Origin of the sequence: Cytobacillus solani (assembly GCF_001420595.1) — a bacterium.
Lineage (GTDB): Bacteria > Bacillota > Bacilli > Bacillales > Cytobacillaceae > Cytobacillus > Cytobacillus solani.
This window is the reverse complement of the sequence record NZ_LJIX01000006.1, coordinates 650,389-708,059: the sequence shown is the minus strand read 5'-3', so window position 1 is coordinate 708,059 and position 57,671 is coordinate 650,389. Positions and strand designations below refer to the sequence as shown.

Annotated in this window: 51 protein-coding genes, 3 pseudogenes and 1 other annotated feature (2 of these 55 only partly in view); of the genes and pseudogenes, 11 read left to right on the top strand and 43 right to left on the bottom strand. The window is 37.2% G+C overall.

What is annotated here, in order from left to right:
• The 12 genes from AN957_RS05215 to AN957_RS05165 all read right to left on the bottom strand — a co-directional run.
• Positions 1–729, bottom strand: partial view of a baseplate J/gp47 family protein gene (locus AN957_RS05215; RefSeq protein WP_056682712.1) — the 5' portion only. The gene continues 351 nt to the left of window position 1, outside the view; the window shows 729 of its 1,080 coding nt (coding positions 1–729); its start codon is at positions 727–729; the stop codon falls past the left edge of the window.
• 1 nt (position 730) lies between these two features.
• Positions 731–1,129 carry a DUF2634 domain-containing protein gene (locus AN957_RS05210; RefSeq protein WP_056682711.1) on the bottom strand — a complete coding sequence of 133 codons (399 nt, stop codon included), beginning with the start codon at positions 1,127–1,129 and terminating at the stop codon, positions 731–733.
• Positions 1,130–1,131: 2 nt separating this feature from the next.
• Complete coding sequence (locus AN957_RS05205; RefSeq protein WP_056682708.1) at positions 1,132–1,461, bottom strand: DUF2577 domain-containing protein; 330 nt, start codon at positions 1,459–1,461, stop codon at positions 1,132–1,134.
• A gap of 1 nt (position 1,462) precedes the next feature.
• Positions 1,463–2,428 (bottom strand): XkdQ/YqbQ family protein, encoded by a 966-nt coding sequence (locus tag AN957_RS05200; RefSeq protein ID WP_053478960.1) that lies wholly within the window; start codon positions 2,426–2,428, stop codon positions 1,463–1,465.
• A 9-nt stretch (positions 2,429–2,437) separates the two neighbouring features.
• The gene (locus AN957_RS05195) at positions 2,438–3,097 is read right to left on the bottom strand and encodes a LysM peptidoglycan-binding domain-containing protein (protein ID WP_053478961.1); all 660 of its coding nucleotides are present in this window, start codon (positions 3,095–3,097) and stop codon (positions 2,438–2,440) included.
• A complete protein-coding gene (locus tag AN957_RS05190; RefSeq protein ID WP_172797618.1) occupies positions 3,097–5,109 on the bottom strand; it encodes a tape measure protein in 2,013 nt (670 codons plus the stop codon). The genes AN957_RS05195 and AN957_RS05190 overlap by 1 nt, the downstream gene beginning before the upstream one ends.
• Before the next feature lie 386 nt (positions 5,110–5,495).
• The gene (locus AN957_RS05185; RefSeq protein WP_053478963.1) at positions 5,496–5,891 is read right to left on the bottom strand and encodes a phage tail assembly chaperone; all 396 of its coding nucleotides are present in this window, start codon (positions 5,889–5,891) and stop codon (positions 5,496–5,498) included.
• Between the two features lie 13 nt (positions 5,892–5,904).
• The gene (locus tag AN957_RS05180) at positions 5,905–6,366 is read right to left on the bottom strand and encodes a phage tail tube protein (protein WP_053478964.1); all 462 of its coding nucleotides are present in this window, start codon (positions 6,364–6,366) and stop codon (positions 5,905–5,907) included.
• Between the two features lies 1 nt (position 6,367).
• The gene (locus AN957_RS05175; protein WP_053478965.1) at positions 6,368–7,684 is read right to left on the bottom strand and encodes a phage tail sheath family protein; all 1,317 of its coding nucleotides are present in this window, start codon (positions 7,682–7,684) and stop codon (positions 6,368–6,370) included.
• Positions 7,684–7,854, bottom strand: a complete 171-nt coding sequence (locus AN957_RS27985) for a hypothetical protein (protein WP_172797617.1) — start codon at positions 7,852–7,854, stop codon at positions 7,684–7,686. Before AN957_RS27985 ends, AN957_RS05175 begins: the two co-directional genes overlap by 1 nt.
• Positions 7,847–8,272, bottom strand: coding sequence for a phage tail terminator family protein (locus AN957_RS05170; RefSeq protein WP_053478966.1), 426 nt, complete (start codon positions 8,270–8,272; stop codon positions 7,847–7,849). Before AN957_RS05170 ends, AN957_RS27985 begins: the two co-directional genes overlap by 8 nt.
• 623 nt (positions 8,273–8,895) lie before the next feature.
• Positions 8,896–9,354, bottom strand: a complete 459-nt coding sequence (locus AN957_RS05165) for a helix-turn-helix domain-containing protein (RefSeq protein WP_056682704.1) — start codon at positions 9,352–9,354, stop codon at positions 8,896–8,898.
• A gap of 253 nt (positions 9,355–9,607) precedes the next feature.
• Here AN957_RS05165 and AN957_RS05160 point away from each other — a divergent pair, with 253 nt between their 5' ends.
• Positions 9,608–10,051, top strand: coding sequence for a helix-turn-helix transcriptional regulator (locus AN957_RS05160; RefSeq protein WP_082446490.1), 444 nt, complete (start codon positions 9,608–9,610; stop codon positions 10,049–10,051).
• Positions 10,052–10,069: 18 nt separating this feature from the next.
• Entirely contained in the window at positions 10,070–10,504 is a 435-nt protein-coding gene (locus tag AN957_RS05155; protein ID WP_056682700.1) for an ImmA/IrrE family metallo-endopeptidase, read from the top strand.
• 158 nt (positions 10,505–10,662) lie between these two features.
• On the opposite strand, the gene AN957_RS05150 is transcribed toward AN957_RS05155, so the two are convergent.
• From AN957_RS05150 to AN957_RS05115, 8 genes are all read right to left on the bottom strand, one after another.
• Complete coding sequence (locus AN957_RS05150) at positions 10,663–11,793, bottom strand: TIGR04053 family radical SAM/SPASM domain-containing protein (RefSeq protein ID WP_053478970.1); 1,131 nt, start codon at positions 11,791–11,793, stop codon at positions 10,663–10,665.
• Between the two features lie 261 nt (positions 11,794–12,054).
• Positions 12,055–12,660 (bottom strand): response regulator transcription factor, encoded by a 606-nt coding sequence (locus tag AN957_RS05145; RefSeq protein ID WP_053478971.1) that lies wholly within the window; start codon positions 12,658–12,660, stop codon positions 12,055–12,057.
• Complete coding sequence (locus AN957_RS05140; protein ID WP_056682697.1) at positions 12,653–13,768, bottom strand: sensor histidine kinase; 1,116 nt, start codon at positions 13,766–13,768, stop codon at positions 12,653–12,655. Before AN957_RS05140 ends, AN957_RS05145 begins: the two co-directional genes overlap by 8 nt.
• 15 nt (positions 13,769–13,783) lie before the next feature.
• Positions 13,784–14,932 carry a DUF418 domain-containing protein gene (locus AN957_RS05135; protein ID WP_056682696.1) on the bottom strand — a complete coding sequence of 383 codons (1,149 nt, stop codon included), beginning with the start codon at positions 14,930–14,932 and terminating at the stop codon, positions 13,784–13,786.
• 221 nt (positions 14,933–15,153) lie between these two features.
• Positions 15,154–16,116, bottom strand: coding sequence for a DUF4097 family beta strand repeat-containing protein (locus AN957_RS05130; RefSeq protein ID WP_053478974.1), 963 nt, complete (start codon positions 16,114–16,116; stop codon positions 15,154–15,156).
• 1 nt (position 16,117) lies between these two features.
• A complete protein-coding gene (locus AN957_RS05125; protein WP_053478975.1) occupies positions 16,118–16,717 on the bottom strand; it encodes a DUF1700 domain-containing protein in 600 nt (199 codons plus the stop codon).
• Positions 16,710–17,030 (bottom strand): PadR family transcriptional regulator, encoded by a 321-nt coding sequence (locus tag AN957_RS05120; protein WP_053478976.1) that lies wholly within the window; start codon positions 17,028–17,030, stop codon positions 16,710–16,712. Before AN957_RS05120 ends, AN957_RS05125 begins: the two co-directional genes overlap by 8 nt.
• 275 nt (positions 17,031–17,305) lie before the next feature.
• A complete protein-coding gene (locus AN957_RS05115; RefSeq protein WP_053479308.1) occupies positions 17,306–18,115 on the bottom strand; it encodes a DUF2262 domain-containing protein in 810 nt (269 codons plus the stop codon).
• A 223-nt stretch (positions 18,116–18,338) separates the two neighbouring features.
• Between AN957_RS05115 and AN957_RS05110 the strand changes: the two genes are divergently transcribed.
• Positions 18,339–19,736, top strand: a complete 1,398-nt coding sequence (locus tag AN957_RS05110; protein WP_056682695.1) for a YceG family protein — start codon at positions 18,339–18,341, stop codon at positions 19,734–19,736.
• A 97-nt stretch (positions 19,737–19,833) separates the two neighbouring features.
• Here AN957_RS05110 and AN957_RS05105 read toward each other — a convergent pair whose 3' ends face one another.
• The 3 genes from AN957_RS05105 to AN957_RS05095 all read right to left on the bottom strand — a co-directional run bounded on the left by AN957_RS05105 (position 19,834) and on the right by AN957_RS05095 (position 22,963).
• A complete protein-coding gene (locus tag AN957_RS05105) occupies positions 19,834–20,397 on the bottom strand; it encodes an LPXTG cell wall anchor domain-containing protein (protein ID WP_172797615.1) in 564 nt (187 codons plus the stop codon).
• A 67-nt stretch (positions 20,398–20,464) separates the two neighbouring features.
• The gene (locus AN957_RS05100) at positions 20,465–21,097 is read right to left on the bottom strand and encodes a class I SAM-dependent methyltransferase (RefSeq protein ID WP_053478979.1); all 633 of its coding nucleotides are present in this window, start codon (positions 21,095–21,097) and stop codon (positions 20,465–20,467) included.
• Between the two features lie 183 nt (positions 21,098–21,280).
• The gene (locus AN957_RS05095) at positions 21,281–22,963 is read right to left on the bottom strand and encodes an FAD-dependent oxidoreductase (RefSeq protein WP_056682691.1); all 1,683 of its coding nucleotides are present in this window, start codon (positions 22,961–22,963) and stop codon (positions 21,281–21,283) included.
• A gap of 227 nt (positions 22,964–23,190) precedes the next feature.
• On the opposite strand from AN957_RS05095, the gene AN957_RS05090 reads away from it, so the two are divergent.
• Complete coding sequence (locus AN957_RS05090) at positions 23,191–23,802, top strand: TetR/AcrR family transcriptional regulator (protein ID WP_053478981.1); 612 nt, start codon at positions 23,191–23,193, stop codon at positions 23,800–23,802.
• A gap of 31 nt (positions 23,803–23,833) precedes the next feature.
• Here the strand turns inward: AN957_RS05090 and AN957_RS05085 are convergent, their stop codons facing one another.
• From AN957_RS05085 to AN957_RS05065, 5 genes are all read right to left on the bottom strand, one after another.
• Positions 23,834–24,667 carry an energy-coupling factor transporter transmembrane component T family protein gene (locus tag AN957_RS05085; RefSeq protein WP_056682688.1) on the bottom strand — a complete coding sequence of 278 codons (834 nt, stop codon included), beginning with the start codon at positions 24,665–24,667 and terminating at the stop codon, positions 23,834–23,836.
• A complete protein-coding gene (locus AN957_RS05080; protein ID WP_056682686.1) occupies positions 24,658–26,370 on the bottom strand; it encodes an ABC transporter ATP-binding protein in 1,713 nt (570 codons plus the stop codon). Before AN957_RS05080 ends, AN957_RS05085 begins: the two co-directional genes overlap by 10 nt.
• Before the next feature lie 45 nt (positions 26,371–26,415).
• Complete coding sequence (locus AN957_RS05075) at positions 26,416–26,973, bottom strand: ECF-type riboflavin transporter substrate-binding protein (protein WP_056682685.1); 558 nt, start codon at positions 26,971–26,973, stop codon at positions 26,416–26,418.
• 29 nt (positions 26,974–27,002) lie between these two features.
• A complete protein-coding gene (locus AN957_RS05070; RefSeq protein WP_056682684.1) occupies positions 27,003–27,860 on the bottom strand; it encodes an SAM hydrolase/SAM-dependent halogenase family protein in 858 nt (285 codons plus the stop codon).
• A gap of 79 nt (positions 27,861–27,939) precedes the next feature.
• Positions 27,940–28,213: a binding site (T-box leader), on the bottom strand.
• A 147-nt stretch (positions 28,214–28,360) separates the two neighbouring features.
• A complete protein-coding gene (locus AN957_RS05065; RefSeq protein ID WP_056682682.1) occupies positions 28,361–29,608 on the bottom strand; it encodes an MFS transporter in 1,248 nt (415 codons plus the stop codon).
• A gap of 511 nt (positions 29,609–30,119) precedes the next feature.
• Here AN957_RS05065 and AN957_RS05060 point away from each other — a divergent pair.
• Positions 30,120–31,166 (top strand): SDR family oxidoreductase, encoded by a 1,047-nt coding sequence (locus AN957_RS05060; RefSeq protein WP_056682680.1) that lies wholly within the window; start codon positions 30,120–30,122, stop codon positions 31,164–31,166.
• A gap of 83 nt (positions 31,167–31,249) precedes the next feature.
• Here the strand turns inward: AN957_RS05060 and abc-f are convergent, their stop codons facing one another.
• The 6 genes and pseudogenes from abc-f to AN957_RS05030 form a co-directional block, all read right to left on the bottom strand.
• The gene (abc-f, locus tag AN957_RS05055; protein ID WP_056682678.1) at positions 31,250–33,172 is read right to left on the bottom strand and encodes a ribosomal protection-like ABC-F family protein; all 1,923 of its coding nucleotides are present in this window, start codon (positions 33,170–33,172) and stop codon (positions 31,250–31,252) included.
• An 812-nt stretch (positions 33,173–33,984) separates the two neighbouring features.
• Positions 33,985–34,992 carry a SadB/YajI family lipoprotein gene (locus tag AN957_RS05050; RefSeq protein WP_056682674.1) on the bottom strand — a complete coding sequence of 336 codons (1,008 nt, stop codon included), beginning with the start codon at positions 34,990–34,992 and terminating at the stop codon, positions 33,985–33,987.
• A gap of 277 nt (positions 34,993–35,269) precedes the next feature.
• A complete protein-coding gene (gene sstT / locus AN957_RS05045) occupies positions 35,270–36,508 on the bottom strand; it encodes a serine/threonine transporter SstT (protein ID WP_056682671.1) in 1,239 nt (412 codons plus the stop codon).
• Between the two features lie 454 nt (positions 36,509–36,962).
• Positions 36,963–37,619, bottom strand: a pseudogene (locus AN957_RS05040) (ATP-binding protein).
• Between the two features lie 6 nt (positions 37,620–37,625).
• Positions 37,626–38,270 (bottom strand): MEDS domain-containing protein, encoded by a 645-nt coding sequence (locus AN957_RS05035; protein ID WP_172797614.1) that lies wholly within the window; start codon positions 38,268–38,270, stop codon positions 37,626–37,628.
• Between the two features lie 191 nt (positions 38,271–38,461).
• Positions 38,462–38,752: an RNA polymerase alpha subunit C-terminal domain-containing protein gene (locus tag AN957_RS05030; RefSeq protein ID WP_056682661.1), complete on the bottom strand. Its 291-nt coding sequence runs from the start codon at positions 38,750–38,752 to the stop codon at positions 38,462–38,464.
• A 246-nt stretch (positions 38,753–38,998) separates the two neighbouring features.
• Here AN957_RS05030 and AN957_RS05025 point away from each other — a divergent pair, with 246 nt between their 5' ends.
• Together AN957_RS05025 and AN957_RS28760 are read left to right on the top strand one after the other, a co-directional pair.
• Positions 38,999–39,493, top strand: a complete 495-nt coding sequence (locus AN957_RS05025) for a CBO0543 family protein (protein WP_056682658.1) — start codon at positions 38,999–39,001, stop codon at positions 39,491–39,493.
• Positions 39,493–39,954 (top strand): annotated as a pseudogene (locus AN957_RS28760) (CBO0543 family protein). Before AN957_RS05025 ends, AN957_RS28760 begins: the two are co-directional and overlap by 1 nt.
• Before the next feature lie 59 nt (positions 39,955–40,013).
• On the opposite strand, the gene opuFB reads toward AN957_RS28760, so the two are convergent.
• The 3 genes from opuFB to AN957_RS05005 form a co-directional block, all read right to left on the bottom strand.
• Positions 40,014–41,528 carry an osmoprotectant update ABC transporter permease/substrate-binding subunit OpuFB gene (gene opuFB, locus AN957_RS05015; RefSeq protein ID WP_056682655.1) on the bottom strand — a complete coding sequence of 505 codons (1,515 nt, stop codon included), beginning with the start codon at positions 41,526–41,528 and terminating at the stop codon, positions 40,014–40,016.
• Between the two features lie 2 nt (positions 41,529–41,530).
• Entirely contained in the window at positions 41,531–42,487 is a 957-nt protein-coding gene (locus AN957_RS05010; protein ID WP_056682651.1) for an ABC transporter ATP-binding protein, read from the bottom strand.
• A gap of 540 nt (positions 42,488–43,027) precedes the next feature.
• Positions 43,028–44,287 carry an MFS transporter gene (locus tag AN957_RS05005; protein WP_056682648.1) on the bottom strand — a complete coding sequence of 420 codons (1,260 nt, stop codon included), beginning with the start codon at positions 44,285–44,287 and terminating at the stop codon, positions 43,028–43,030.
• 312 nt (positions 44,288–44,599) lie between these two features.
• Here AN957_RS05005 and AN957_RS05000 point away from each other — a divergent pair, with 312 nt between their 5' ends.
• From AN957_RS05000 to AN957_RS04985, 4 genes and pseudogenes are all read left to right on the top strand, one after another.
• On the top strand, positions 44,600–45,781 hold the full coding sequence (locus AN957_RS05000) for a galactokinase (protein WP_056682645.1): 1,182 nt from the start codon (positions 44,600–44,602) through the stop codon (positions 45,779–45,781).
• A gap of 1 nt (position 45,782) precedes the next feature.
• Positions 45,783–45,878 (top strand): annotated as a pseudogene (locus AN957_RS29070) (NAD-dependent epimerase/dehydratase family protein); the annotation flags it as partial.
• A gap of 119 nt (positions 45,879–45,997) precedes the next feature.
• Positions 45,998–47,479: a UDP-glucose--hexose-1-phosphate uridylyltransferase gene (gene galT / locus AN957_RS04990; RefSeq protein ID WP_056682641.1), complete on the top strand. Its 1,482-nt coding sequence runs from the start codon at positions 45,998–46,000 to the stop codon at positions 47,477–47,479.
• Between the two features lie 11 nt (positions 47,480–47,490).
• Positions 47,491–48,531, top strand: coding sequence for an aldose epimerase family protein (locus AN957_RS04985; protein ID WP_056682638.1), 1,041 nt, complete (start codon positions 47,491–47,493; stop codon positions 48,529–48,531).
• A 65-nt stretch (positions 48,532–48,596) separates the two neighbouring features.
• Here the strand turns inward: AN957_RS04985 and AN957_RS04980 are convergent, their stop codons facing one another.
• From AN957_RS04980 to AN957_RS04955, 6 genes are all read right to left on the bottom strand, one after another.
• The gene (locus AN957_RS04980) at positions 48,597–49,769 is read right to left on the bottom strand and encodes an ROK family transcriptional regulator (protein WP_053479003.1); all 1,173 of its coding nucleotides are present in this window, start codon (positions 49,767–49,769) and stop codon (positions 48,597–48,599) included.
• A gap of 167 nt (positions 49,770–49,936) precedes the next feature.
• The gene (gene ebgA, locus AN957_RS04975) at positions 49,937–52,993 is read right to left on the bottom strand and encodes a beta-galactosidase subunit alpha (protein WP_053479004.1); all 3,057 of its coding nucleotides are present in this window, start codon (positions 52,991–52,993) and stop codon (positions 49,937–49,939) included.
• A 417-nt stretch (positions 52,994–53,410) separates the two neighbouring features.
• Positions 53,411–55,012 (bottom strand): aminomethyl-transferring glycine dehydrogenase subunit GcvPB, encoded by a 1,602-nt coding sequence (gene gcvPB, locus AN957_RS04970; protein WP_056682636.1) that lies wholly within the window; start codon positions 55,010–55,012, stop codon positions 53,411–53,413.
• Positions 55,013–55,028: 16 nt separating this feature from the next.
• Positions 55,029–56,417 carry an aminomethyl-transferring glycine dehydrogenase subunit GcvPA gene (gene gcvPA, locus AN957_RS04965; RefSeq protein WP_056682633.1) on the bottom strand — a complete coding sequence of 463 codons (1,389 nt, stop codon included), beginning with the start codon at positions 56,415–56,417 and terminating at the stop codon, positions 55,029–55,031.
• A 54-nt stretch (positions 56,418–56,471) separates the two neighbouring features.
• On the bottom strand, positions 56,472–57,248 hold the full coding sequence (locus AN957_RS04960) for an SDR family NAD(P)-dependent oxidoreductase (RefSeq protein ID WP_053479007.1): 777 nt from the start codon (positions 57,246–57,248) through the stop codon (positions 56,472–56,474).
• A gap of 179 nt (positions 57,249–57,427) precedes the next feature.
• Positions 57,428–57,671 carry the 3' portion of an amylo-alpha-1,6-glucosidase gene (locus tag AN957_RS04955; RefSeq protein ID WP_056682625.1) on the bottom strand. The gene runs 1,469 nt beyond the window's last position, so 244 of the gene's 1,713 nt are visible here — the last part of the coding sequence; its start codon lies off the right edge, out of view — the gene reads right to left on this strand; the stop codon is at positions 57,428–57,430.

The following is a 57,671-nucleotide window of genomic DNA, read 5'->3' as shown; positions in this document are numbered from 1 at the left end:
AGGAATTGGATCTACTTTTTCTTGTATTTCCTGAACAAAATCAGAAGAGGGCTCATCAAAGTCGCTTGTAAGAACACAGCATTTAACAGAACCTCCGCCTTGCCATGCCGGGAAAACCTTTGTACCTCCGATGCCATCCATCGTATTGAGCATCTTTTTATAATCTGCAACATTGCCTCCGAAAGGTTCCTCATTTACTTCCTCAAAAAATCGTTCGCGCAAAGCCTCATCCTCTTCTTCATTTTCACCAGGAATCAGGACATCAGCTAATTGTGCTTCAACTAGTCCTGCAATGTAATCAACTGGTAGAAGTACACCAAACTGTTCATTCCCTGCAGCCCCCGCTGTCTCACACTTCAAAATAAACTCACCTAAACCAAGCCTGCTTTCAACTAGATAATATAAATTACCAATTGAGAAGCGGCTATTAATTGGGACATCCATCGGGGTTGCATTCGCTCCATAAAACTTTCCTTTTCTTTTCGCAAAAGTGGCAAGGTTTTTATTTATCCCATGCTCACTTGTCCCTCTCGCTAAATATTCTCCATCCGCAGAGTCAACAAAAGAAAGATTATTGTGTACATCTAAATCGGCATAAAATTCAGCAAGGATATAGGCAACTGGTGCAATAGCAGTATAAATCGGTGAGCTTTCACGTCTATCAAAATTGGCAGATACCCTGCTTAGCATGCGATCAAGTAAATATTCAGGTGTCATATGTTCATACATTCTAATTCACCTCCGTAGCTTCCTGAAAGCTTCCAAATTCTGTTACAACCGTAAATGTTACTTCCACGTTATGATCATTAAAAACAAATTGGAAATCTTCAATGCTAGTTATTCGATCATCTTGAAGAAGCGCTTCAGTTATGCGGCGAGCTAGCTCTGATTTCACATATATGGGGTTCGTCCCTATTAAATTTTCTATTTCGATACCGAAATGATCACTGTATATCATGTGCTTAAAACGTTCTGTGTGCAAAATAATAAAGACCGCCTGCTTAATTGCAGCAAGCTGATCTGTCATGCCAGACATTCGTTTTTTCTGAAAATCAATTTTATACGTCAAGCTCGGAAAAATCGCCACCAATTCAAGCTCTTCAATAAAATCAAACTGTGGGATTGTCATGTTCACACCACCTTATCAAGGACCACAAATTGCTGTCCGCCCTGCACTCGCAGCAGGATCACCTTATCACCATTTTTTAAACCAGCTCGAATAATAAGCGGCTTAGAGGGCGGTGCGGTTTCTCCATTTGCCGATGAGTGAGTATGCTCGTTCTCCTCATACCGGGTCAGCCTTTCTGTCAGTACTAAAAAATCCTCTGTGAGAGTGAATTTTTGCTCGACATTCACCTCAAGAGGATTCGATTTTGTTACCGTTCCAAATAGAATATGAACAGGGTTTTGCGCATGTATGGCGCCAACCCCTGCTTGTTTAATGATATTGATCATGCTCATTTTATATCACCTTCAAATCCAGCGACATCGTATGATCTGCCCCTTCCCAACTGTGAGTACATTCATCAACTAAAAAATACTGACGGATACCAAATTCACTTAGAATGATAGGAACGAAGCATCCTGCCCGAATCCTCAAGTCTCCAATCGCACTAATTTTTATTTTCCTATGTTCACGATTTTTAAGAGTGGCCAATTGATCTAATAGATTATTAATTTGAGCCTCATTCATTTTTTCATCTGCCTTATGAAGAAGCTGGAGACGACCCCATTTTGCAATATTGCTGCTATCCTCTGCAATATACACATCACGTTTTCCCGTCTCTTTATTATCCCGAATGATTTTGATGCGATTATACGTTTCATCATCGATAGACTTTTCGTAACTATAATCATGCATTAAGCTTTCATCCCCAATAACAACGTCTGCCTTCATGTTTTTAATATTCTTTAAAGTTAATGCACCAAAATGATCATAAAAAACATAATTTTGCGTTGTGGCGATTAATGTTAAATCAAGTGATTTACAGATCGTATCAAGAAGCTTTTTATCATCCTCTATCAATGTTGGGATTTGGTGTTTTGTATCTTCAATTACACCCAGCTTTAATTTAAGATCATTCGCTATTTTTTTTATTACTTGGGTGGCTGTTACATTCGTGCCTACATAGGTTTCATTTGTCATTAGATATCGTATTTGATCATAGGCAGTGATCTTGACCTCTTCACTTTTCCCGCTTCCAATTTTAAAAATATAGCCGTAAAACACTGGCTGATTTTCATCCTTTACGCGAATGACATCGCCATTATTACATTGGAATGCTTTATCTTGATTTGGTGAGCCTTTGATCATCGTCAGCTCCAAACTAGAAGCACGGCCGATCCTCGTCGTTTTCCAGGCAACATTTGAAACCATATTTGATATATCCCAGACATTCCCGTTTTTGTTATCTAATAAAATTTCCATTACTACCACCTACTTTGGAGGCAATTTTACTTCCAGTCCTATAGGAAGCTTTCGCAGCTCTGACTCTTTAATATTATTTAGCTTTTGTATTTCTTTATAGCGAGAGCCACTGCCTAAAAATTTTTGTGCAATTTTCCATAAACTATCACCTTTAACTAGTTTGTACGTTTTTGCTGAAGCCCGATTATCCGGACGAGGAGATGCTTGCTTGTTTGCTGCAGCTTTATTTACAACTTTCACCTTTTGAGCTGCATAATGCACATATTTTTTCAAAGACAGCTTATATTCAATATCACCAACTGCACCGCCTGCCTCTTTCCACTCAAAGGCTTCAATACTTGCAAGTGTATTAATAGAAAAAGTTGAACCTGTAAAGACGAAGCGAATCGGCTGCTTCGAAGCCATCCACTTCTGAATGTAATCCACATAGATTTCTGGTTGGAGTGCTCTTTTTGCTACCATGAAAGGATTTTTCTGAGATGGGAAAACACCTTCAAATGTATATTCAGTCAGCGATGAATCTTTTAATACATTAATTTCCCCTATTCCTGAAATATGATAGGTTTTATTACTATTAGCATCCTTGATTTCAATAGAAGAGGGATTCTCAGGCAGCTGGAATCCCTCCGCTTCATTATTAAATGAAAGCCATATTCCATAATCATTCATTACATATACACACCCTCAGCTGCAGCATAAAATTCTTGTTCCAGCTTTTGTTCAATCCTCGCAACAATCGTATTAATGTCTGCTTCTTCCCGAACGCTTATCCCTTCGACTTTTACGCTCGGTTGCAGCGACACGAAATTCTGGATCGACTTCATTTCTGCCAGCTCTCTCATCGTTTTTATGTCTTCACTGGAAATATCTACAGTATCATTGATTTTGCCTACTTCTCCAACTTTATCGATGTTCGCGAATTGGTTACCGCCATTATTCATATTAGAAAAGCCGTTACTGCCATTATTCATATTAGTGAAATTATTGCCACCTGGCATACCCGGTTTATCTTTAAAAAAGTTATTACCTGCAAAACTTTCAAGTCCATCAGATTTCCCAAGGTTTTTTACGAAATCACTGCCAGTTTTGTAGCCTTTTTGAAATGATTCAGGAACTGACTTCAAATCCATACGTGGGATATTTACGATGTTTTTATCACTTTTAGGCTCTTCTAGATTATTAACAAAGTTTTTAAGTTTGTCAGAAAGTCTACTGCTAGCACCGCTTTCAATTTTTTGGACCTCCTGAATATCAACACCTGGAATTTTGTTCAAAGCCCTAATAAGTGCATTAATTCCCCCTATTGCTAAATTCGCACCATTTACAAAAACTTTTCCCAAAATATCAGCTACCATATCAAACGAACCTGCTAATGAAGAAAGATTATTCACAGCCATTTTGACGAGATCATAAAAGAGCTTCTTAACAGCATAAACAGGGTCTATAAAAACATTAATTAAAAATTCAGCTAGCATTGCAAAGAAATTCCATATGTTGGCGATGTTATTATAAATTAGCGCAAAAAGAGAGGTAAAAACCCCTGCAACGAAACCTACAATTTGATCTGCTGTAACACCAAATTGATGAATAATAAAAACTAACAGACCCACCGCAGCAACGATTAATAAAATGGGCCAATTGGCAGCAAGCCATGCCATTGCTTGTGCAAAAATTGGCGGTACCATCCCCCAAAGTTTAGCAATTATTGAAGGGATTAGCGTTGCTCCCCAAGTCAAAAGCATCGCTGAAATCTCCGGCAAATAGGTTAAAACAAAGTTAAAAACTCGCCCAATAACATCTGTTAAAAATACGAAACCTCTTACAACAAGATCAATCCCCATCGCTAAACCGTTGAAAAGCTGCTCTCCATTTGCAGAATTTAACCAGGTAATAAAGCCCTGCATCTGTTCCGTTATTAAGCTTAATGGTCCTCCAGCCTGATTGAGATTCCCAATAAATTCAGCGAGTTTATTTTTCATAATGTTTGTTGCACCTTCAAAAGATAAAGGCATATGTTTGAACATACCATCTATTACATTGCTTTGATTTTCAAAAGCCTTTACGATCATGTCTGCTGTCAGCTTTCCTTCTTCTCCCAAATTCTGCAGCTCAGTTTCAGAAATACTTAGACCCGCTGATAAAACATCCATAATTGCAGGTGCAGATTTACTCATTTCTCTGAACCCAATATCTTGCATTTTTCCATTTCCCAGCGCCTGAATCATCAGCTGACTAACATTATCCTTAGTCCCTTTGTCTGCTCCACCTATATCAAGCGTTTTGTTAAAGCTTTCGGTAAAAGCCAGCATATCGTCATTATTCTTAAAAACACCTTTTGTAGCTGATCCAAGCGCTGAAATAAATCCTGCTGTCGACTCATAGCTAGTAGCAGTACGATTTGCAACATCGAAAACTTGCTGCTGTAACTGAGACTGCGTTCTTAAACCATCATTTATAAAAGATAAACGTGTATTAGTGGCTGTAATACCGTCCGCAAATGCCATTGTGGCATCGACAGTTGCATAAACTTTTTCTGCCGTCCCTAATATTTTATTAAATCCATTTATAACCTTACCTAATCCGCCACTGATAGAACCATTATCATTTCCTGCATCATTCTGGTTAGGGGGATTACTTTGGGAGTTGAGCAGAGAAGCTTCGGCGGCAGCAATTCTTTGCAATGTTCCTACTAGATGATTCGTGAACCGATTTATTGAGCGATTCAATTCTACGATGGCAAAATTAGTCTGCTTCATATTTTGATTCATATTTTGTAATGAGCTTGAAAAACTGCTCATTATATTATTAATTGACGTCTTCTCCACCACCTTTTCAAAAGCAGAAAAGCACCCTATATACTTGAGTGCTTTCCATTTACCTCATCTTTTATTTCGTGACATCATCCGTGCTTTTGATTCTTCCTTTCTATCTTGTTCTATTCGATAATCAATCATGGCATAGATGACTGCTTTTTCTCGTAGACTCATATTCATAAGTTCATGTGGAAGAATGCGGAGCTTATGGAGGGCATAGTATGCATAATTTGCATCTGCATCGCCCTCCTTGATTAGTTTTTTGCGTATTGAATCATTTCATTGATATCAAATCCGTTTGCTTCTTGTACCTTTTGGCAAAGTCTTGAATACTCACCTGATAAAAGCATTTCTTTAAGTAAATCCTCAGCCCCCATAACACCATAAGACTTTTGAAGATCAGGATCCTTTAAGTTAGGAAAAACAACACTTTCTGTAACAAGCTTGGCAGCGTAGGATTCACCTTCAATATTCCCTTTTTTATCACGTGGTGTATTTTTTCTAATTAATTCATTCTCTTTTTCACTCATCGAGCGAATTTTCCATGGAATTAGTTTTCCGTTTTCATCAATAAATCTCTCAGAAATAATCACATCTAACTGTTTATTAAACTTAACATTTTGAGAAAAAAATGCCTGCAGTTTACTCATCTTCTTTTCCCCCTTAATTTGTTGGTGCTACAAAACTCTCCAAAATATCCACATCATCAAAAGTGAAATTTGTTTCTTCTTCAAGAAATTCACTTTCTGTATCAACCTTTGCCATGATTACGTTGTCTAAGTTAACATTTTTTAAGACGACGGTTTGTCTGCCGATGCTTGACGTTGGATCTTCATTCACAATTTGAATATCAAAATATACATCTTTTCCGGTTTTAATATAATCAAGCATCAGCTGGCGGAATCGTGTCGTTACATAGTAAATGGTCATACTTCCTGTGCCATTCCATCCAGTCGCTTTGTGCTGCGTTCCTCTTCGGCCAAGAGCTTTCATTTCTGATTTTTGCTTTTCAACGGTTGCTTCTAGCGTTTTAACATAGAACATTTCTTCCACATTGCCATTAATGGTTGCGTAAGCTCTTCCTTCCTGTCCAGAAATCGCATCTCTTGCTTGTAAAAATGCCATGTTACTTCACCTGTACTTTCATATAAATTTTCTCAATAGAGTCTACTGGCTGTACATGTACTTCAACGTAAACACTGTCCGAATCGCTGCCCGCTTGGATTGTGACATCCTTTTGCGCATCAAAATTTTGAATGGCATTAAGGTTTTGCAGCATCAATAAATAGTTGTTCAATTCATTACGTAAAAGGTTGCGGCCATCAGCATTATTGTCTACTTTTCCAATGTAAAACTTTTCAAAGATTCGTTTAATATCTTGATTGATTCCGTCAAGCACACGAATGACACGATTCTTTGAAAAATGTTTTCCCTTCTTCGGTGTAAAGCTTTTAAGCGTATTAATATCCTGCTCGACCATCGCAAGGCCATTGCTTTGAACAAATACAAACTCGCCATTCTTTAAAGCAGCTTCAATTTGCGAATTTGTATATCGAGGCTCAGCATCTACTGCATCATCATAAGCCTGGTAGGTTAAAGAATCATTGACGTCAGCTGCCGCAGTTGCACCAGCCACCCATGCTACTGCTTGGTTAGCAGATAACGCAGTTCCATCGGATAGAATCACTCCATTTTTAACACTGATGACACCTTCCCCGTCAGCTATTGGATAATTTTCAACAACCAGCTGGACCTTAACCCCTTCATCGTTACGTAAGCGATTAACAAATGAGCTATATAGTGATTTCAGCATTGTATCGGCTGCTGTTAAGCCAATCGTGTTAAATTCAAAAACCTCAATGGCACTTAAATAATCTAAATGATCCTGATTCGTGGCAGTACCTTCTGATCCATTTGCCAATGAAATTCCTGCTGTTTCAGCTAAGTTTCCAGTCCCGCTAAAAGTTACCCAATCATTGGAAATCAGCTGCTCGATTGATTCTACAGTTTGTAAATCCATTTCAGCACCCTCAACAAGTGTTTGGACATCATATTTAGTCGCATCATCGATATTTTTCTGAACAGCAATTGTGATATCGTTTCCTCTAACCCCGCTATATTTTGCTGTAATGGTTAAGGTATCTGCAGTTGCTGTCGCCTTTATTCCTTCATTTAACCGATAAAGAAGCACCTTTTTCGCTCTTTTCAATGCCTCGCGAATAAGTAATAGCTCTGGATCTGTGATGCTATACCCTAGCTTCGCTCTAACATTTTCACCTGCTTCAACCTCAAACACTTCTTTTTCCACACCCCAGCTAAGAGGAAGTGCAAATGTAACAATGCCTCTCTCACCGAGTGAACCTAATGGTTTCGGTTCACTTTCAAAATTGATGTATACACCAGGTCTTACTTTATTCATCGCTGTATAAGTACCGCCAGCCATTATTTAGCCTCCTTTTTTAAAAAAGCGCTGATTAATTTATCAGCTTGTTCCGCCGTATATTTTTCATCATCCTTAAGTACAGTTTGTAGTAAATCTCTTTTATCGGCATAGCGATCCGAATTTAGAAACTGCTCTTTTGAAAAGCCTGCCTTATTCTTTGACTTAATCATGGACAAATTCCTCCTGTTCAAGCTTCTGCATCTTAATTTGATTGGTTTTTTCTTTTACAACATAAAAGTCGTAATCAACAAAAAAGTGAAAAACACCTTCAATGATTTCGTGCCTCATGTTTAATGCATGGACTAAGCTGCCATTTAAATCGATATACTCTAAATACCGGTACAGCTGTTCAGCAATTATATCTATTTCATCCATTGTGTTCGCTGAACTAGGCAAATAGGTGATATCAAAGGAATGGCTGCGCTTATATCGCCGATTGATTTCCCTTAATTGTTTAGTCGAAAGCAGCCTAACAAAAAAACAAGGTCCCTCTGCACCTTGTTTCTGTTCTTCATATAAAGTTATAGAAGAAAAATAAGTCTTTAAAGTGGCCATTACTGCCTTTCTCATTTCATTTATAGTGATCATTCACTCCCTCCTCTCTGTTGCATATCCATCAACTCCAAATTTATAAGTTGATTTTTAAAGATTTTTTCATTATTTAATCACCTCCCTTCAAGTAAGCTCGTTAACACTGGTCACCACTGAAACTGTCTTGTTCTTTAACGCCGACAATACTAAAACGGCAAATAAAAAAGCACCTACTCTTTTAATCTAGTAAGTGCTCTTTACATTCATTTTTATTATCACTAATTAAAACTAAGTAATTACTAAGGTATTGAATTCATCTCCTTGACCTCATTTTACACTGCTGGTTTCCTCTGTTTCAACTCGTGCGTAAAGTGGCAGGTTTGGCAGATATGGCTGATCATTTCATCTAATTTTACTAAAGCATGATTCCAAAATAAAAAGCACTTACTTTAAAATAAGGAAGTGCTTAATTCTTGCCTTAGACAATTCTTTTTACGTGACCATATTTTCCTTTTTCTTCAAGAAACGGGTTCCATTATCTTTTTATGTTACCGCAGTCTCCTTTTTCACTAAAAAATGGGTTCCGCTTCTTTTAACGACATTTCCCTACTGTTCAAAAAATGGAGTCTTTCTCTCAATTATAGTGTCAATCGTGATTACCGTATCGCCTTGATCTCATTTTACACTGCTGATTTATCCCGTTTCAACTCATGCAAAAAGTGGCAATTTTGGTGGATATGGTCGATCATTTCGTTTTTTAAGGTTCGGACTTTTTCTCTCGAAAGTCCTAAATGAGCTGCAATCGCTCGATAGCTCATACCTTCCATCATGCAATCCATTAATGTAAGCTCTTGATCATCTACTAAATAAAGCTCTGCAATCTTTTCAATCGCAAATACTTTTTTTCTATACATGTTTAAACGTTTATATAATCGTCTCTCTCTTATATCTAACGCTTCTAATTCTGCTTCACTCTTTAGTAAACTCCCTTTTGGCATGGCTGCTTCTATTCCATATTGTGTGACCCCAATGCTTTTTATAGGTACCGAAAATCCAAAAACAATCTTTTCTAATCGGCACACTTCTTTACGTAACCAATGGTAATCATAAATCAGTTTTTCGATTTCATTACAATTCATTTATATACCCTCCTTATGATAATTTATTTATCCAATCTCACAAAAAAAATATCGAAATAAGTTGACCGGATAATTTAATATTCTTATAATACATATTAGATAATAAAATTATCATTTTGGTTAAAATTGGATTATTTATCAACATTTTTTCCATATTTTATGTTTCTTTAGTAAGTAATTAAATTATATTGGATAAAAATATTATCTGTCAATCAAAAAAATGGATAAAATATTTTTCACTCGAGGTGAGACCATGATGACTCTTGGACAAAGTCTGAAAAGCCTTCGCAATAAAAAAGGGCTAAGTCAATATGAAGTTGCTGACAAACTGGGGATAAAAAGAGGGCGATATAATTCCTGGGAAAATGATATAGCAAAACCACGATTTGACATGCTAGATAAGATTTGTGAGTTTTTCAATATTCCTATGAATGAATTGATTGGACATTCTGAAGATAAACTGTATGTTTCTTCTAACCTATCGCCTTTTTCTGAAAAAGACGAAAAAGACATTGCTAAACGAATGGAAAAAATCAAAAATGATCTAACTAGTGAAGACGGGTTAAGTTTCAATGGAGAGCCTATGAGCCCTGAGGCAATCGAATCACTGTTAGAGGCAATGGAATATGCTGTTCGCCAAACACAACGGATTAATAAAAAATACGTTCCTCATAAATACAGAAAAGAGAATGAGTAGGGATGCGAGGCGATATCATTGGGATGGATCAAAACAATAGTGAATGAAATAAAGAAAAAGCACAAAACTTCTGACCCATTCGAGCTTGCATCTTTAAAGAAGATACACATCATTCCATGGGATTTACATGAGGAAATTTTGGGCTTTTATAAATATGATAAAAAGAATAAATATATTTTTATTAATAACAATTTAGACAATGAGATGCAGAAATATATATGTGCTCATGAATTAGGACACGCAATCCTTCATCCAAGGGTAAATACCCCTTTCTTGAGAAAAAACACACTTTTCTCATTAGATAAGATAGAGGTTGAGGCTGATATCTTTGCCGTTGAAATTTTAATACCAGACGAGCTGCTATATGAAAATATGAACAATACCACTACTATTTACGAGGCCTCTGCTGCTTACGGCGTACCCTCAGAGATTATTCATTTGAAAAAGTATTAAGGGATATTGGGCAAAAGATCGTAATTACAGTAATTAAAATAAAACAAAATGATAGACCGAATGGATCACGTTCCATATATCAAAAAATATCATTCAGTGCGAAACCATAAAGAAATATCGTACGTCTTTTCGTACGATATTTCTTTATGGCTTTATGTTTAATGTCGTATCTGTTCCTTCTTATTCCTTAATGCTTCAGGAATATAGACACAGAACGGTTCACTTTCTAAATAATCACCAGTTACTGCATATGCTCTTGAACGGGAACCGCCACAGACAAAGCGATACTCACAAACGCCGCACTTTCCTTTATAGTTATTCGGATCACGTAACTCTTTGAAAATGCTGGATTCCCGGTAAATTTCTTTTAATGGCGTTTCTTTAATATTTCCGGCTTTAATTGGAAGCAGTCCGCTTGGATACACATCACCTATATGTGAAACGAAAGCAAAGCCATTTCCATCATTCACACCACGTGGGGCACGTTTTAATCCATCTACCATAAATGCGATGTCTTTTGTAATCGTATCCTCGTAGCGAATATTATCTTTGCTTAAAGCCTTTTCACGCACCTTTTCTTGCAGAACCACTCGGCGGTAATGCTGCGAAGCAGTTGTTTTAATATCATAAGGAGCTGATTTGCTTAAGTTATATAGCCAGCGGAATACTTTTTCATGCTCAGCAGGTGTAATGCAATCCTTCATTTGTCCTCTCCCTGTCGGAACGAGAGTGAATACATACCACACAACCGCCTTCAGTTCCTTCACCAGCTCTGCCATTTCTTCGAGATGATCATAATTATACCTATTTATCACCGTATTAATTTGATGAGACATATTTAGTTCATTCAAATACTGAATCTTTTCAACGGTTAAATCAAATGAACCTGGGGTTCCACGGAAAAAATCATGAATCTCTGGTGTGGGTCCATCAAGGCTAAACCCCCATCTGGATAATCCGGCCTCTTTCGCCATGATCATTTTTTCCTTCGTCACATTAGGAGTAGCACTTGGAGTCATTGAAACTCGCATCCCTTTTTTCACTGCATAGTCTGCTAGCTTATAAAGATCCTCCCTCATCATACAATCCCCGCCTGTAAACACTAGCATGGGATTATTCATTTCGTAGATTTGATCAATGAGATTCATTCCCTCTTCATGCGATAACTCATCAGGATGTGGGGTTGTTTGCGCCTCAGCTCTACAATGTACGCATTTCAGCTGACACGCTCTCGTCGTTTCCCAGATTACGATAAATGGATTTTCATTGTAATCAATAATTGGATGCATTATTTATCACCATACTTTACATATAATATGATTAAATACCTATACAGGTACTATAATGCATCTTCATTGGACTTTTAATAGAGTTCACCAATTCTACTTACATACCTATGTATGCTGAAAATAATACAAATCTGACATTACAGTATGCGTAGTATTGAAAAGAGGATTCACGATTCATTCACATTTGTATTAGCATTAAAAATCACTGGATCATTTTTACATCTCAATAGATTGTTGTGAAAGGTTTCATTTTATACCGTTTTAAATCCATCCTTTATTTTTCGCCTTCTCAATCGCCTGCTGTCTCGTCGTAACCTCTAGCTTTTGGATGGCAGAAGATAAATAGTTTCTAACCGTTCCATCTGTTAGATATAAGGCTTTGACAATTTCTCTTGTCGTCATCCCTTTTTTTGCGAGACGGAGTACATCCATTTCCCGCTCTGTTAATGGATTCACCTCTTTTAAAAATAATGCTGCCGCTAAGTCCGTACTTAGTACACGTTCACCATTTTTTACACTTCGAATCGCTTCAATTAGAAAATCGATTGGTTCTTCCTTTAATAAATAGCCATCCACCTGCGTATCAATTGCTTTTTGTAAATAGCCAGGGCGGGCAAATGTCGTGACGATAATAACCTTTGATAAATGATTCTCTTGCTTAAGTTTCTCTGCAATTTCAAGACCTGACATCGAAGGCATCTCAATATCTAATAAACACACATCAGGCTGATATTCCATAATCGCATCCCATGCCGCCAATCCATCTGCAGCTTCTGCTACGACTTCTATATCATCCTCCAGCTTTAATAATGAAGTTAACGCCCCACGAAGCATTTTCTGATCTTCCGCTATTACAACTCTAATCACGGTATCCTCCCCTTCCATTTAAATGAATTGGTACCCTCAACGTGATCGTACTGCCCTTTTGTGGACTCCCATAGATTTCAACCTGCCCTTGAAGCATATCGATCCGCTCCTTAATGGACAGTATTCCATTTCCTTTGCCTTCCTTTAATTGACCATTTCCGTCATCTATTACTTGAATGCAACAATATCCATTTTCTTCAAAATGAGAAAGTGTACAATGGTTAGCCTTACTGTGTTTGACAATATTCGTAATGGTTTCCCTTACAGAAAGTGCCAGCATCGTTTCCGCAACATTCGATAATAAAGGCATCTGTTCTTGTTTCTCATGAATCATTGCAATACCAGCAGTTTGCAAAACTCTTTGTGATTGTTCGATCTCCTCTTCAAGCGAAACAAACTTCATATCTGAAACGAGTTCCCTCACTTGCTTTAACGCAAAGCGGGATGTATTTAAAATATCATCTAGCTCCTGTTTCGCCTTGTTTTCATCTTTTTCAATTAACCTCTTTGTTAACTCGCTTTTCAGTTTTATCATCGTTAATGTTTGCCCAAGTGTATCATGTAAATCCCTCGCTATTCTCTGCCTCTCCTTCTCCAAAATAAGCTGAGCGTTTGCCGTATCGAGTTCCTCTTGAAGAACATTTGCCTTTTCTCTTATAAAAATAACAACCGGCACAAGCATTTGCACAATCATAAAGGGGAAATGCAGCGTTTTGACAATTGCAAACGGGCTTCCTTCTGTTAATAAACCGAATAAAATATGCATCACTGCAATGCCAATGATCCCGATTCCAAGATCTACCTTACGCTTTGCTCTTCCAAGCAAATCAGCAAAAATAAATCCGAAAAGTAAAATCCATTTATCCACATAAACGGCTAATAGCATAAGAATGAGGCAGCCTGCAAAACTGGCTGCAGAAAGCCTCCAATCCTTATGCCACAAGCAAATATAAAAGCATATTAAATACAAAACGACTAAAAAAAGCTGCCCTGGAAGCCCTATTGCTCCATTCGTAATGCAAACTTTATAAATTAATATCACAATAGTAATCACATCAATAAGCAAATATTTTTGAATCTGATCAAAAGGATAAAGCTTTTTTAGCATTACGATAAACTCCTTTTATTTAGTTTCTACTAATCTTGAAGTATATCTCCTAGCAGCTTCCATAGGACCAAACTTATAATGCTGCAGCCAAATATTCGCAAATATGACTTGAATCGTGCTAATAAACAGCCAAATAAGAACAATCGTCACAGAATTTACTTTTCCGCCTAGACCAATGCCCCAGCCGTAAAAAACGATCGCTGAGATTAAATTTTGCATAACATAGCAGCTTAGCGACATCTTTCCAACACTTTCAAGCTTGCTCCAAAGCCAAAAGCTCTGGGTTCTTTCTACTATTTTAGCAATAAATGCTAAATAACCTAAAGATAAAATGGGTGCAAATAGATAACGCACCGGAAAATCAAAGATGCCCCCTGGCACAAAGATGAGTAAATTTAGCGGAATGCCTACATACAAGCCTAATTTTATCAATTTCTTTCTCTGTTTCTTGCCATTTTCATCAGGAGAAAAGACACCTGATCTCATTAGACGAACACCAAGCAAAAAGAGAAATATATTCATAGGAATAACGAAAATAACCTCTGTACGTAAAAACACGAAATTTAATAGACGATATTGAATCAGCTCTATCCAGCTTCCATTTTGATACAGCAATACGATTTCTTTCATATCACCAAATGATACAGTCGACGCTGAGAATCCCAGAACAATTCCTTGCACTAAAAGCAGCAGCATAAAACCGCCGTGAAGTCCGCCAATGATCTTCATCGCCCTAGCAATCACCCGATCTCCGCCCTTTACAATAAAGGAAACAATGATCGCCGTTACCCCATAGCTCATTAAAATATCGTATTCCATGACAAGCGTGAAATGAATAAAGCCCTCCATCATTAAGATAAAGGAAGTCCATATATAAACACCCGGCCAAGCATTTCCTTTTCTTAAAGCCTGCTGATATTTTAATTCAAGACCTACGCCAAACATAATGGTTAATAAACCGAGCAGCTTTCCATTCACCAAAAATAAAACAAAAATCCTGATAAAATCTTGAAAAGACTTCCACCATGCAGAATGATCATATGTGAAAATATAAGACAAGTCCCCTAAGTAGGCAAATATCCATATATTTGTACCTAATGTCCCCAGCACGGCAAATCCTCTTAAAATATCTAGTAAGCGAATTCGTTTATTGTTTGTATTCATCCATTTCCATTTCCTTTCCTGATTTGATAATTTTATTTTAACTGTGAAAATAAGGAATCAATATTCACACTTATCAGGAGTTTTTTATGACAGGTGTCATATACAAAAAAAAATGGACGTGCTCATATGAGCACGTCCATTTTAAATCAAAATCCTTTATGTAAAACTCCATTAATCAATAAAATCCGAATCTCAATAAAGAGACTCGGATCGTGGTGCTTTTAAAAGTCAACTTGAACATCCCCATCATTAGAAACGATATCTAGCTTATGTTCAGTATTTGCCTTATGCGTTGCCTTTGCTTCGAAATTATTATCATTAATTGAAATATCTCCAAATTGATTGCGGATATTGTAGCTTAGCTCTGATTCTTTATTAGACAGCTTCAAATCAATGTCCCCAAAGCTTGAATGAATGACGGAATTTCCTAGAAGCTTTCCTTGAATGTCGATATCTCCATCATTGCTTTTCATCGAAAGCTCTTGACTAGTAAATTCTCTGAAGGTAATGTCACCAAACTTATTATTAAAAACAGTTGAAGCTGCTTCTATCCCATTAAATTCCGCATCGCCATCATTCATTTCCACGTGTAATCTTTCTGTTTTCACCTTGCTTCCTGTAATATCTCCAAACCCATTTTCAATTGTTAATTCATCGGATTGCAAATCCTTGATTACAATATCCCCATCGTTCGCATAAATGTCCATTTTATCCACTATCATTTCAACTAAGCGAATATCTCCAAATTTGTTCACTAATGAGATATCAGAGAATTTTGCGTCCTTTGGAACATAAATCTTAATAGCTGGCTGCGGAGTGCTCGTTAAAGTTAAATTAAGGAAAAATTTCGGGCCAGACTTTTGATCTTCACTTGTTAGAATAAGTGTGTCATTCTTTACTTCATGTGTAATCTCTATTCCTTTTAATGTCTTTATTTCGATTTTATATTCGGATGATGGGATGATCTCTACATCTGCATCTTTGAAATCAATCTTTATATTTTTAAAGGAAGGCAAAGAAAATTCTTCCGTTATCCGATCCTCTGGTCCGATTACCTGAAAGCCATCCTTTGTATTAGTAATGGTAAACCTTGCCCCTGCAGACAAGCCAGCCACGCTAAGAATAATTCCCATAACAATCATGCAGCTCGCAATGATCGTCATTGTTTTTCTAGAGGTTTTCATTTTACATTCCCTCCTTACGTCTGCGTGTTATTTTATCGAAAAGCCTTTTCAGCCATTTAGCTAATGAATTACTTATATTCTTTGTTACTAATACAAGTGGAGGGAATAAAAGAATACCTATTCCAGAAGCTGTTAATCCAATGCCAATAAAGAAAAGAGACGTTTGCCAATGCTGTGTAATCACAGCAAACCCTGCAACTATGCTAACAATGCCTGCTAAAGCTAGAGATACATTTAGAAGGAAGAATGTTAATAGAAAGCTTCCACAAAGCAGCACTACAGCAAATACAAGACAAACAACAAGTAAAAGCAATGGTAAAGCAATCGGTGATGCGAGAATAGCTAGAATGATGAACCATACAGCTGACAGTCCTTTTTTAGCTGTGCTTGATTCATTATCCAAACCTTTTACAGCGTATTCCGCTAAAATTTGCGAGGACACAAGTGCCGGTGAACCTAGTTTAGCTATTACCTCTGCTGTATTTTCCTCACCCGCTTCATCAAAATATTCATTATAGAAATCTATGGCTGCGTTTATTTCTTCATTCGGCAATTTATTAAGCTTTTGCCGCAGCACTTTTAAATACTCTTCCCTACTCATGATTTATTCCCCCTAATAGGACTGAATCAATTTTTTGCTTATAATCTATCCACTCCTCAAGCAGCTCCTCATATTTGGAGCGACCGCTTGGAGTAATTCGATAATACCGCCGGTTTCTTCCTTGAAAAGGCTGATCATAGGTTGTTAAATAGTCACCTTTTTGCAGCCTTCGCAGAACAGGGTAAAGTGTCGATTCTGAAATATCCATAACCTCGCGCACTTGCTGTGTAAGAGAATACCCATATGCATCCTCCTTCGCTAATATGGCCAGGACACAAGCATCAAGCAAAGAGGAACCAAGCTGAAATGACATAACTGTACACCTCCATGTATTATACATTAGCACATATTATATATCGTATAGTATTGGTGTTAGACATATTATATGACGTATAATATGTTGTGTCAACGTATATTATTGAAAAATTTTCCACTTAGATTGTTTAAGGGTTAGAATAAATAATATAAAAAAGAAGCTATTGTTTAAAATAGCTTCTTTCATGGGTGGGATATAACAGAACATAGGATAGGAGCCATGTCCCCCTTTTCCTTAACTGGGACAAGGTTCCTGTCCTCTTGTTCCTGCATTTATCCTGCAATTTCAGCCGAAGTAAGATCTCCATTAATATTTCCACTTACAATGATCGAATGTCCCCAAAACATCTCCCCATCAAAAAAGAATAAATTAAAGTCACCGTCTGAATAAACACTAATACAATCTAATTTCATAAGTTCCATGAACATGTCATTTGTAATCTTGTCTATCTCTGCCTCTTCATTATCCTGAAGCCAATCATTTGCTAATTCAGTCAGTTCTTTTGCGGCATACCTTCTAATTTTCATGTTCCATTCCTCTTGATTTTCGAAAAGAGCGTAGGCTGTTTCTAACGCAGCCTTCATCCCGCTTTCATCTTCATCCCAGTCAAAATACAGATTGCCTTCTTCACCAGCCCATAATACTTTCTTTTCAAAAGTCTTCACACTTTTATCCAGTTCAAACTTACCTAACACCTCATCCGTGTAAAAAACCGGCTTTAACGATTCCTGCAGAATCATTTCCAACTCATCATCTTTATATGCTGTCTCCAAAACCTTAACAAGCATCATTGAATTCTCTGCTCTTCTTACAAGTAATCTCACAACTGTATTCTTTTTCAAAATATCTTTGGATTGTTCCCATTCTTCATCATTCACTTGCCATTCTAACCGTAACTCTTCTATTTTCGTTTCAGTAGATAATACATTTTTCCATGCAATTAATGGAATGGATGCATTCCACAGCTTAGCTCCACCACCTCTTCCTGCCCCAATTCCCGACGCCCCTGTAACAGCTGTAATTTCGATTACTTCTTCTGTGAATCTGTTCTCAAATTTACTCTTTTCGCGCGATATACTCATCTTCTTCCATTCCTTTCATCATTAATATCTTCAATATATATTAAACCTAAAATATACCATTTGGATGATTCCATTCTCCCCCTTTATCTAATAAAATCTTTGTAGCGGGAATAATATCCTATACCTTTGTATATATTTACTTATTAAAATTTCTGCCTATGAACTTTTCAATAATTTCCTTATAATTACATTATACAAATAATTGGAAACAGGAGAATGATTTATGATTGTAAGAACAAAGCCTTTAAAGGTAAAACTTAAATCAACAAATAGTCCTCTTGAGGATTTTATGACTATAAATAAAAAAGAGTCCGTTTCAAAAGAGGTTCTTTTTGTAAGATATATTGGTATTCCTGAATCCATTAAACATTACACAGAAACGATTCTAAAGATTGATCAGCACATGTCCACTGCTCCTTATTTACGTTTACAAGGGCTTGAGAGAATATCTAATAACAATGATATTAACAGACTGGCAAATGTTTGGGAGAATTGGCAAACGGTGGTTTCACCTTCTGCTAGCAACTCAAATTCTCTTTATCATGCAAATCTGTGTGCCCCATTACATAATAACACCCTTGAGTGGACGAAAAAGCTTACCTTTATGCAGGTTCTTTCAATGTATACTCAAACCCATCCGAACATGAATCCAAGTTTAACGAAAAACTTCGTCATTAAATTTTTACATTGGATGGAAATCTATTTACCTAAGCTTTTTACTAACTCAGGAACTTCCCCGAAAGTCATTTTTATCGGTGATATTAAACAGCATGAATTATTATTTTTGTATTTCTTATCTAAGCTTGGCTGTGATATCTGCTATATGAATCCGAAAGAGGACATTATCCATTTGCATCCTGAAGCCGAAACTTACTCCACATTATATAAATGCAGTAATTTCTATTCAGAGCCAATTAAGTTACCTGATTATTCAATTAAACCAAGTGCAGAGATTGCACCCATGCCTTCTAGGCCAAATATAATCTCCCAGCCCAAGATAGCCAATCCTGTAAAACAAATCCAAATCCGGGTGCCTGCTGCAGAACTGAGTTATGAACAGCTGGCTGGTCTATCAAACTCAGTTGTTATGATTAAAGTATATGATAACGAAAATAAGGTTGTATGCTACGGTTCTGGTGTGGTCATTCATAGTAAAGGATATATTTTAACGAATTTACATGTAGTTCAAGGCGGGCATCTTTTTTCAGTGCTCTATGAAAATGAAACAGAAGAATATGTAACAGATCATTTCATTAAATATCACCAGCAATTTGACCTGGCCATAATAAAAGTGGATAAACATTGCTCCCCTTTAATTGTTAAGACAGATGGTGAATTAGTTCGCGGCCAAAAAATTGTCGCCATCGGCAGCCCATTAGGATTATTTAATTCTGTCTCTGATGGGATTGTTTCCGGTTTTAGAGAAATTAATCAGTTATCCATGATTCAATTCACTGCACCGATTTCTAATGGAAGCTCTGGCGGTGCTTTGCTCGATATGTTTGGGAGACTAGTAGGCTTGATCACCGCAGGGTTTGATAATGGGCAAAATCTTAATCTAGCTGTGCCCTCACAAAAAATATACTTATTTGCCCAGAATTTTATTGAACATACGAACTAGCATAGTAAAATCCACCGCTTCAAATGATGATAATAATGAAGCGGTGGATTTATTTGTTATTGAGCAGTTGCCTTTTTCTTCTATTATATATAAGTTCTTAATTATTTATTTTTTTTCGTCTCATTAAAAGGTAGATTCCTATAATACCAATGACTAAAACGCCTCCACCCAATATAAACCATTGACTTCCATTTTGCTTATCCCTAAAATCAATTGTTTCAGTAGGTGCTCGTCCTTCGCCTAGTATTTCCAAGTCTTCCTGTGAAGATTTCAAATCATTTGTTCGATCACATATGATTGATACAAGTGTTTTTTTACCATACATGGTGGAATCATTTGCGTAAACCAGATATTCTTCTCCTTCTTTAAAATCAATTCCACAGTCACCTCCGCCTTGACCAGTAGTTATGATTATTTGTGATTGGTTTACACCCTTCCAGGTGTTCTTTACTTCAAAAAGAACAGACTTTGATCGATATCCTTTTAAACTTCCTTTTTCTCTTATATCGATAACTTTTCCACTGAAAACCGCTCTCGAATTTTCAAATTCAGTTTCTACACTAGGTAATTCTGCACACGAGCAAGCGCTGGCCATAGAAGGAAAAGTGCCTATTAATAATAAGCAAAAAATGAATGAGAGAACTGGAATACTTTTTTTCAAAAAAATCACCTCAATCTCTAGCAAAACCATACGTACTATGAGTAATATTATGTACAAAGTAATAGAATTATTCTCTTGCATCTGGAATTTTCATACTTATAATCTTTCTATACATCCCATTTAACATAATAGGAATATCAGTTTGAATGGATAGTTGCTTTACAAAAGGCTCGGATAATTTCTCAAAATTGATTCCAATATCTGTACCTAGCATGGAGATAAGCGGTCTTACAGCTTTTTTAATTGGTGATAGCTCTTCGTTCTTAGGGATAAATTTATCAAAAATTATTATTCTTCCCTTAGGTTTTACTACTCTAATCATCTCTTCCATACACTTTTGCGGATTCGGAACAACAGAAAGAAGTAAACTTGCAATTACGATGTCATACGTTTCATCAGGAAATGTTAGGTTTTGCGCATCCATTTGCAGAAATGTAATATTTATATGGGGAAATTTTTCCTTTGCCTTGTCAAGCATGTCACTAGAATAATCTATGGCTGTTATCTTAATATTATTGTATGGAACATATACTAAATCAGCACCTGTGCCACAGCCCACAAAGAGAACTTTTTCTCCATTAATAAATTCTATATCCTTAAATACTTCTTTTCTTGCTTTTAAAAACATACCTTTGTTGAAAAAACGGTCATAGAATGGCGACCAAGCTTTATAGATTATTTGATTCCATTTATTATTCATTTTGAACTCCTCTTATATAGTCTCTCTTTTAGTAACCTTATTCTTTAAAAAACAAGGAAATCCTTTATTTTCAGGAGTTCTTATTAAAATAGAAACCTTACCCCTGCATTCAATAAAAAATGGAGAGCCTGAGCTCCCCATTTTTTATTGAATATACTAAAGATTAAATATACTTACCGGCTATTATGCCTCTTTCAGTCTAGCCGCAACAGCAGCCATTTCACTGGCTGCTACATAGCCAAACACCATCGATGGACCGATCGTTGCACCAGGTCCAGGATACGTTTCTCCCATAACAGAGGCCGCACAATTTCCAGTTGCATATAGTCCTTGGATCGGCTGCCCGTTTTCTTGCATAACCCTTGCCAAATCATCCGTAACTAAACCGCCTTTTGTCCCTATATCTCCAGGATAAATTGGAATCGCATAGAAAGGTGCTTTTTCCAATGGAGCTAGATTAGGATTTTTCAAGGTTGGATCCCCGTAGTAGCGGTCATAAGCGCTTTCCCCACGCTTAAAGTCTTGATCTTTGCCATCAACGGCAAATTTATTAAAGCGTTTTATGGTTGCCGCAAGTTTCTTCGGTGAAATCCCGATGCCTTCAGCTAATTCCTCCGGTGTATGCCCTACCTTTAAATACCCTGTTTCTGCCCATGTTTTTGGGAATGATTGTCCCGGCATGATGCCAAAGACCAGGTATCGTTTTTTCACGGTTTGATCAAATATCATCCAAGAAGGAACAGTTGTTGCCTCTGATTGGTTGTTTTCATACATTTTATCAACAAACTCATGATAAGGGACTGATTCATTTAAATAACGCTCCCCTTTACTGTTCACAATAATCAGACCTGGTGTTGCACGTTCAGCAACAGGCATAAAGGCTGGAGTACCAGGTGGAATGGATGTTGGCGTTCCCCACATCTTATCCATTAAATCCAATTTTGCACCTAATTTACGGCTCGCTTCAATGATATCACCCGTTTGCCCTTCGGATGATAAGGTCCAATCTGTTTTCGTTGGCTGCGGCAAGTATTTTTCACGAAGCTTACGATTGTGTGAAAAACCTCCAGAGGCGAAAATGACCCCATGCTTTGCTTCGATTTTCATTTTCTTCCCCTTTTGTTCAACGACAATGCCTGACACACGATTATTTTCGAATATAAGATCATGAAAAGGAGTTGACAGCCAGACCTCCCCGCCAGCTTCTTTTAACGAAGTATATAATCGCGCAACAAGTGCCTCTCCAAGAGTGGTAGGCTTATATGAACTAAGCTTCGTTCGAATAAGGCGCATGCCTACTTTCAATGATGTTGTTTTTCCAATCCAAGTCCTTGTAATCATATTCACTTTATGAAATTCACTAGACTTTAGCACCATCCCTTTCGTTGGCAGTCCAGCTTTTCTCAAATTCTTTTCATCTTCTCCTAGTTTATTGAGATCAAACAGCTGTGCTTCCATTGCCCGCCCATTCGGATTTCCGCCAGGAAGCTCAGGATAATAATCAGAATATCCAGGGGTATATTCCCATCTAACATGTTCTGTATTTTCATGGAGGTACTTTATCATCTCCGGACCTCTACGTAGGTAAGCATCCTTTAAGGATTTGGGCACACGATTACCTATGGCTGCATCCATATAAGCACTTGCTTGCTCGTAGGAGTCCTCTACCCCAGCCTCTTTAAGATAGAGGTTATTAGGCACCCATACCGTGCCACCGGATTTAGACGTTGAACCTCCAAAAAGCTCTGTTTTTTCCACAACTATCGCAGAAAGCCCTCGCAATCTAGCGGTTAAAGCTGCAGTCAATCCTCCTGCTCCTGATCCAACGACTACCACATCAAAACTGGAATCCCATTGTTTACTCAAATCTTCAATCCTCCCCTACAAATGTATCCGAGCCTAATAATAATATGATATAATACAATTTCAAAAAGAGGGAAAATTCAATCAATTAAAGAAAATATAGATCCCCTTTTACCTACTATAATGTTCTAAGGTCAAATCAATCAATCAGTAAAATTCTATTAATTGTATAGATAAACAACAGATATCATAAATGTGTATATAAAAAATAATAGGAGCAGCAGACAATTATGGATAAAAATATCGATAGACGAGTACGCAGAACAAAGGCACAGCTCAAGCAAGCTTTTATCAAATTAATGGAAATAAAAAGCTATGACCAAATTACCGTGACGGACATTGTGAATCAGGCAGATTATAATCGGGCAACCTTCTACCGGCATTATAATTTTAAAGAAGAATTGGCAGAAGAAATAATCTCTGACAGAACGAGGGAGCTTATAGAAACATTTAAATATCCCTACAAAAGAAAAACACTTATTCATATGAACACTCTATCCCATTCAGACATTATTATATTTGACTACATTATGGAAAATAAAGATTTCTACAAGCTTTGGGAAAAATTCAAATCAATACCTGGATTTGAGGAATCGTTCTTACAATCCATCGCGAAATTTTTCAAAAAGGACATTATTCTATTAACACCCAATGATTCTAACTTGGATAATAATCTTTATACATCCTTTTATGCCAATGGAATTCTAGGTCTGATTATGGACTGGATAAAGAACGGACTTGAACCGGACCCAGACTATATGGCAAAGCAGCTTGTAAAAATATTAAATTACTATCCAGCAGAGTCGTTTATAGGAAACAGGGAGACGAGAATTCTCCCTTAACTTTGGTTTCATATCATGCTTTCTAAAACAATTACGATTCAAAAGGATTATAAAAACGGTTTCCGTCATGAAAGGTAACTACCATTGCAGTCACAAAGATTACTCCAAATACAAATAGTGTTACATAATCTCCTCTCTGAAAGGGGCGCGCACTATACCAGGTCCTTTTGTTACTTTTTCCAAAACCGCGAAGTTCCATTGCATTACTTATTGTCTCAATCTTATCAAGACTAGATAAAATAAGCGGAAATATTATGGAGGCAGCATTTTTTATGCGGATTGGCAATTTTTCTTTTTTGGACATATCAATCCCCCGAGCTTGCTGCGAAAGAGCAATGGTTCGAAAATCCCGTTGAACATCAGGTATATAACGAAGTGCCAAAGCAACAGCATAAGAGATTCGATAGCTCACACCAATTTTGTTCAATGAAGCCGCAAATTCACTTGGGTGAGTCGTAACAATGAAGAGTAATGCTATTGGGATAACGGCGAAATATTTTAACGTTACATTGCATTGGTAAAAAATTTGTTCGATTGTGACATTATATCTTCCAGCTATCTCAATTAAAACATGACTGCTGCCATAGATTTTCACTCCCTCTTGAGGAGAGAATAGATAAATAGCCATATTATTGATGAACAAGAAAACCAGAATAAATATAAGAACGAATGAAACTTCAGATACCTTTATTTTTGAAACAATAAAAATGACAATACTAAAAATAAAAAGAAAGGCAAGAATACGAGTATCATACGTCAGCATTGCAGCAGACGACCATACAATAAAGCAAATGAGCTTTGTTACTCCGGTTAGCTGATGGATAGGAGTTTTTCGGTCAATATACGATAGCATTTCTACTGCCATTGTCTTCTAACCTCCCGATCATATGCAATAAAATGCTCAACAAATTCCTTTGGCTCTTTTATCCCCACACGTTTCGCTAGAACCAATAGAGAGGTTTCCTTTAAATTCGCCTGACGCGTAATCTCTGAATCAGTCAAAATCATTGATGGCGGATCATCAGCTATGATTCTCCCCTTGTTCATTACGATCGCCCGTGTTGTATATTCAAGCATCAAATGCATATCATGCGTGATTAGTAGAATCGTCATTCCCTGGCGATTTAATTCTGCCAAAAAGTCCATCATTTCCGTATAATGCCGTAGATCTTGTCCAGCTGTCGGCTCGTCCAAAATCATAACCTCAGGCTCCAATACTAATATGGATGCAATGGTCACACGTTTCTTTTGCCCAAAGCTTAATGCCGATATAGGCCAATTTCGGAATGGATAAAGCCCACAAATTTTAAGCACTTTCTCCACTTGCTTCTTCGCCTCATTCTCAGGGACACCTCGAATAATAAGACCTAATGCAACCTCATCAAAAACGAGATGCTTCGAAATCATATGGTTCGGGTTTTGCATGACCATTCCTATCCGAAAAGATCGTTCCTTAATCGTATCACCAGTTATGTCTTGTTCTTTAAAAAGGATACTACCTGAGCGAGGCTTTTCAAATCCGCATATGATCTTTGATAGGGTTGACTTTCCCGCCCCATTTTTGCCAACAATACTTACCATTTCCCCTTTCTCTACAGACAACGATATTCCCTTGATTGTTTCATGACCGGGAGCATAACGAAAAGATATATCCTTCAATTGAAGGATAGGTAATTTTATTTCTTTTGGCACCGCTTCATTGGCTTTCTCAAACCAATCTAAAAGTTTATCTTTGCAGCTTTCTATGGAAAATGAGTGCAGTTGTGAAGGCTTCATTTCCTCTATCACATCACATCCTGCATATTTAGCCGCTCTAACATATAATGGCTCACGAATATGGCTAGATTCTAGGATTACACTAGATAAAAGCTTATCTGGACACATATCAGCAACGATACGGCCATCATCAACAACAATAATACGGTCCACATGTCGATGCAGTACATCCTCTAAGCGATGCTCAATAATAACGACTGTCGTATTCGTTTCTTTATGAATTCGATCAATTAATTCTATCGCATATTGACCAGTGGCAGGATCAAGGTTTGCAAGAGGTTCGTCAAATAATATGATCTCAACCTTATCCACCATCACTCCTGCGAGTGATACTCTTTGTTTTTGTCCCCCTGAAAGATGATGAATAGAGGATGATAGATACTCATCCATTTCTACCGTTTTTACCGTCTCCTCTACTAGATTCTTCATGATCCCTTGTTCCGTACTGTCATTTTCCAAGGAAAAGGCAATATCCTCTCCTACTGTTAGTCCAATAAATTGTCCATCAGGATCTTGCAAAACAGTCCCCACTATTTTCGACCGAGAAAAGATATCTAAACTATGCGCATCTTTTCCCATAATCTTAAGGCTTCCAGTCGCTTCACCTTTATAAGAAAAGGGGACAAGCCCGTTGATACAATGACCAATCGTGCTTTTCCCCGAGCCAGAAGGTCCTACAATTAATACCTTTTCACCTTCGAAAATAGTAATATTAATATCATGAAGGGTTGGCGCTGCCTGACTATGATACTTAAAACTATAGTTGTTAAATTCAATGACTCTCTTTTTCATTTTTTTCTCCTAGCCACTCTTTTTTAGCATTTGAAAATAATTAATCTATAATTCTCTAGTTAAACTATTGCTTCGGCTGCGTGTTTTTGCATAACCTGCTAATAATAATGTTCCAATCACACCAACTGTTACCATGTTCGATACCCCGGCAAAAAGACCTTGCAGGAAAACTTTGTTCGCTGGCTCCGCATAGATTAAAATATCCAATGCAGGTGCGACTAAAAACCAACCGAAACCTTGAGCAATAACCTGAACAATGTTAAAAGTAATGATTTTTTTTGTATTAAAAATTCCTGATTCAATATCCAATTTCTTTGCCGCCAGACCAATTAATAGTCCTACAATCATTGATACAGCCACCCAGCTCCACCAAACGGATCCATATGAAATCGCATCATTGAGTGCATGACCGATTAAGCCAATTAACCCGCCAGCAATTGGACCAAAGACAACAGCCATTAAAGCTAAAAATGCATAAGATGTTTGAATCGAGGTATTTGGAACTGGTGAAGGCACAGCGGCAAATTTCGCTAAAATAATGAATACAGCTGCTCCAATTCCAATTGCCACAATTGTTTTAATAGATAATTGATTTCCTTTCAAGCTAAACATCCCCTTTTACAAATTTGTATTTAATTATATGCAATATTCGGAACTTTTTGTATAAATATTTTCCAGTTTGCACCTGATTGGACATGATAAGCCTTTGCAAAAGATCCTTGATTCAGTGCAACGCCAATTTTATCCAGTGAATTTACATAAAGCAATGGTTCACCTAAATGACTATCCGCGAATGATCTTCCAAATGTCATAATATTTTTATACACCTGACGTGTTTCATTCTCGATCTTTACTTCGAAAGAATCACCGTATTCAATTTCCAGTTGCTTAAACAATTCGCGGTCAATATTGGTCCACAGATTACCGAATCGAATATCAAGAATATCAATGTTTCCTATAATTTTCCTCTTATTCAGGCTTGCATCAGTCACCGGCAGCTCAATAATAGAATCAACGTCAATCTCGGGACCCACTTGTTCAAAAGGAATGACCCCTGATGTAAGTCTGGCACCAGTAAATGCATACACATCACGGCCATGGAATGTATAAGACTCCCCAGATTTCGGCAGACGATTCACTTTCTCATCAATGATTCTTGCTTCAACTATGCCAATGTGCTTCTTAATCTGCGTTAGTGTTCCATTGTCAGGTGTTGTGATGTAATGATTTGTTGATGTTTTTACAACAATGCTTCTTCGCTCAGACCCTACACCTGGGTCGACAACAGATACGAATACCGTACCTTCTGGCCAATATGAAATTGTTTGGTATAAGCGATACGCTCCCTCCCAAATATTGTATTGAGGAATATCATGGGTAAGGTCAAAAACCCGAACGGAAGGATTCACAGACAGCGCAACACCATACATGGCACTTACCGCACCATCCCCCGTACCAAAATCCGATTGCAATACTAAAAAATTATTCATGTTAGCTCCTCCAATCATTTTTCTTTTAAAACTAAACATTTTTTTAGAAAAACAAAAAAACCACGTCAATATCCAACTGGATAAGGACGTGGTTTATTCACGTGGTACCACCTTACTTTACTGTTTGCTCACACAAAACAGCCTTAACAAGTACACGGGTGTATCAATTCTCCCTAAATACTGTGGTATGGATAACGAGTACCAAATCTCGTCGGAACCTACTCGTATCTTTAAATACTTTCAGCACGAAACTCAGAGGCCATTGTTCAGATAAGTATTTTTGCTTCTTTTCAGCTACCGAAGCTCTCTGTGTAAAATAGCTTAATCCTACTTTTTCTCTTCATCGTTTTTAATTATTTTCATAATAATTCAATAATTTAAAATTTATTATTTTTGATTATAATTGATACATTTAAATTGTGCAAGGAATTTTAAAAATACACTTTAAAGGAATTAAAATTTAAAACGTCCCTACTTATAAGTAGAGACGTCTTTTTAATTTACTCCTGTGATTGCGGTGAAGGCTTGCCCGCTTCCAATAATATTTTGCTTCGGCCTAAAAGAATCGCTAGTACGATCATGAATACTCCCGTTCCTATTAGCAGCCATTCAATTTTAACAAAGTCAGCGATTGGACCAAATATGAGCATGCCAAGCGGCATCATTGAGGTTGAGATCATCCCCATTACCCCAAAAACTCTGCCTAAATAATCTTCTTCTATTTTCTCCTGCAGCAGCACTGTTGCTGGCGTATTAAAAATAGGCATGGCAACTCCGAATAGTGCCATGAAAATTAAATAAATCCAAAAACCAGGAACAATGCCAAGTGCAAATGTACAGGCTCCCATTATGACACTAGCAAACCCCATAGTTTTCACTTTATTCGGGAACCCTCCCCAGGAAGCAATAATACCTCCACCAACCATCATACCAATGGAGAAGGCAATTTCGATTGCAGTCAATCGCCAGACGTCATCGCCAAAGCTTCGTGTCACCTGCAATGGTGTAAGAAAGGCTGCAGGTGCCATCAGTACAAAAAAGACAGCAAAGAATAAGAAGAATTTCTTCAGAAAATCATGCTTATTTACATATTGTAACCCTTGTTTAAAGTCACTGAAGTAACTCGTTGTTTGTTTCTCTGCTGCTTTCTCATGCACAGAGATTTTTAAAAAGGCAAGCAGTGTGACAATTGCGATGGCTGCAGTTATGACATCAATAAAAAATATAATTTCAATTGAGGCCATTCCTAATAAGGCTGCACTCACCATCGGAGATACGAACATGATAACGGCTTGAATACTGCCATTTGCTCCGTTCACCTTTGTTAGTTTATCCTTTGGAACAATTTGCGGTAAAATGGCACCAACGGCAGGCGTTTGAATTCCTGTTCCAAGGGCACGAATTGCCGCCATTACAAAAAGCAGCCAAATTGCGTCATATCCCATTAAAAAGAGAATAGCAAGAATTAATGTTGACAATGCAATAAGACCATCCGCTAACATAATCAGCATTTTTCGATTATATCGATCTGCCCAAACCCCAGCAACTGGGGATAAAAGAAACGTTGGTATAAAACCGCAAATAATATACAGCGTCATCATCATACCAGATTCAGTCTCTAAAGTGATATACCACATAATGGCGTATTGAACTAAAGATGACCCAAAAAGTGAGATCGTTTGGCTAGTTAAAAAGAGAACAATATTCCTTAGCCAATTCTCCTTAGTTTGATTACTTTTTGTTTTCATTGATTAACAACCCATTTCCTATAAAATTTTTTTTATAAATGCTTCACCTACATCCATAAGATTGTACCGCTCTAATTATGACAATAGCTTTTTAAAGACAACAAAAAAAGAGGGCAGACTCATCCCCTCTTTTTTAAATAACCGTTAAATATAGGTTTCCTTAAAAATAAACAGACCAATCCCGTTGCTCTGAACATAGGCAGAGCTATCAAGCGTATTAAATTAACGAATGATAAGTGGGAATCTTAATCTCATTGATGCTGTCAAAAGGAAAACCTCCATTTCATTTATAAGTGATTTAATCATAACAAAAGTGCCTCTTTGATACAAATATTTTTTAAATATTTCACACAAATTTTTTATCTGCCCCCCTAGAAAATTTTAGTATCACTAATTTTTCTAATATAAAGGGATAAAATTATTTCACTCCACATATCTTTTTGCAAAGGAAAATCGTTTTATAAATGATTAAAGAATTTACTTTATATAAAACTTGGGTGGAGGAGAATAGATGAAAGTTCTTATATTAGGAGGCACTCGTTTTTTAGGAAGAGCTTTAGTTGAAGAAGCTTTAGCAAGAGGGCATGAAGTTACCTTATTTAACCGCGGCACGAATAAAGAAATATTCCCTGAGGTTGAACAGTTAATTGGTGATAGAAATATAGATATAGCATCGCTGGAAAGCAGAAAATGGGATGTATTAATAGATACATGCGGATTTGCTCCTCACCAAATAAAAAAGGTTGCAGATGTGCTGGGAGATAATATTGAGCATTATACATTTATTTCAAGCATCTCTGTCTATAAAGATTGGATTCCACTTAATATTGCGGAAGACTATCCGTTACTATCCATGCTGCCCGAGGATAAATTAGCTGATGTTGAAGCAGGTAAACTCTCCCCTTACGAATATTACGGAGAGCTGAAAGCATTATGTGAAGCAGAAGCAGAAAAACATTGGCCTGGCAGTGTGTTACATGTTAGGGCAGGTCTTCTAGTCGGACCTTTTGATTATACGGATCGTCTTCCATACTGGGTTCAGCGTGTTGCTAAAGGCGGAAACATATTGGTGCCTGGACGCTCATCCCGCCCTGTTCAATTGATTGATATTAAAGATATTGCGTCATGGGTGCTTACTATGGCGGAAAAGAGAAAGGCAGGAACATTCAATGTTACTGGCCCTAAAAATATATTGACGATAGAAGAGCTATTGAACACTTGTAAAGTCGTTTCAAATAGCAATGCCCAATTCGTATGGGCAGAAGAGACATTTTTATTGAAGCACAAAGTACAGCCGTGGACAGAGATGCCGCTATGGATCCCTGAGTGCTCCCCACTAGAAGGTCAAGCAAAACCGTGGAAAGGAACTTTTTCTTTCAATATTGATAAAGCTGTTAATTCTGGTCTTGCCTTTCGTCCTCTTGAGGATACGATTTACGATATTTATCAATGGGAGAAAGTAAGGGATAGCATGGAACGAAGAGCAGGGATCTCACTTACGAAAGAGCAGGTGCTGCTTGAGCTATGTCTACAAGAAAGTAAAAAGGGGGAAATTTGAGAAGGTTCAATACAAAAAAGGAATAACCATAAAAAAAGCTGCCTGTTCCCTTGAATCTGTTGGGGACAGGCACCAATTTTTAGTTAATCATTTATCCACATTTCCATCACGGCTTCTAGTTCTTTATTTAACTCAAGCTTCCTTTCATATAGCTTATTTAGCTGTCCATAATCAATCGGATCAGCTGACATGGCTATATCAATCTCCATTATTTCTCGTTCCAGACTTTCTATCTTTGACAGAGCCTTGGCCTTTGCTGCATCCTTTTTAGGGTTGTCATAAATATTCCTTTGTTTTTTCACTTTCTCACTTTTTACAATAGGAGCTTTATTCTCTAAGATGCCTGCCTTCTCCTTCTCCAATTTAAAATGATCGTAATTACCCTGATAGCTTTTTAATGAGTGATTCTCTAAAACAATCACTCGCTCACAAATTTTATTGATAAAGTATCGGTCATGTGAGATAAAGAAAATGGTCCCGTTAAAGTCCCCCAGTGCCTCTTCAAGGGTTTCGATGGAATCGATATCAAGATGATTCGTAGGCTCATCAAGTATTAATAAATTTATATCTTGAAATAACAACATAGCCAGCTTTAGTCTAATTCTCTCTCCACCTGATAAATGTTTTACTTTTTTGAAGACACTGCTTTTATAAAACATAAACTTAGAAAGATATTCACGTGCTTTGCCTTCGACAATTGAAATATCCTCCCTAAAGGTTTCTAACACCGTATGCTCTTCATTATTAAAAACGATCTTCTGAGGCAAATAAGCACTCATCACATTTGCCCCTAGTTCAATGACCCCATCATCTGGCTGTTCTTCACCTAGAAGCATCTTCAGGAAGGTCGTTTTCCCGCTGCCATTCGGACCGATAAGGCACACTCTTTCACCAAAGGTAATGAGTAAATCTGCTTCCTTAAAAAGCATTTTTTCTTTATAGCATTTAGTCAGTCCGATTGCCTTAATCGTTTCATTTCCTGACCGAACAGCAGCATTCAGGTCCAGTTTCATATTGCGCTTTTCAAATAGAGGCTTTTCAATTCGCTCCATCTTATCCAGCTTCTTTTGGATACTGGCAGCTCTGCGAAAAAACTTATTGTTATCAGCCCTCATTGCCCAGTCTCTCAAGCTCATAACGGTCTTTTCCATGTTATTAATCTTTTTTTGCTGCTCTCTAAAATGTTCATATTGAATCCGCATATTTTCTTCTTTTTGATTTACAAATGAGGAATAATTGCCCTTATAGCATATTGACTCCATATCTTCGATTTCTACAATTTTTGTAACTACATTATCTAAAAAATATCGATCATGGGAAACGATTAAGATAATTCCCTTGTAGCCTTTTAGATAGCCTTCAAGCCATTCAACGGATTCCATATCCAAATGATTTGTAGGTTCATCCAGCAGCAAAATATCCGGATTATGAATCAGGAGCTTTCCAAGGGCAACTGTCGTTTTTTCCCCTCCGCTTAATAAAGCATAATCCTTATTTAAAAAGATCTCATCAAAATGAAGACCTGTACAAACCTTGCTTACTTTTTCTTCCCGTTCATATCCGCCTTTGACTTCAAATAATTGAACAAGGTCACTGTATTTCTTTAAGTTTTTTTCCAACGCTTCATCTTTCAAAATCTTCATTTGCTCTTCTAATTCACGCATTTGCATCTCAATTTGGTCAATATCCTCAAAGGCTAGGTTTAATACATCGATCACTTTTAAGCCTTTTGGAAAATTAGGCATTTGATCAAGATAAGCACTCGTTGCTCCTCTTGGCAAATGAATCAAACCTTCATCATATCCAGGGCTGGAGGTTTGAGGGTAACCTGGGTAGTAATTCATCGGCTCTATTCCTGCAATTAATTTAAGAACCGTACTCTTTCCGCACCCGTTTGCCCCTATGATTCCAACCCTTTCTCCTTCATAAGCTTCGAAGGTTATATTTTTTACTACAAGGGTGGCTTCAATAAACTTTTTCACACCATTTAATTTCAGTTCCAACATACTTTTTCCTTCTTTCATCCATAATGTAAGTTATATCTTTATGGATAAGCTAAAGAAGAGCACTGTACTATTTATTTTCAAAATAAAAGCTCTGTTATAATTGAATGTTGATTTTACTGTGTTTGAGAAATAAATGGAAAAATTCCGTTTAAATTAGGAAATAACCATATTTCCTTAAAAATAAAGGAAGTTTTTCCGTTTATAGTATCCAAATCTTTGGATCTTGTCTTAACTTGAGCAGTTAATCGGAATATCTCCGCTTATATCTGCTTCTTAAGCTTCCTCTCTGTATATTTGCGGGAAATTCTCCGCTAATAAATTTTCATACATACACGAAAATCAACAATGAAAAATAACAGAGCCTAAATAAAAAAGACCATAAGAAGATTATTCTTCTTACAGTCTAATATTCATAGAAAATAATTTACGCAAAGAAATTCTGATACATTCATGCGCAAATAAAGCACAATCTTATGCATCTAACTTGCGCCAGCTAAATCGAACACTGGCAGTATAAATTATCATCTCGATAGTAGAAAAGTAAGTACCTTCTAAATTGCCGTGATTCCATAAAGAGCATAACAAATAAACCTAACTCAGCTAGGTAATTATCACTCACTATAAAATCTGTATTAATTTAATAAATAAATTAAAATTAGCAATTAGTTGGTTCCATAAACTTACTTTCCCCCTTCCGAATTTTCTTTATTATCCCACTTTTTTGTTTATATGTAAATAACTGTTTCCTGTTTCTCATACGATTAAAAGAGAATCAATCATTTAATCTATGAGAGGATGTATTACTGAAATGATTACTTTTTTCCATTAAATATGTTATTCATTCTTTGAAGCTTCTTTTTAATTTCTGGGTGAATTTGATTCTCCTCTTCAATGATCAAATGGTCAATTTCATATTCTAAAAACATTTCATAAATATACCTTAGCTGGTTCATTTGTTCTGCCGTAGGCTGATTTATAACCATTTGGTTAAGTGTATTAAGTGCACTATCTAAAGAGACACTTAGCTCTGGATTCAATTCACTTGCAGTTTCAAACAATCGCTGTGCATTTCCAAGATCAACAAGGATTGGGTCAAATATTGCAGCTCGATCATGGATTTCCTGTAGATTGTTCTCACTAGCTTCTAAAGCTTGCACCGCTTTATTCGTAAAAGCTTGTTTCATTAATATGTAAGCATCACTGAAAAATGCGTAGGAAGCAGGCTGATTGTACTGCTGAAATAGATTCTCTTTTTTATACAATGTTTCTTTAATGAATCCCTTTGCTTCATGATCGTATATAAGTTTATGAACGGATTTATCAGAATGCCACATCTCTATCATCACAATGCCTGGTTTTCCATCAAAAGTTGCCGTACTAAAGTCGATGGAACCTAATTGAACAAAACCATCATAAAGAGGATAGGTTTTTTCACCGTCATTTACGACCAACAACCATGTCTGTCCATCATCCCATGCAAACACACCATTCTCCATTTTCTCTGCGTTTACATATAGTTCAATTAGTTCATCCTCTCCATCCATATCAATATCAAGAGTGATTTCCTTATATAGCGAACGCGGATAATTTTCAATGTCTTTTGCAAGAATAGTAGCGTACCCATTATTCGATGTTGCCTCAAGAGCTTTTCTTTGTTCCTCCACCGTATTTTGCAAAGCTTTATTTTCAATTGATAATTGTTCAATTTGCCTTTTTAATTTAATTATTTCATTTGCCTCGTCTGCATTTGTCTGATTGGTACAACCAGCTAGCATTGCGGTAACTATCAAAAAAACTATGCAAAGTAAAATCCTCTTCACTTTCCACTCCCCTTTACAATTGGACGAAAAAACAGGAAAAAAGCATCAAAAATTTAAATATCAAAAGCATTTAATCGTCCACAATAGATTTATATATACATATTAACACATCTTTATTGAACATTATGAATTAACAGATAATTTTAATGGACATTTCTCTATCAGGCTCTGATTTCTATTAAAATTCGCTTTCCACTAAAAAAACTGTACCTCCAATGGCAGTCAATTCCGCCAAAATTTGAAGATACAGTCAGTTTATAATTAGTAAAATTCTTCTTTATGCTACTTTTCTAATCTCAATTTTTTTCCCTTTTTTTCGCCATTCTTTATATTCAGCTGCTGCCGTAAAAAGAACGTCAGTAGAAGAATTAAGGGCTGTTTCAAATGAGTCTTGCAATACACCGATAATAAATCCTACTCCAACGACCTGCATAGCCACATCACCTGGGATTCCAAATAAACTGCACGCTAGAGGAATTAATAATAACGAGCCGCCAGCGACACCTGAAGCACCACAAGCACATACAGCTGACAGGACGCTAAGGATGATAGCTGTAGGAAGATCGACTGAAATCCCAAGCGTATGAACCGCAGCAAGTGTCAAAACAGAGATCGTAACAGCTGCACCAGCCATATTGATCGTTGCACCTAATGGAATGGAAACAGAATAACTATCTTTATTTAACCCAAGATCTTTACATAATTTCATATTTACAGGAATGTTTGCAGCCGAACTGCGTGTAAAGAATGCTGTAACTCCACTTTCCTTTAGGCACTTAAAAACAAGTGGATATGGATTTTGCTTAATGATTGTAAATACAATGATTGGATTTACAACTAATGCAACAACTAGCATACAGCCAATTAATACAGCTAGCAGTTTCCCATAGCCTAGTAATGCATCCAATCCATTTGTTGTAATAGACTCAAATACGAGACCCATAATTCCTAATGGGGCAAGCTTAATTACCCATGTAACTAGTTTAGAAACAGCATCTGATAAATTAGTAATTAATGTTTTTGTTGATTCAGCGGCATTTTTCAAAGCCAAGCCAAGCAGAATTGCCCAAGCTAGTATGCCAATATAGTTCGCATTAACAATCGCATTTACTGGATTATCAACAATGTTTAGCAATAATGTTTTTAATACCTCAACAACGCCGCTCGGAGGCGTTACGCCTTCAGCACCCTTCACAAGCGTTAAGCTCGTTGGAAAAATAAAGCTAACAATAACAGCAAGTAATCCAGCTAAGAAGGTTCCTAATAAATAAAGAATAATAACAGACTTCATATTCGTCTTTTGACCACTTTTATGTTGCGAAATTGCTGCCATAACCAAAAAGAGAACTAGCACCGGTGCAATAGCCTTCAAAGCACCTACAAATAAAGAGCCAAAAATAACAACCGGTTTGGCTGTTTCTGGGATCGTTAAAGCCAGAATAATACCAATAACTAAACCAATAATAATTTGTTTGACTAGGCTCACTTGATTCCACTTTTTCAATAAGCTTTTCATAGATGTTCCCCCTTAGTTAAAGTTGCCATAATGTTTGTCATTATTTTTTCTAATAGAGTATAGTTTCTATTAAAAAATAATATAGATAGTTGCTATACATTTACCTAGGTTATAGAGGGCTATCTAAAAGTTCAGCCTACAGTGACCATACAAATTTCTGGGATAATTCACTTTTTAATTGGTGAACACTTTTGTAACATTCCTCCCCAGAAGGACATTTGTCTTCTGTATGAATAGTATTATACTGACTTTTTTAATATATTACAATACTATTATTCAATTATGATTCATTTTAATTTATAAAACATTCAAAAAAATATAGAGGAAAGCTTTGTCTATCCACCATATTTCAGCAAATACTATTATTAATTTACATATTCATGCAATAAAAAAACAGCGCTTTAGTCTATAAAACACTGCCAATTCTCGTACCCCATTAGTATGTATTTATTTTCTAGCCTTTAGGTATGCTCAATATAATTTTCGTACCCTTTCCCATTTCACTCTCTACGATTATTTTCCCATTATGATCTTCGATGATTTTTTCACAAATTAATAAGCCTAATCCTGTTCCTTCCTCTTTTGTTGTGACAAAAGGCTATCCTAAGGTATTTAATATTTCCTTAGGAATGCCTGGACCTTCATCAGCTACATATATATGAACATGATCAATTAAATCCCTTGCAGTAACCGTTATAAACCCCTTTTCCATTGCTTCTATGGAATTTTTAATTAAATTTATTAATACTTGCTTCATTTTCATATCATCACAAGTAATTAGAATGTCACTATGGTCATACTCTAATTGAATCCCAATATTTTTTTTAACAGCCTGAGGTTCCAAGAGTAATTGGACGCTCTCTATTAAATGAAATAAATTGATTTCCTTCTTATTATCTACGTGCGGCTTTGATAGAATCAGGAATTCAGATGATATTTGTGCTATTTTTTCTATTTCCTCATTAATGATATGTAAAGATTTTTGATTCTTACTTTCAGTAGCTTCTATTAGTTTAAGAAAGCCTTTTATAGCCGTTATTGGATTACGAATCTCGTGAGCAATTCCAGCTGCTAGTTCTCCTGCAATAGAGAGTTTTTCCGAACGAATCACTTGGTTCTATGCCGCTTTTTCTAATTTAATTTGTTCCGAAATAGCTGGGAATAGGACTGGCTTTTTCTTATACAAGTTAGAAGTTGTTAAATGAGTATCAGTCATATGGTATTCATGTGCCTGTAAAATTTCACATAGAATGGAAGATGGCAGTTCAAATCCATCATAAGCACAAACAGATATAAAATTTTCTAATTCACTTACAAAGGACTCACAGCCACACTCATATAATTTCAGACAAGCCATTAAGCTATTTTGGTTTTGTTCTTTCCATGTAACAAACCCCCATGTACGTATGACTCTTTCTTTTAGATGAGGCTCTAGTATGTCCATAAAATTGGCCATCACTTGATTAATATTAAAAACATCGTGAGTTTCATAAAAAACATCCGTATCAGCAAAGATGATTTCTTTTAATTGTTTCTCAGAATAATTGGCAAGCTTAAGCTTATCAATAATATGCTTATAACGGTCTGGTTTATCAATATAAATGACAATTTGGTTTTTGTCGAGACCCTCTGTTATATAGGAAAGTGCGTTTTCAAGATAATAGTTCAAATCAGTGTATGTATAAACAATATGGCACCCTGCTGATAATTCAATATTTGTAGTGAAATTCACTTTATTCCCAATATCTATATTTTGTTCCACCTTGTCACCTTTTTCTAGTGTAGAATCATTTCCACGGTTCTTCAATTCAGAATAATCAAGCAAATTAAAATTCTTATATTTAGTCTATCATTTTTATAACACATGAACAATTTAGCCAGATACAGTACATCTATTTTAAGTTTACTTGATTGTTTAAGATCTACTTATAATCATTTTATTTAAACTTAAATTCATTCTTTAAATGATAAACCTTCTTCTTGTAAGGACCTTCTCATAATTGGTAAAGAAGCTGGTCCAATCCCATGAAGTTTTAAAATTTCTTTTTCCGTGTAATTAGATAGTTCTTGCAAGGTGTCAATCCCTTTATGAACCAATGCATTTCTAGCAGGTGAACTCAGTATAGAAAGAAATCCACTTTGAGGCTTATTCGCTTTATCACAGGTAGGACAACTTTGACATTCGCTGCTTTTATAAAATGTATGGCCTTTTTCACATACTCTTAAACTTTTTTCTTTTGCCATTACAATCCCTCCAATTTCATTCCATTTATTATTTTTAATTTTATATATGGTATACCTACTCTTTATTATCTGATATACCCTCTGCATGTCCAGATAAATCTAATCTTCTCCGTCTGAAAAAATTCTTGAATTTTTATAGAATCTCGCTCTAAGCTAAAAGTCGTTGTTGAATATGATTTAATCAAACAGAAAATACTTTTACTGGTAAGTATTTTTTATCCCCTTGGGAGGTGGAGTTTCTAAGAAATGATAATGGAATATTTTATCCTAGCAGCCATGTGGGTTTTCGGTTTTGTTGGCTTCATTCTGTTTATTCCACACAAAGATCGCCGCAAGGGATTCTTAGCACTCATGGTGTTTCAAGCATTTATCTGGCTTTGTGACATGCCTTCGTTTACATTTGGCTTATTAAGTGCACCTGTCTGGGAGTTCCCGAAAGCTACAGATCTCGCCATTACAATCAATTATTTTTTTTATCCCGTATTATTCTCTATCTATTACGTCAACCAAAAACCTCAGGAAACTAAATGGACAAGATTTACATACTTTTTTGTTTGGATCTCTGCAATCACAATATTTGATATTATTATCGAGAAATATACAGATTTATTAGAATATGGATTCTTGACGTGGTACGGGATGTGGATTTACATTGTGTTTCTCTTTTTCGTGAGTCAAGCCTGCTGTAATTGGTTCTTTAAGGACAAAGCCTTATTTCAAGCAGAACGGCGGGAGACCTAATGAGAATTGAATGGTGGCTCTTATTATCTGTATATGCATTGTCAACAGGAATTCTATTCTTCATTCCAAAAAATAAAATTCGGCTTGCGATAGTAGCGTTCTTGTTCAAACAGATTATCACTTTTCTTATAGGTTTAGTAGTCGTAGAGTTAGGGCTGCTTGAATATCCTATTCGATTATTTTCTTCAATCAATCGGACGAGCTTTACGTATGAGTATTATGCTTTTCCCGTCACATGCGCCATCTTTACTGTATGGTATCCCCATGATTGAAGGACTTTTATTCAATTGGGTTATTATATTGCTTTCACTTCTATATTGACTCTCAGTGAGGTCATTATCGAAAAAAATACCGATCTCATCAAATACATACACTGGGAATGGTATATATCTTGGATTACCATCTGTCTTTCGTTTTATCTTACTCGCTCATTTTGTGTTTGGTTTTTCGCACTTAAGTGATTGAATTCTTCTTTCTTTAAAAAAAGGAAGTGGGACAAGGTTCCTATCCCCATACCCACTTATTTTTTTAACCCCTGTTTTGCCAAGTAATTCTCCGCAACCTCAAAAGGGCTTTTCCCTTCTGCATTTACTTGATAATTCATTTCTCTCATTTCATCATCCGTTATTTTTCCAGCTAATTTATTTAAAGCATCCACCATTTCAGGATACTTATGAGCGGTTGCTTCATTTAATAAGGGTGCACCATGGTATGGTGGGAATAAGAATTGGTCATCTTCCAATACTTTTAGATTATATTGCCGCAGCTCACTATCCGTAGAATAGGCATCAACTAAATTGATCTCACCTGATTCTACTGCCACATAGCGTAATTTCGGTTCCATCGTTACGAGATTTGGAAACTGAAGGCCATAAAGGGACTGGATGCCCAAATACCCATCTTCACGGTCGGAAAACTCCAAAGTAAACCCCGCAGTTATTTTATCCTCTATGCCTTTCAAATCGGATATAGTTTCTAGCTCATTTTGATCAGCAAAATCGGTCGGTACTGCCAATGCATAGGTATTGTTATATTGCATTGGTTTCAGCATGACCATATGGAACCGCTCCAACAAACCATCTTTTGCTTGTTGATAGACTTCTTCACGATCAGTACTTTTAGCTGTTTCCTGTAAAAACTCAGAAATGGCTGTTCCAGTAAACTCTGGGTAAATATCAATGCTCCCTGATTTAAGTGCATTAAAAACAAAGGAGGTTTTGCCGAGCCCTGGTTTCAATTCCACTTGAAGATTTGTCTCCTCTTCAATTAATATTTTATACATATTGATTAAAATTTCCGGCTCTGAACCGAGTTTTCCAGCAATAACCACTTTTTGGTCTTGATGGCCAATTAAAGGATACACAATGATTATTAACGCCAATAACCCAATTGTACCAATTGTAATAAAGGCTTTCTTAAAAGATAGAAGTTCAAATTTCTTAAGTAAATAATCAAAAAGGATGGCAAGTAAAGCAGCGGGGATTGCACCAAGCAGAATTAGATTTGTATTATTTCTATCAATCCCTAAAAGAATAATATCACCAAGTCCGCCAGCTCCTATCAACGCTGCAAGGGTAGCTGTTCCTACAATCAATACCATCGCTGTCCGGATACCAGCCATAATAATTGGCATTGCAAGCGGTAATTCAACCTTAATTAATCTTTTTCTTGGATTCATTCCCATCGCTCTGGCCGCTTCCACTAATGAAGGATCAACTTCCTTAATTCCTGTATATGTATTTCTTAATATTGGTAATAAAGCATAGGCAACTAAAGCGATGATGGCTGGCATTCTTCCAATTCCGAACAAGGGAATAAGAATACCTAGTAAAGCCAATGAAGGAATGGTTTGGATGACAGATGTGATGCCGATGATTCCTTCAGCTGCCTTTTTATGCCTAGTTAAATAAATTCCCAGGGGAATAGCGATTATTACTGCAAAGAAAAGGGCGATAAAAGAAATCTGGATATGTTCCAATAATGCACGTATTAGTTCATCTTTTCTTTCTAGTAAGACTTGAGTAAACTTATTCATTGTCAGACCCCTTTCTGCAGTATAGCAGATACATATTGCATGACTGACCTGCGATCTATATACCCGATAAGATTCCCATTCTTTTCTATTGCTAGTTGCTCATGTTCATACAAGATTTCCAAAATCTCTTGAACAGGAGTTGATGAAGGTACAATAACTGATGATGCTTCCCCTATTTCAGCTACATTTGCTGTATGAAGTAAATCTTCCAATTTAATGTCATTCGTCCGTGCTCCATATTTAACACCTACAAATTCTTTTACAAAATCATTGACTGGGTGAGTAACTAGTTCATGCGGAGTTCCAATTTGAACAATTTTCCCTTCATTCATTATGCAGATTCGATCTGCCAATTTAAAAGCCTCTTGGATATCATGAGTGACAAAAACCGTCGTCTTTTTAAGATTTTTCTTTAAATCTAACAAATCATCTTGAAGCTTTTCACGGCTTATTGGATCCAAAGCACTATACGGCTCATCCATTAAAATAATCTCAGGATCAGCAGCAAGGGCACGAACAACACCGACTCTTTGTTGTTGGCCGCCAGATAGTTCAATTGGTTTTCTGTTTGCATATATTTCATGGTCTAATCCAACCATATCCATAAGTTCATGTATTCGTTTTTTGATCTTTTCCCTTCGCCATTTTTTCATTTCAGGAACAATCGCAATATTTTCCTCAATGGTCATATGTGGAAATAGAGCAATCTGTTGAAGTACATAGCCAATATTCCATCTTAACTCATGGATATCGTACTCACTTATTTTTTTACCATTAATGGAAATCGTGCCATTCGATAGAGCAATCAACCGATTGATCATTTTTAATGTTGTTGTTTTTCCACACCCACTTGGTCCAATAAGGACAAAAAACTCCCCCTTCCGAATTTCAAATTCTAATGAGTCAACAGCAACGGTTCCATCTGGGTATCTTTTTGATACATTTTTAAATTTAATCATAGAATGATTTCTCCTTGTTATTACAGGATTGGCTCCTTATTTAGAAACTCAGATTCACTAGAAAAAAATTTATTAACATACTTTTCTACCCTTACAAGTACATTTTTTAAACATTCCTTCGACAGTCCGTATTCATTAAATAGTATAGGCATTCCAAATCTATTTCAGAATATGAAATTAGAGCCATCCCCAATGCTTTTATCGAATAATAATGAAATTTTCGTTTCTCAGGCAGTTTTAATAGGAGGGTTAATTACCGAAGATTTCGGTGAACCTGGTGAACTCACACGAACTGTAGGATCGATTGTTCTGGTCTCGATCTTACTGTTTATACTTTCTTTTATTACTTCTTAGAAACCGATGGTGCAGCCTGTGCGTTAGCAGGAACAATTATGCCCCTTTCATTAGTTTTAAAAAACCCCCTTATAGTAAGGGGATCATTTAATCTATTAGAATTTACTTTTGCAGCAAGCAGTGTGAGATAAAGAAATAAATCTAACTACCCAAAAAAGCTATTCTTCTAGCAAATATTCAAAATTTCTATGATTGGTCTGTTGCCCGACGCTCTTCCTTTATAGACATTACTCCAATCAAACCAAGAATGGAGAAGAGAACTGGAGTGATGAAACCGTAGTAGTATCCATCACCAATACTACTTGAAGCATTTTGAAAATGATCCAATACCATTCCAAAAATACTCGGCAGCAAGACGGCACTTAAAAAACCGCCCGTATTCGCAACACCAGAGACTACGCCAGCTTCCTCTATCGGAAAGGTCTGACGTACAACAGCAAAGGTTAAGGCACTGGCTCCATACCCAAAACCAATTAGAAAGAAAAGCATATAAAGCATCAGAACTGGCGGATTTCCTTTAAAAAATAAAAAAGTGCACCAACTAAATAATATAGTGATATGCACAACAACATAGGGCCGTTTAATTGTTGCCAATCGGCTTGAAATCCAACTCATCAGAGGCGCACCAATAAGTGCACCGATAAGACCAAACATTATGAGCTGACTTGCAGCAGAACGTGTCATTTCATATACATTCATGCCATAGGGCACAGCCCATGAACCGATAAATCCTACATATGCGCCGACAACACCAAAATGACAAAAGAATAATGACCATGCCTGCCGATTCGAAAATATTCTGCGTAATAAAACCGACGTTTTTTCACGTGATAACTGATTTTTGACAGAAACTGATTCGCTAAGAAGAATTTGTTTTGGCTTTTGTACGAGTACATAATAAAGAAGAATTCCACAAAAACATAATAGAAGGCCCGCTGAAAAAAATGCTGCCCTCCAGCCAAGTAAATGTATCCATGCTGAAAAAGGAACAGTCGCCAAAAGGAAGCCAAGACTTCCAGTCATTCCTGCTATTCCAATTAAGCGCACAAATTCCTTCACTTTAAACCATTGGCCCAAAATTAACACCATATTGACCCAGATCGTCGCATCCCCTGTCCCCGTAAGTACTCTAGCAATAAACAGCACAATTTCATGTGTACCTAGACTATAAATGATTGTTCCTAAACCCGTAAGGATGGCACCGATAATTAGAAAAAAATTGGGTCCATAACGATCAGCCAATATTCCCATTGGAATTTGCAAACTAGTGTATACAAAAAATTGAATGCTTGTCAGTAACCCGATCGTTGATGCAGTTACACTAAAATCCCTCATCACTTGGTCTGTAATTAATCCTGGAGCTGTCCGCTGGCTCGCCATTAATAAATAAGTCAGCAGAACAGAAGCAAATACAACCCATCTAAATCGACTATGTTGTTTGTCCAATGATTTCTACCCCTGTAAGCTTTTACTCTTATATATATGGAGTTCCGCTCTAGGTAGAAATGAAGTTTTTAAAATAAATTAAAATAAAGAAAGGCGGATTATTCTAACGGTTTGGTTGAACCGATAAGCAATCTAGCCCTATGCGGCACAACCAAATCCAACAAACCCAATCATTCCAACCCCTTACAATGATTGCGTACTCGAATAAAAAGTAGTAAACTTTATATAACTTAATTAAATTAATTAATTAAGTTATTATGATAATGAAGCAAGAGAACCGTCCCTTTGCTTCTCATTAAGGAGGCAGCATAAATGAGCCAAACAGCCAATTTAACGGGTGAGTTTCAGTCGATTTTTCATACGACAAAGACTCCTAGAACCTTTTTTGCTCCTGGAAGAATTAACTTAATCGGCGAGCATACAGATTATAACGGCGGACATGTTTTCCCAGCCTCTATCTCTTATGGCACATATGCATTAGGAAGCAAACGGGATGATCAAAAGTTTCGTTTTTATTCGTTGAATTTCCCAGAAACCGGTGTAATCGAATGCAATTTAGCTGAATTAGCTTTTAATGAAAAGGACAACTGGGCTAACTATCCTAAAGGAATGGCTCTATTTATGCAAGAAGCAGGCTGCGACATTCTTCAAGGTGCTGATATCCTTTTTTATGGAAATATCCCAAATGGCGCTGGACTTTCCTCTTCCGCATCAATTGAACTGGCAACAGGTGTTTTACTAAATGGATTATTTGATTTAAAAATGGATCGGATGGAAATGATCCGCCTTGGACAAAAGGTTGAAAATCACTATATTGGGGTGAACAGTGGGATTATGGACCAATTTGCCATCGGTATGGGCAAAAAGGATCATGCAATCCTATTAAACTGTCAAACATTAGAGTACAAATATGCCCCCATTGGATTGAATGATTATGTCATTATGGTTATCAATACGAATAAACAACGAACATTAGCTGAGTCGAAATATAACGAGCGACGAATCCAATGTGAACAGGCATTAAGCGATTTACAGCAGAAACTTTCTATTAGTAGTTTAGGCGATTTAACGCCAACAGAATTTGAGATACATAAACATCTTATTCGTGATGAGATCCATCAAAAGCGCGCAAAGCATGCTATATACGAAAACGCCAGAACGTTAGAAGCACTGGAAAAACTACAACAAGGGGAGCTCTATCATTTTGGAAAATTAATGAATGAATCGCATCAATCATTAAGGGATGATTATGAAGTTACAGGTCTTGAGCTTGACACGATTGTTGAGACTGCTTGGGAACAAGATTTCGTTTTAGGCGCACGGATGACAGGTGCTGGTTTTGGCGGCTGTGCAATTGCCATTGTTAAAAAAAACAAAGTAAATGAGTTTAAATATACTATTAACGCGATTTATAAAGAAAAGATTGGCTATGACGTAACCTTTTACACTGCTTCGATCGGTTACGGCGCAAAAGAAATCTTAGAGGGGTGCTAATATGAGTGTATTCGTTTTAGGTGGAGCTGGTTATATCGGCTCCCACGCAGTCTATCAATTAATTGATCAAGGAAAGAATGTGGTTATTGCTAGCTCAGAAAAAGCAAAACTAGTATTAGGCTGGAATCCAACCCGAACCTCCGTTACAAAAATGATTAAAGATGGATGGAAGTGGCATTCTACTCATCCAAAAGGCTACGATAAGGAAGTTAACGGATGATTTACCAGTATATAACAGAACTCATTCAGAAGGCTTTAGAAGTAGATTTAATTGAACCAACCGATCAATTTTTTGTTCGTAACCGCTTGATGAGTTTACTAGGCTTGGAAAACTTTCCAGAAGCTGTCGTTTCTATCAGCATGGATACTATCCCAAATCTCGTTGAAAAAATCATCACTTATGCGATTGAGGAAAACGTGATCCAAAATGTTTTTGATGACAAGGAAATACTTGCAGCCAATATTATGAATTGCTTTGTACCAAGGCCTTCCGTTGTCAATGCAACATTCGAGCAAAAATATAAGGATTCACCAATCGCTGCGACCAATTATTTTTACAACCTGAGCAAAAACAATAATTACATCCAGCTAAATCGAATCGCGAAAAATATTTCCTATAAAGTAGATACTCAATACGGTCAAATGGATATTTCTATAAATTTATCCAAGCCTGAAAAGGACCCCGAACAAATTAAGCGAGAACATAATATGAAGAAACATGCAGATAATTATCCAAAATGCCTTTTGTGTATAGAAAACGAAGGATATTCAGGAAGAACAAATTATCCTGCACGCGCCAATCACAGAGTCATCCGTGTCCCTCTATTAGGGGAGAATTGGTATTTGCAGTATTCACCATATGTTTACTATAACGAACACTGTATTTTATTTTCCGAGGAACATCGTCCGATGAAAATAGATCGAGAGGCATTTGAAAGATTACTTGCTTTTACTGTGAAATTCCCCCATTACTTTATTGGTTCAAATGCCGATTTACCCATTGTCGGGGGCTCTATTTTAAGCCATGATCATTACCAAGGCGGAAACTATGAATTCGCAATGACTCGAGCAGTGGATGCTTTTTCTTTTGAGTTAAAGGGCTATCCAGCTATTAAAGCCACTGTCATTAAATGGCCGATGTCTGTCATTCGCTTACGGGCAACGAATATCCGTACCCTTGTCAACGCTGCTGATGACATCCTGCAAACTTGGAGAGGGTATTCTGATAGGCTAGCAAATATCATAGCATATACAGGGGATACGCCACATAACACCATTACCCCCGTCGCAAGAAATCGTGATGGAATTTTCGAGATTGATTTGGTGCTAAGAAACAATCGAACGACTTCCGAACACCCGCTTGGTCTTTTCCATCCACATGCAGATGTTCATCATATCAAGAAGGAAAATATTGGGCTAATTGAAGTCATGGGGCTAGCTGTACTGCCACCAAGATTAAAGGATGAAATATCTGATATTCAGAAAGTCTTATTAGGAAAATCCAATCAAGTCGCCGACTATCATTCTGAATGGGCTAAGCAATTGAAAGCAAAGTATGGAACTCGATCGAACAAAGAACAAGTAGATTCCATTTTACTAGAAGAGCTTGGAAAGAAATTTGTAAGATGCCTTGAAGATGCTGGAGTATTTAAAGAACATGAAGCATTTAAGAGATTCATTCATACTTTGAACAAATAGGTGGAAGAATGATGAGAATAACGACAAAAGTAACGAATGGAAAATGGAAGGAATATACATTATCAAATAACAGTGGTATTTCCCTGAATGTCTTAAACTACGGCGGTATCATTACAAAAATAATGGTTCCAGATCAAAAAGAGAACATTGAAAATGTCGTCCTTGGGTATCAAGATTATCGAGACTATGAATCTAACCCTCATTACTTCGGTGCAATCATTGGGAGAGTTGCAGGCAGAATTCAAGGTGCTTCCTTTAAAGTGGAAAATAGAACCTACCCACTAGCAGCTAATAATGGAAAAAATCATTTGCATGGGGGTCCAAATGGGTTTCACCACGTCATTTGGGATACTGTCCCCTTTCAAACAAAAGACGCAATTGGTTTAAAACTAACCTATAAAAGTGTCGATGGTGAAGCTGGATATCCTGGTAACCTAGATATGATGATAACCTATACTCTAAATAATAAGAATCAGCTTTCTCTTGATTATGCTGCAACTTGTGATCAAACGACTCCTCTTACACTGACGAATCACTCTTATTTTAATTTGAGTGGAAATTTAAAAAATACAATCCAAGATCATCATGTTACAATAGCAAGCAGCAGGTTTGCTGAATTAAATGAAGAATTAATACCTACTGGAAAACTAGTTGATGTCGATGAGACTCCCTTTGATTTTCGTAATAGTGGCCTTGTCCTAGGCACTGGGTTTAACAGTACCTTTATGCAAAATAGGATTGTCGGAAATGGGTATGATCATTATTTCTTTTTTGACAATAAGATAGAAGCGGTGGCAACCATAGAAGATCCAATCAGCGGGCGCGTGATGTCAGTAAAAACCGATCAACCAGGAATGGTCATGTATACCTCGAATGCGATGGATACGGAATGGACTTTACGAGAGGGCCCCACGCGGAAATATCTCGGTATTTGCTTTGAAACCCAAGCTGCACCAGCATCCTTACATCATCAGGGGTTTCCTAGTGTAATTGTACAAGCTGGAGAAAAGTATGAAAAGCAGACGGTATTTTCATTTAAACTAAAGCATTAGTGGTTTTTATTTCGCTATTGAACATATCAAACCAAAAAAATAGGCTGGACCCCTTAAATATAGGGTCAGCCTATTTTCCCCAATGGATCAAATAATTCGACCAACAGTAAAGCAACGGCTCCCAACAATGTCGCATCGTCTCCCAACCTTGTGACAGTCACTTTTGTCTTTTTCGCCTCAGTTGTTAAAATCCTTTGCTGAATCGTTTCGAGAAGAGCTGGCATAATAAATTTTTCACTCTTCATCACTCCCCCTCCCAAGACAATTTTACTAGGATTAACGAGATGAATTAAATTGGTTAAACCGATTCCGATCATCTCACCTGTTTCCTGTAGTAAGTGAATACAAGCTGGATTCCCATTTTGAGCACATTCAAATATTTCTTTAGCAGTTAGTTCGCCTTTCATTACCTGCTTTCTTGCCCTTTTTGCAATCGAAGAACCACTTACGAGCGTTTGCAGACAGCCTTGATTTCCACACTCACAAACGTCTCCATTTATATCAATCGTCATATGGCCAAGCTCACCAGCAATTCCTTGGGCCCCATGATATAATTTTCCATTTATGATCACTCCAGCCCCTACCCCACGTCCAATATTCACTGCTACCATGCTATCTACCTCACCATGTCCTCCAAACCATGATTCTCCCAATGCCATTGCCCGTGCATCATTTTCCACTTTAATCGTTAGGTTAAATTCCTCTTCCAGTGCTGCTTTTATTGGTATATTTCTTAAGTTTAATATCGGGGCTACAAGTGAAGTGCCTGTTTCTATATCCACTGCCCCATGCATAGCGATCCCGATTCCAATAATTTTGTCTTGATTCACATTTGATATTTGTAAAATTTCACGAATACTTTCCTTTAAAACAGAAAGAAACTGTTCATTTGTGATAGGTTTTGATAGCAAACTAGAGGTTCTCTCAATAATTTCACCTGTTAAATCAGTGAGGATACATTCGACTTTCTCCGGTCCCGCATCTATCCCTATGACATAAAAAGCATTTGTATGAATATGTAGCATAGTCGGTTTGCGTCCTCCACTTGAGTGACCAAGCATGCTTTCCCTTACTAATCCCTGATCGATTAATTCTTTAACAATACTACTGACCGTTGGGGGAGTAAGACTCGTTTCTTTCGCAATCTGTGCTCGTGAAATTGGCTCAGATAGACGAATTTTATTCAACACGATTGATTTATTTACTGACTTCATTAATTTGAATGTGCCACGCTGCATCGAAAATCCTCCAAAAAACTAACATTTCTCTTATTATAACACATACCAATAGTTAATTAATTTAACTAAGATACTTTTAAAAACGCAGACTTTTATATAATAATCAAAACAAATATAAAGGACGACGAATTACCGCCGTCCGCATTCATTATATGACTTATCACTTTCTACCCAATCCGTCCAAGCTCAACCGCTGAAGTTTCTTTACAGCAATAGAATGAAATTTTAAATGACAGTGAAAAATCTTCAAATTTACAGCGATACTTTTCAAGCTGATTCTGGCCACAGGAATTACTTCCGAGTCCATTTTGTTGACTGTCGAGATGTAGAACGACATAATCTCTTGGTTTCAAATCAATCGTATGCTTTGCCTTTTCAAGATCATGTACCTCATAATGAGATGCTTGAAAGTTAAAGGATTCATTCGTAGTGAAAATTATCCCATTTGATGATTGATCAGCAACACTTACCCAATCACAATCAGAGCGATTGCCATTTTCTTGCGGTTTCACATAATTAACAAACAAATCATTAATATTTTTATGATAAACACCTATATGATTTGCCTGTTTAGAATCTGCGTAATTTTCACCAGGCCCTCTTCCTCGCCATTGTACATCAGTGAAATCCTTATTCAATTGCAGTTGCACACCTAATCGCGGAATCATTTCTGGGGCATTTTCTTTCATCCCTGAAGCGATCCCTGAAATATTACATACTATATCGCCATCTGGATAAATCTTGTATTGGTAATGAAGTTGATAATACCACGAGCTATTTGTCGTGCCATAATAGGTATCTGTCTGCCACACAAATATGCCATCCTTCAAGTCATATTGAATATTTCTTACTCTCTCATGACCTAAATGCATGAAATATTTCGTACGGTAATCATCTATCAAATACATGTCATTATCGATTGGCGCGCGCCAGAAATTGAATTGCGGACCTTTTTCAATCTGGACCTTCCCATTTCGCGTGACTTCTTTTATCAAACCTTTTACACAATCGAATGTAACTGTAAACTTACTGCCATGTACGGTAATAAATGCTCCGCTTTTTGTTGTGTAAAGTTCTCCATCAGCATGTTCTTTTGGCTGTTTCTCTGTTTCAGATAGAATAAAGGAGGCATTTGCTAATTCATGCCCCTTATTCGCCCAAGGAGTATCTTGATTTAATCGATAGGAAAATACAAGAAAATATTTAGCCCCATTGACTTTCCCTATATCCGGCACTTGCGATAATTGAATCTCGGCTGTTTCCCGTCCTTGTATACTTGGCAGTTCCATTATTGAAGATACCAAAAGTTTGTCATCCTCGAAATAGGATAAAGTTAATTCAATCTGATCCAGTGCTAAAAAATCGTAGCGATTGATAAGTTTGAATTGACCCTTTTCTAGATTTATGCACTCTGTTTGCACAGGTTCAATGACTTTTTTATACTCTAGTAAACTAGGTGATGGTGTACCATCTGGCATAATTAATCCATCTATACAAAAGTTCCCATTCGTTGGGTCATCACCAAAGTCTCCTCCATAACGATAATACACTTTCCCATCTTCAGAGACCGTTTCAATTCCATGATCAAACCATTCCCAAATAAATCCACCTTGAAGTTTATCATACTTATAAAATAAATCCTGATACTCTTTAAGATTCCCTGGGCCATTCCCCATTGCATGTGCATACTCACATAGAATATGCGGCTTTTTGCTATTTTCTATTATTTGATCCATCGTACGCCTATTTCCATGTGACTCTAACCATGTATACATCGTACTGTATACATCTGTCACTTCACATTCTCTATCCCCTTCATAATGAACCAGCCGAGTTGGGTCCATGTCTTTCGCGCGTCTAGCCATTGACCTAAAGTTGTGGCCAAAAGAGGATTCATTTCCTAGCGACCACATAATAATACAAGGATGGTTTTTATCTCGTTCAATCATTCTCTCTATTCGGGATACGTATGCCAATTCCCATTCTGGATCATCGCTGATCCAATCATACTTTCCTGTTAGTTCAAATCCGTGACATTCCAAATCTGCTTCATCAATGACGTACATTCCGTACCGGTCACATAAATCATATAAGCAAGGGGAATTCGGATAGTGTGCCGTGCGAATTGCATTAATATTATGTTGCTTCATGATAATAATGTCCCGCTCTATCTCTTCTTCTGACACAACCCTTCCAGTCTTTGGGTTATAGTCATGACGATTCACACCCTTTATTTTAATCGCCACGCCATTGACAAGGAATGTATCTCCTGAAACAACAATGGAACGAAAACCAACATGCTGATGAATGACCTCTATCATTTTCCCCCCATTATCCTTTACTGTCATATATAAATGATAAAGGTTTGGCGTTTCTGCACTCCACTTTAAGGGAGAGGAAATGGTCTGGCAAATGGGATGATCCGCATCCTCTTCTAGTTGAAAAATGCACTCCCCATTTTGGTCGATTAATTCATATTCAATTCTCTGTCCTAACTGATTTGTTAATTTTACCGAAACATGCAGCTCTGCGTCCTGCCATTTCTGGTCAAATAATGTATTAATTGTAAAATCATATAAGCCTGCAATGGGACGAGAATATAATTCTACATCCCTAAAAATCCCACTTAGCCACCACATATCTTGATCTTCTAAATAGGTTCCATCAGACCATTGAAACACACGAACAGTAATGTTGTTCTTACCTTGACGAATCATATCTGTAATATCAAACTCTGCTTGAATACGTGCTCCTTTGCTGTAGCCCACAAATACACCATTTAAGTACAATTCAAATGCAGAATCTACCCCATTAAAACGAAGAATGATCTGCTCCCCATCAGCCTGCCGATTCCATTCAAATTCCCTTCGGTAGATGCCTGTTGGATTATCTGTTGGGACGTATGGAGGGTTAATCGGGAAGTTATACCATAAATCTGAATAATGCATTTTTCCGTATCCTTGAAGCTGCCAATTACTTGGAACAATCATATCATCCCATTCCGTTGTATCTAAATCATCTAGATAAAAGCCTTCTTCCCAATATTCGGGAGCCTCCAAATACACAAATTTCCACGTTCCATTTAAACATTGATAAAAATGTGTGTTGGCTTGGTCACCCGTTTCTGCCGCTTTGCGGGAAGGATAGCTTAAATAATGAGCACGAGCATCCATTCTATTTATTTCATCAATCTGAATATCTTCCCATCTTTTTACATGATTCATTTTTCATACTCCCTAGTTGTTATTCTTTAATCGAACCACCAAGTATTGGACCTTGCCCCTTTATTATTAAAAGATAATCGTTATCTCAATTAATCCTCCATATTACTTTGCTGCCTCAGATACGGCCGTCTTTTTTATAAGATAAAAAAGAATAACTTTCGAGTTAGAGAATTGTCTAGCTCCAACGCCTATCGCCTATCAAACTTCAGGCCCACTCCCTACGATAAGTCAACATCGGTTCGCTCTCGCTCACCGTGTTTCCTTTATCTCAGTCGTGGTCCTTCCAGTTTGTACGGCGATGACCAAGGCGCTTCCGCTTTTCTATATGTCTAGCTTCAGCGCCTATCGCCTATCAAACTTCAGGCCCCCTCCCTGCGATAAGTCAACATCGGTTCGCTCTCGCTCACCGTGTTTCCTTTATCTCAGTCGCGGTCCTTCCAGTTTGTACGGCGATGACCAGGGCGCTTCCGCTTTTCTTAAGTAAGACCGCCATGTTATACACCATTTATCTGGATGGTCAAGGAAATCTTGCTCATCCATTTTGTGGATTGTACTATTATGTGGAGCTGTTTTAACAATTTCCGGATTTTCATATGCTTCCTTTGAAATTTGCTCCAGCGCATGAATATATTCATCCAGGTCTTCCTTGGAATAGGATTCTGTAGGCTCTAACGTAAAAGGCTGCTTAACAATATATGGATGATGACTTGTCCAGTAATGCAGGCCAAAGTCTGTCATTCTTCTTGTTACATCCTCAGTCGTTACACCTGTTTCTTTCGTCATCTGCTCCCAGCTATAACGAACCTGCTCTAAACGATGCCCCTTTACATACGGTGCACTGGCTCCGCGAATAGCTAGTACTTTGTGATACATATAGTTATTATTTAAAACAGCAATTTTCGCTACTTCCTTCAGGCCTTCAGCTCCTAGTGCACGAATCCATGCATATGCCCGCAAAACTGTTTGTGCGACACCGTGGAAGGAGCGAACCTTGCCAATGGATTGCTTTAAATCGTATTGGAGTGAATACTTACCATCCTTATGTTCGACGATCGGTGCAGGCAAGAATTCCTTTAACTTGGTGATGACACCTAATGCGCCAGTTGCTGGACCTCCACACATATGTGGTGCTGCAAAGGTTTTATGAAGATTAAAGAAACACATATCAAATCCTGCTTCTTTTGCTCTCGTAAAGCCTAATAATCCATTTGCATTTGCTTGATCATAAAAGCATAGCCCGCCTGCTTGATGAACAATATCAGTAAATTCCTTAATCCTTGGGTTGAAAATTCCTGTATCCTCTGGATTTGCTACAACAAAGCCTGCTGTCCGCTCGGATACAGCCGCCTTTAATTTTTCTATATCAGGGAAACCATCTTCATCCGGATGCAAAGTAATTATTTTGTATCCTTTAACCGCTGCAGTTGCTGCCTGTGATGGATGAGAGAAAATGGTTGTGATAATTTCATTCCGCTGATCTCCTTCTCCCCTTGATTCATGATATTTTCGTACAATCGAAGCCATTGCAAACAATGCTTGTGTTCCACTGCCAGGCTGGAAGGAGAAATAGTCCATGCCTGAAATCTCCCGCATACATAAATCAAGCTTATGGAATATTTCTAGCATCCCTTGAACTGTTTCTTCATTTTGCAATGGGTGTAGCTCCATCATTTTTGGATCACGAATCAACAGCTCATTAATTTTTGGGATGTATTTCATCGTACAAGTACCCTGGCCAATTTCCACGTTAAAATCAGACCCTAATGTTTCTTGAGAAAGTCTTAAATAATGTCGAAGCACACGTGCCTGCCCAATCTCTGGGAGACCTAGTCTGCCTTTTCTCTGCATCACTTCCGGAATAACTGATATTCCGTCACCAACCGCTAATGCCACTTCTTTATTAACGGGAGGCAGTTCTACCCCTTTCTCACCCGGCTGATGGAGTTCAAAAATAATCGGTTCATTCCATTTCGCTTGGTGGAAATCACGCGTTTTGTTTGTACGGTTAATCCTTTGCATATTTAACAACTCCTTTCTATTTTTCTATCACTTCTTTAATTGATTGAACGAGATAATCAATATCCTCTTTCGTATGAACTTCTGTTACACAATATAAGGCTGACTGACCAAACTCAGGAAATTCACGTGATAGGTCTTTTCCACCAAAAATCTTCTTTTCAAGCAGGCGTTTATTCAATTCTTCTACCGAGAGTCCTGTATGATTAAGATCAATGATAAACTCCTTAAAAAATGGCGAATTCAAACAAGATCCCGTTATATTAGGAATTTGATTTAATTGCTGTACAGCATATTGGCTATTCTGCATAATGGTTTGGCCTACTTCATACATCCCATCAGGTCCTAGGAGAGCTAAATAAACACCTGCTGTAATTCCCCATAATGCTGTTTGTGTGCCAACAGATTCCTTCCCTTCTTCCCTTAAGGCAAATGATGTCCGATCATAATAAACATCTCCAAAGCCGTACTCTCCCTCTTTCACTGTTGGAACAATCCCAAACAATCTTGATGGGAACTCCTGCACAAACTTCACTTCATCACGAGTAGCAATGAAACCAGCCTGCCCTCCACTGAAGTTCATATGCATGCCTAGCGGCTGTAGATCTCCACAGATGATATCAGCACCATAATGACTAGGTGGTGCCAGTACTCCTAATGAAATCGGATCGACTCCTACTACCATTAAAGACTGATTATTCTTTAATAACTTTGAAATTTCTGGTCCCTGTTCTTCAATGAATCCAAGATAGGATGGGTTCTCAAAATATAGGGCGGCAACATCTTCCGTTAATTTTGCTTCTAAATCCTTGAGGTCCATTGCACCTGTCTTTACATCAAATTGAACAAATTCAAATTGCAAATCTGGTGTGCCATAATTGATCATGATATCTCTGCGCTCTGGTGCTGTTGACTTTGTAAGCAGCACTTTCTTTTTGCCAGTGATTCTCGCTGCCATTCGAATAGATGTAGCGGCTGCTTGCCCCCAATCAAAAGTTGGAACATTAACAACATCCATATCTACCAATTCAGCTACTAAACTTTGATACTCAAACAGTGCATGAAAGCGTCCATGGTCCTCATAAGGCTCCCCGGCATATGCCGTCAAAAATTCTGAACGCTGATTGATTTCGTCACAAACAGCTGGGATAAAATGCTGCCAGCAGCCAGCACCAAGGAAATTAAGATATTCCTTTGTACTCGTATTCTTGTTAAGAATACCTTCGATATGACGTCTTAGCTCATATTCCGTTAATGCAGGTGGAATATTCATATTTTCTTTTAGCTTTAATTCATCTGGTATACAAGAATATAACTCCATAATATTTTTAGCACCAATAACTTTTAGCATCTCTTCCTGTACTTTTGGTACCATATTTGGAATATATGGATGTACCTTTTGAACCATTCGTATAGCCTCCCAACAATCATTTAAATTTTAATTACTATAGAAGTGTTCAACCTATGCTAATCCGCCACCATCAACAGTGAGGTGGGTTCCTGTTACCCAAGCTGACAAATCACTTGCTAGGAATAACACACCTTTGGCAATATCTCTCGGTGTCCCAATTCTTTCTAATGGACGCCCTACTGCAGATGAAGCTAAGAAAGCGTCTTCCTGAAGATTAAGCTGCTTTGCCTCGCTTCTAAGTAATGGCGTATCCGTATCCCCTGGACAAATACAGTTTACACGTATATTCTGCGGGCCATGGTCAATAGCCATCGCCTTCGTTAAATTCACTACCCCAGCTTTAGCAGCACAATAGGCAGCTGCTTTGTCTCCGCCTTTTAACCCCCATCCAGAACCAGTATTAATAATGCTCCCCCCATTCGCTTCCATTAAAGGAATTAAATACTTTGATAGGAGATATGCTCCTTTTAAAGAGACATCAATCACCAGATCCCAATCTGATTCCTCTAAATCGACAACTGATTTTCTCCTTATGACTCCCGCATTATTAAAAAGAACATCCACACTTCCATAATTTTTCTCAATATATTTCTTAACATCGATACAATCATTTTTACTTGTCACATCACAACGGATGAACTCTACCTTATAAGCCTTTTCAAGTAGATTACTAGCAGCCCTTTGTCCACCTTCTTCATTAATATCCAGCATAATTACTTTCGACCCGACTTCAGCTAGAAGCTCAGCTGTTGCCAGTCCAATTCCAGATGCGGCGCCAGTAACGACAGATACTTTATCTTTTATTCCGAAATAATCTTGAGCACTCATTGTTTCCCTCCAGTTATAAAAACCCATTCAAAAATACTGTTCATTTTAAAAAAACAAATAAAAGATTAGTAATTTTTTAAGTAAAACTTTTACTCTATGCTCCACTAACACATTTCTAAATTTTCAATGTATTCAACTTAGTAAATTGCAAGTAATTCAAAAATTTAGTAATATGTTCCCTACTCCACATTAATCATATGTCCAGCTATTAAAAAAACACTAGATGTCCAAGTAAAAGCCGGGTCACGAAGACCTTTTCCAGTAAGAGCATTAAAGTTTTCTGCCATACCATATTGATTAGCCATTTTGCAAAACTTTTCAGCCGTTGTTCTTGCTAATTCTTCTTCCCCACATGTCTGCAACCCATCGATCAACAGCATGGTGGACGGAGCCCAAATCGGCCCTCGCCAATAGCCATCTTCA

What these genes read in the sequence shown, in the direction of transcription:
- AN957_RS05210 (WP_056682711.1), bottom strand. Translation starts at nt 1,129, where the DNA reads ATGACAATCCCACAGTTTGATTTTATTGAAGAGCTTGAATTGGTGGCG.
- AN957_RS05205 (WP_056682708.1), bottom strand. Translation starts at nt 1,461, where the DNA reads ATGAGCATGATCAATATCATTAAACAAGCAGGGGTTGGCGCCATACAT.
- AN957_RS05200 (WP_053478960.1), bottom strand. Translation starts at nt 2,428, where the DNA reads ATGGAAATTTTATTAGATAACAAAAACGGGAATGTCTGGGATATATCA.
- AN957_RS05195 (WP_053478961.1), bottom strand. Translation starts at nt 3,097, where the DNA reads ATGAATGATTATGGAATATGGCTTTCATTTAATAATGAAGCGGAGGGA.
- AN957_RS05185 (WP_053478963.1), bottom strand. Translation starts at nt 5,891, where the DNA reads ATGAGTAAACTGCAGGCATTTTTTTCTCAAAATGTTAAGTTTAATAAA.
- AN957_RS05180 (WP_053478964.1), bottom strand. Translation starts at nt 6,366, where the DNA reads ATGGCATTTTTACAAGCAAGAGATGCGATTTCTGGACAGGAAGGAAGA.
- AN957_RS05175 (WP_053478965.1), bottom strand. Translation starts at nt 7,684, where the DNA reads ATGGCTGGCGGTACTTATACAGCGATGAATAAAGTAAGACCTGGTGTA.
- AN957_RS27985 (WP_172797617.1), bottom strand. Translation starts at nt 7,854, where the DNA reads ATGATTAAGTCAAAGAATAAGGCAGGCTTTTCAAAAGAGCAGTTTCTA.
- AN957_RS05170 (WP_053478966.1), bottom strand. Translation starts at nt 8,272, where the DNA reads ATGATCACTATAAATGAAATGAGAAAGGCAGTAATGGCCACTTTAAAG.
- AN957_RS05165 (WP_056682704.1), bottom strand. Translation starts at nt 9,354, where the DNA reads ATGAATTGTAATGAAATCGAAAAACTGATTTATGATTACCATTGGTTA.
- AN957_RS05160 (WP_082446490.1), top strand. Translation starts at nt 9,608, where the DNA reads ATGATGACTCTTGGACAAAGTCTGAAAAGCCTTCGCAATAAAAAAGGG.
- AN957_RS05150 (WP_053478970.1), bottom strand. Translation starts at nt 11,793, where the DNA reads ATGCATCCAATTATTGATTACAATGAAAATCCATTTATCGTAATCTGG.
- AN957_RS05140 (WP_056682697.1), bottom strand. Translation starts at nt 13,768, where the DNA reads ATGCTAAAAAAGCTTTATCCTTTTGATCAGATTCAAAAATATTTGCTT.
- AN957_RS05135 (WP_056682696.1), bottom strand. Translation starts at nt 14,932, where the DNA reads ATGAATACAAACAATAAACGAATTCGCTTACTAGATATTTTAAGAGGA.
- AN957_RS05130 (WP_053478974.1), bottom strand. Translation starts at nt 16,116, where the DNA reads ATGAAAACCTCTAGAAAAACAATGACGATCATTGCGAGCTGCATGATT.
- AN957_RS05125 (WP_053478975.1), bottom strand. Translation starts at nt 16,717, where the DNA reads ATGAGTAGGGAAGAGTATTTAAAAGTGCTGCGGCAAAAGCTTAATAAA.
- AN957_RS05120 (WP_053478976.1), bottom strand. Translation starts at nt 17,030, where the DNA reads ATGTCATTTCAGCTTGGTTCCTCTTTGCTTGATGCTTGTGTCCTGGCC.
- AN957_RS05115 (WP_053479308.1), bottom strand. Translation starts at nt 18,115, where the DNA reads ATGAGTATATCGCGCGAAAAGAGTAAATTTGAGAACAGATTCACAGAA.
- AN957_RS05110 (WP_056682695.1), top strand. Translation starts at nt 18,339, where the DNA reads ATGATTGTAAGAACAAAGCCTTTAAAGGTAAAACTTAAATCAACAAAT.
- AN957_RS05100 (WP_053478979.1), bottom strand. Translation starts at nt 21,097, where the DNA reads ATGAATAATAAATGGAATCAAATAATCTATAAAGCTTGGTCGCCATTC.
- AN957_RS05090 (WP_053478981.1), top strand. Translation starts at nt 23,191, where the DNA reads ATGGATAAAAATATCGATAGACGAGTACGCAGAACAAAGGCACAGCTC.
- AN957_RS05085 (WP_056682688.1), bottom strand. Translation starts at nt 24,667, where the DNA reads ATGGCAGTAGAAATGCTATCGTATATTGACCGAAAAACTCCTATCCAT.
- AN957_RS05080 (WP_056682686.1), bottom strand. Translation starts at nt 26,370, where the DNA reads ATGAAAAAGAGAGTCATTGAATTTAACAACTATAGTTTTAAGTATCAT.
- AN957_RS05070 (WP_056682684.1), bottom strand. Translation starts at nt 27,860, where the DNA reads ATGAATAATTTTTTAGTATTGCAATCGGATTTTGGTACGGGGGATGGT.
- AN957_RS05065 (WP_056682682.1), bottom strand. Translation starts at nt 29,608, where the DNA reads ATGAAAACAAAAAGTAATCAAACTAAGGAGAATTGGCTAAGGAATATT.
- AN957_RS05060 (WP_056682680.1), top strand. Translation starts at nt 30,120, where the DNA reads ATGAAAGTTCTTATATTAGGAGGCACTCGTTTTTTAGGAAGAGCTTTA.
- abc-f (WP_056682678.1), bottom strand. Translation starts at nt 33,172, where the DNA reads ATGTTGGAACTGAAATTAAATGGTGTGAAAAAGTTTATTGAAGCCACC.
- sstT (WP_056682671.1), bottom strand. Translation starts at nt 36,508, where the DNA reads ATGAAAAGCTTATTGAAAAAGTGGAATCAAGTGAGCCTAGTCAAACAA.
- AN957_RS05030 (WP_056682661.1), bottom strand. Translation starts at nt 38,752, where the DNA reads ATGGCAAAAGAAAAAAGTTTAAGAGTATGTGAAAAAGGCCATACATTT.
- AN957_RS05025 (WP_056682658.1), top strand. Translation starts at nt 38,999, where the DNA reads ATGATAATGGAATATTTTATCCTAGCAGCCATGTGGGTTTTCGGTTTT.
- opuFB (WP_056682655.1), bottom strand. Translation starts at nt 41,528, where the DNA reads ATGAATAAGTTTACTCAAGTCTTACTAGAAAGAAAAGATGAACTAATA.
- AN957_RS05010 (WP_056682651.1), bottom strand. Translation starts at nt 42,487, where the DNA reads ATGATTAAATTTAAAAATGTATCAAAAAGATACCCAGATGGAACCGTT.
- AN957_RS05000 (WP_056682645.1), top strand. Translation starts at nt 44,600, where the DNA reads ATGAGCCAAACAGCCAATTTAACGGGTGAGTTTCAGTCGATTTTTCAT.
- galT (WP_056682641.1), top strand. Translation starts at nt 45,998, where the DNA reads ATGATTTACCAGTATATAACAGAACTCATTCAGAAGGCTTTAGAAGTA.
- AN957_RS04985 (WP_056682638.1), top strand. Translation starts at nt 47,491, where the DNA reads ATGAGAATAACGACAAAAGTAACGAATGGAAAATGGAAGGAATATACA.
- AN957_RS04980 (WP_053479003.1), bottom strand. Translation starts at nt 49,769, where the DNA reads ATGCAGCGTGGCACATTCAAATTAATGAAGTCAGTAAATAAATCAATC.
- ebgA (WP_053479004.1), bottom strand. Translation starts at nt 52,993, where the DNA reads ATGAATCATGTAAAAAGATGGGAAGATATTCAGATTGATGAAATAAAT.
- gcvPB (WP_056682636.1), bottom strand. Translation starts at nt 55,012, where the DNA reads ATGCAAAGGATTAACCGTACAAACAAAACGCGTGATTTCCACCAAGCG.
- gcvPA (WP_056682633.1), bottom strand. Translation starts at nt 56,417, where the DNA reads ATGGTTCAAAAGGTACATCCATATATTCCAAATATGGTACCAAAAGTA.
- AN957_RS04960 (WP_053479007.1), bottom strand. Translation starts at nt 57,248, where the DNA reads ATGAGTGCTCAAGATTATTTCGGAATAAAAGATAAAGTATCTGTCGTT.